This window comes from Bradyrhizobium sp. NC92 (genome assembly GCF_025200865.1).
Classification (GTDB): Bacteria; Pseudomonadota; Alphaproteobacteria; order Rhizobiales; family Xanthobacteraceae; genus Bradyrhizobium.
Window position 1 is genome coordinate 2,545,982 of sequence record NZ_CP104171.1, and the last position, 56,709, is coordinate 2,602,690.

The window sequence follows — 56,709 nt, forward strand, 5'->3', positions numbered from 1 at the left end:
TTGGGGAACGACGAGTTTTGAACGTCATCCTTACTACCTGAGGGCGGTATTTGGATGCTGCCATGAGCTGGAAATTCGGGCGAGACTATCGGCTCGACTGAGGGGTATGGCGTGAGTTCCGTTGCGAGCCGCAAAATGGCTGCGGGATTGCCGGCGCTGTCCGCAATGAATGATCTTGCGCGCAAGTCCATGCTGTCGCCGCTGATGGATCGACACACCGCATCAGGCGTTTGCTCCCAAAGCATTTCGGCGATCGCCGATGGTGCCGCATGGCGATGGCGGCCGGAAATACGGTTCCACAGCAGAAACACACTGAAATCCGGTTCGAAGGCGCAGTCGCCTCGTGCTATCTTTTGTTTTCCATGGGGGGCCGAAGGGGCGTGAGCGATACGTCTCGCAGGCCGAATTAACGGAAAGAACGCCGGTGTCGCATTCAGACGAACAGTTGCAGTCGGTGCTGGAAACGCTCGAGGAGTGCCGCAGGGTTCTCAATGCGTGCAACAGCCGTGAGTCGGCCGAGATGCTGTCCATCGTCATCCTCGATGTCAGGATGAAACTGAAAGGAATTGACAGTGCCGATCTCAAGGCGCTGTGCGACGAAATGCTGCGGAGCGCTGCGAGCGAGCCGCCGCCCCCTTCCAAGCAGACGCAGGACCAGCCCCGGCGTCCGCTGCTCCGCGTGGTGAAGTAGCCGCGCCGCCGAATCCCGCTTTTTGGCGAGGTTTGTGCGCGTCCCGATGCCGCATCTGTGATCACGGAGGGCATCGGGAGGAGCCTTGGTTTTGTGCGCCTCAGTTGCGCATTCTCCGGCATCGGCTACACCAGAGCCGGTTCGGCTCCGGGCCGGGCGCGTTCCCTGCGCGCCGTACCGGGGCCTGAGATGGCTCCGACTGCATCATGCAAAATGTTTCGATCCCGGCGGCGCTGATTGCCGGCCTCGTCAGCTTCCTCTCGCCTTGCGTCCTGCCTCTGGTTCCGCCCTATCTGATCTACCTCACGGGCGCCACGATCGAGCATGTCGAGAGCGACGAGCCGGCCGCGGCCTCCAAGCGCGCGATCATGATGTCGGCGCTCCTGTTCGTGCTCGGCTTCTCCACCATCTTCGTGGCGCTCGGCGCCAGCGCTTCGCTGATCGGCGGGCTGATCCGGGCCTGGTCGGCGGAGCTGTCGATCCTCGCCGGTATCGTCATCATCATCATGGGCCTGCACTTCCTCGGCCTGACGCGCATTGGCCTTCTGATGCGCGAGGGGCGGCTGCCGATCCCCAAACCGGTCGGCCTGTGGGGCGCCTATATCATGGGTCTTGCCTTCGCCTTCGGCTGGACGCCCTGCATCGGCCCGATCCTCGCTGCGATCCTCTCGATCGCCGCGGCGGAAGCCACGGTGACGAGGGGCGCCGGCCTGCTCGCGGTCTATTCCGCAGGGCTCGGCATTCCATTCCTGATCGCCGCGCTGATGATCGAGCAGTTCTCCGCGCTGTTCGCGCGCATGAAGGGCCACCTCGTCAATGTCGAGCGCGCCATGGGCGCCTTGATGGTGATCACCGGCATCGGTTTTCTCACCGGCGCGGTCTCGAACGTGAGCATCTGGCTGCTGGAGACGTTTCCGGCGCTGCAGACGATCGGTTAGGGCGCGAGGGGACCGGGTTTTCACGGACGAAAAAGTAGAGGAACCGTTGGAACCCGTCAGGCATGCTGTCAGGGAACGACGATTCCAAACCTTTCCGGTCCCGAGACGTTTGCATCGGGGACAAACTCGCATGGTGGAGATCACGTGACCAAGACATTGCGCTTAGAACCCTTGTCGGACAACGCGGCTTTGGTTGCTTGGCAATTTTTGGGGCAGCCGTTGCAGGAGTGGCCGAGCTGGGTTCAGTCGAATTGCTCGCTGCAGAAGGATGCCGACGGAAAATTCGAGCTTCGGCACGAGCGGCGCAGCGGCACTCAGATCGTCTATCTCGGCGAATGGCTGGTGAGAGATCTCGATGGCGGCGTCGACTTCTACACCGACGCTGAGATCTGGTCGCGGTTCGCTGCCAAACGCTGAAGCCCGATTGGGCCGGCGGTCGATCGCGGCCTTAGTCTTTCCTGCTCGAGCTGCGGGCGATCAAAAGCCTGTGTCGTCGGTGGGGCAAAAAGCCTCGCGGTAGGACACATCCATAGAATGCAATCTGTGGTAATGTTTCGTCGTACTACACCCTGAGGGGCAATTCTTCTGAACGTATACTGAAACGAGAATTTTAGATCACGACATCTTCGGCGCCCCTCTCCCCTACAGCATTTTGAGCAGGAGCAAGCGATGGGAACCGACGTGAATGTTCATCCCGGTCATGGCAAGGCCGGACGTCAACCGACGCGACAATTTCTGGATACGCTTTCCGGACACGACGATCCGGGCATGTTTGGCCGGATGTTTCCGACCCTGGAGCCGCTGGCTGTCGACGACGGTCCGCTGCATGAGCTCGCCGACGCGATGAAGGATCCCGCCCCCGGCGACGCCGCCGGAAACAATCCCAATGTCCCAGCGGGTTTCACTTATCTCGGGCAATTCGTCGATCATGATATCACGCTCGATCTGACCTCCTTCGGCGAGAAGGAAGCCGATCCGACCGCGGTCACGAATTTTCGCACGCCCGCGCTCGATCTCGACAGCATCTATGGTCTCGGTCCCGACGGAAGCCGTCATCTGTACGCGCGCAATTCGGCGACCGACAACGGCAAGACGCCGGGGCCCAAGCTGCTGATTGGCAAGACCGTCAACGTCGATGCCATCACGGGCGATCATCGCAACGACCTGCCGCGCAATCCCGAGGGGTTTGCCCTGATCGGCGATCACCGCAACGACGAGAACCTGCTCGTCGCGCAAACCCATCTTGCGATGCTGAAGTTTCACAACAAGGTCTGCGATCAGCTCGCAGCGTCCGGCAAGCCGGCGGGCGAGATCTTCGAGGAAGCGCGCCGGATCGTGACCTGGCACTACCAATGGATGGTCCTGCACGATTTCGTGGAGCGGATCACCGAGAAGGGGATCGTCGCGAAGATTCTCGAGCAGGGGCGGCGTTTCTACCGCTTCAAGAAGACACCCTACATGCCCGTCGAATTTTCAGCCGCCGTCTACCGTCTCGGCCACAGCATGGTGCGCCAGGTCTATAGCCACAACCGGATCTTCACGCCCGGCGGCCTCACTCCGGCAACCCTGGATCTGCTGTTCAGGTTCACTGGGCTGTCGGGCGGCATCATCGGCGATCTGGCGCCAAACCCGATTCAGCCGCCGCTCCCGCTTCCGGTGCTTTCGAGCAACTGGATCATCGACTGGCGGCGCTTCTATCAGGTGCTGCCGAACAATCCTGCCGGCGTGACGCTCAATCCGTCGCGCAAGATCGATCCGTTCGTCGTGCCGCAACTCCACACCTTGCCCGGCGACGGCGGCAGCCTGCCGTTCCGCAATCTCAAGCGCGGCGTGCTGTTGGGCCTGCCCTCCGGGCAGGACGTCGCCAAGGCCATGAAGATCAAGAACCCGCTGACGCCGGCCGAAATCTCCAAGGGGACCGACGGCGCGGTGGCGAAGAAGCACGGCCTGCACGAGCACACCCCGCTCTGGTACTACATCCTCAAGGAGGCGGAGCAGCGGGGCGGCGGCGAAAGGCTCGGGCCGGTCGGCGCGACCCTGCTCGCCGAGGTCTTCGTCGGCCTCGTCCATGGCGACCACCAGTCGTATCTCTGGCTCAAGGGCAAGAACTGGAAGCCGACGCTGCCCTCGCAGGTGCCGGGCGAGTTCACGATGGCCGATCTGCTGCGTTTCGTCGGGGACATCAGCCCGATCGACGGCATCTCGACGGTCTAGACCATGATCCGGAAAACCGCGCGACGCGGTTTTCCGGACAGATCGACGTCATGCGATCAACTCGGGGAGGGAGGCGGCCGCCGAGACGGCCGCTCTCCCGTCCTGATCAGTCGATTTCCTGCACGACGGTGCGTGAGCCGGGATCGACCAGCATCACGCGCTCTCCCGAATAGACGTAGCGATACTTCGTCAGCGACGGGCCCCAATCGGACGGAACCGCCTCGAGCTCGACGTCGCTCGGCACCGTCGCGCCGACGATGATCTTCTCCTTCGTCGTGACCGGGCGGATGCGATGTTCGGTGACGTAGGATTTGATCTTGGTCCTGTATTGCGGCTCGATCTGAACCGCGGCCGCGTGGCCGGTTCCCGTCGTGGTCACCACGGTGGATTGCGCAAAAGCGCCGGTCGAGATCAACGCTGCCGCGGCGGACAGCAGGAACAGCTTCTTCATCCTGGTTCTCCTCTGAGGTGAATAGCGCCGCACCAACATCTCATCGCGGGTGGCGTTCCCGGCGATTAGGAACAAATTGCCAGTTTTTCCCGTTGGGATCAGCAGGCAACGAGCCCTGCAATCTGGAGGAGGAGAACATGAAGTTGAGAATAGCGTCCGCAGCGCTGATGGTTGCTGCGTTGTCCCTGCCGGCGTTCGCGGCCGACGAGTTTTACGTCGTCCAGGACGTCAAGACCAAGAAGTGCACCATCGTCGACAAGAAGCCGACGGACACGTCCATGACCGTCGTCAGTCCCTCGGGCACGATCTACAAGACGCGCACTGAGGCTGAGAGCGGCATGAAGACGGTCAAGGTCTGCACGTCCAACTAAGGAGGAGCGTGATGCCAGTGTTGATTCTGTGGGCCGTGCCGGCGATCATCGTGATCGGCGGCGGCATCTATCTGATCGGTCATTTGCATTAGGGCTTCGAGGAGCCGCGCGGTCCTCTTGCGTGCAGCGCACAGGTCCGCACGGCTGCCTCCTGAGCGCGCCGGCCGGAGCGCCCGTTGCAGTGCAGCAGGTCGTGCCGGAGCAGCGCCGCGACGATGAGGGCCGGCAACGCACGCGAAATCACTTCCGTCCCGTCGAGGTTTTTCATACGCTTGCCTCTCACAAGCCGCATAACGGCTGCGCTCACGGCCCGGCGACAGGGCTGGAGCATCAAAGGGAGGGGAGACGATGAAGCGAAGGTCATTTCTCGCTGGGATCGGCGCAACCACTGCGGCAGCTGCCATTGGCATGCCGTCGATCCTGAGGGCGCAAGCTCCGATCACGCTGAACGGTGCCGTGCAGTTCAATGACGATCATGCCTTCAACCGGGCCCTGCTGCGGTTCGAGGAGCTGGTGAAGAAATACTACGGCAAGCCCGTCAACTTCACCTTGCACAGGAACTCCTCGCTCGGCCTCGAGAAGCAGTATTTCGAATACATGTCGCAGGGCAAGGCGGTCGACTACGGCATCGTCTCGCCGGCCCACATGTCGACCTTCGCCAAGGCGGCCCCGTTCATCGATGCGCCCTTCGTGTTCAAGGGCATCGAGCACATGAACAAGGTGGTCGAAGCCAACATCCTGGCGCCGATCGCCGATGAGGTCGCGGCCAAGGCCGAAGTCGTTCTGATCGGCTATGCCGGCGGCGGCATCCGCAACATCTTCGCCAACAAGCCGCTCAAGAACCTCGCCGATCTCAAGGGCCTCAAGGTCCGTGTGCAGGGCGCGCCGATCTGGTCGAAGACCTTCGCGGCCGTCGGCATGAGCCCGACCGTGATCGCCTATAACGAAATCTACAACGCGATCCAGAACGGCGTCATTTCGGCCGGCGAGAACGAGGCGGCCGGCGTCGAGGCGATGAAGTTCTACGAAGTGGCCCCGCATCTCAACCTGACACAGCACGCCGTGTCGATCCGGCCGATCTGCTTCTCAGTGAAGACGCTCAAGACCCTGCCCAAGGATCTGCAGGACGCGATCATGAAGGCGGGCAAGGAGGCCGGCGATTACGGCCGCCAGCTCGAGTCCAGCGAAGAGGTCGTCAAGCTCGACACGCTGGAGAAGGCCGGCAAGCTCAAGCGCGTTCCGTTCGAGGAGCGCGATGCCATGAAGAAGCTCGCCGACCCCGTGATGGCCACCTACGCCAAGGAGATCGGCGCGGAAGGCATTTTCGAGAAGATCAACGTCGTCTGAGGCCGCCCCGTCCGCCGACAGCATTCCGGGCAGGCCCCGCTTCCTGCCCGGACGTGGCGGATGAGCGCCGTACGGAGCTCCAATGTCCGAAATGCACCTCCCGTCCACGCCGTCGCTGTGGCGTCGCGTCACCGCGGCCTATGCGAAATTGCTGGAATTCCTGCTCGCCGCCTGCGTCGGCATCCTGGTCATTCCGGTCACCTTGCAAATCGTCTCGCGCTACACGCCGTTCATTCCCTCCTACATCTGGACGGAGGAGATGGCGCGCTTCCTGTTCGTCTGGACGATCATGATCGGCGCCATGGTGGGCATCCGCGAGGCGCAGCATTTCGAGGTCGACGTATGGCCCGATCTGTCGCGGCGCTCGGAGGCCGCGGTGCGGATCATCGCGCGGCTCGGCGTGCTGGCGCTGGCCCTCGTGTTCGTGTTGGCCGGAATCGAATTCACACGCTTCGCCTGGAACAGAACGTCGGAGCTGGCCGATTTGCCGCTCTGGCTGATCCACGTCGCCTGGCCGGTGGCCGGCGTGACGTGGATCGTGTTTGCGGGCGAACAGATCATTGATGAAATGAGCATTCTGGTCGGGGCACAGAAATGAGCGGCACTGTACTTTCTGCCGGACAGGCCGCGATGGTGCTGTTCGGGGTCTTCATCGGCCTGCTCATCGTGCGCGTGCCGGTCGCCTTCGCGCTCGGCCTGGCCTGCGTGCCGATCCTTCTGATCGAGCCGCGCCTGTCGCTGATGATGCTCGCGCAGGAAACCTTCAACGCCTACAATTCGTTCATCCTGCTCGCGGTGCCGTTCTTCCTCCTGACGGCGAACCTGATGAGCATCGGCGGCATCACCGACCGCCTGGTGGAGCTGTCGCGCTCGATGGTCGGGCATTGGCCGGGATCGCTGGCGCAGATCAACGTCGTGCTGTCGGTGTTCTTTGCGGGCATCTCGGGCTCGTCCACCGCGGATGCGGCGAGCCAGTCCAAGATCTTCATCGATGCGCAGAGCAAGGAGGGCTACGACCTTTCGTTCTCCATCGCCATCACGGCGGTGTCGGCGGTGCTTGCCGTCATCATCCCGCCGTCGATCCTGATGATCGTCTGGGGCGGGCTGATCTCGACCTCGATCGCGGCGATGTATCTGGCCGGCATCGTGCCGGGCCTTTTGATCGCGGGCGCGCAGATGGCAACGGTGCACGTCTATGCGGTGCGCCGCGGCTATCCGACATATCCGAAGTCGACCTGGGTCGAGATGCGATGCGCCATCTGGCGGTCGATACCGGCGCTGATGACGCCGTTCATCATCGTCGGCGGCATTCTGCTCGGCTGGTTCACCGCGACCGAGTCCGCCTGCGTCGCGGTGCTCTATTCCGTAGCGCTCTCCGCATTCTTCTATCGCGAGACAGGCTTGCGCGAATTGTACAAGGCGCTGCTCGATACCGGGCGCCTGGCCGGAGTTGCCTTGTTCTGCGTCGGCACCGCGAGCGCGTTCGGCTGGTTGCTGGCCTATTACAAGATCCCGCAGGAACTGTTGGCCAACGTCTCGACCTGGGGCATGGGCACGGTCACGGCGGGCTTCTTCATCGCCTTCTGCTTTCTGGTGGTGGGCTGCTTCCTCGACGCCATCCCGGCGATCATCATCGTCGGCACCGTGCTGGAGCCGCTCGCCAAGTCCGTCGATCTCCATCCGGTCCAGTTCGCGATCATCTCCATCGTGTCGCTGGCCTTCGGACTGGTGACGCCGCCCTATGGCCTCTGTCTGATGATCGCCTGCTCGATCGCCGGCGTGCGGCTGCGCTATGCCCTGAAGGACACGATGATCATGCTGATCCCGATGCTGCTCGTGCTGGCGGCGCTCATCGTCTGGCCCAGCGTGTCGCTGTTCCTGCCGCGCCTGATCGTGCCGGAGATGCTCAAATGAGCGCTTGATCATGCGATCCCGCGGCCGGCAGCCGCGGGATCGGCCGCGATTGGTTACAGGTTGCTCTCGGTGATTGCGGCGTAGACCATGCTGCGCAGCTCGCGGCGGAGCGGGTAAGCACTCGACGGCAGCACCTGGGTCATGAAGATCGTGATCAGCTCCTCGGCGGGATCGATCCAGAACGAGGTCGTGGCGGCGCCGCCCCAATTGTATTCGCCGGGGCTGCCGGCGATCAGCGTCTCGGCCGGGCGCATGGTGACGGCGAAGCCGAGACCGAAGCCGATGCCGTTATAGGTCGCTTCCGAGAACAGCGAGCGCGAGACCTCCGGCAGCGCACGCCCACCCGGAATGTGGTTGGTCGTCATCAGCGCCAGCGTCTTCGGCCCGATCAGCCTGACGCCGCCGAGCTCGCCGCCATTGAGCAGCGCGCGGCAGAAGGTGAGATAGTCGGCGACCGTCGAGCACAGGCCGCCGCCGCCGGAGATGAACGAGGGCGGCGACAGGAACGAGCTCGTTGTCGGATCGTCCTGAAGTGTCAGCCCCTCGCGGCGCTGGCCGGCATGGAAGGCCGTGCCGCCGCCCGGGTCCGCCGAATAGCAGGCCGCGAAGCGATGCGCCTTCGATGCCGGCACGTGGAAGTCGGTGTCGGTCATGCCGAGCGGATCGAGGATGCGCGATTTGAGGAACTGCTCGAACGGCATGCCCGAGATCTTGCCGATGAGATAGCCGATCACGTCGGTTGCGACGGAATAGTTCCAGGACTCGCCCGGCGAGAACTCCAGCGGGATCTTTGCCAGGCCCTCGATCATGCTCTGCAGCGTGCCGGATTTCTCGACCTCGCCGATCTTCTCGGTGCGATAGGCGGCATCGACGTTGGAGCGCTGCTGGAAGCCGTAGGTCAGTCCAGACGTGTGGCGCAAGAGGTCGACGATCAGCATCGGCCGGGAGGGCGGCCGGGTCAGGAACGCCGGATAGGTGCCGGCGACGAACACGCCGAGATCCTTCCACTCCGGAATGTATTTGGCGACGGGCTCGTCGATCGCGACGAGCCCTTCCTCGACCAGCATCATGAATGCGACGCTGGTGAGCGGCTTGGTCATGGAATAGATGCGGTAGATCGTATCGTCCTTCACCGCCACCTTGCGCTCGACGTCGGCAAAGCCCTGCACCGAGCTGTGCGCGACCTTGCCGCGGCGGTAGACCAGAAGATGCGTGCCCGGGAAGCGTCCGGCATCGATGTACCGGCGCTTGAGATGCGCATCGACGCGGTCGAGCGCAGCCTTGGACATGCCGACGGATTCGGGCGAGGCAGGGGTGGGGGCGAGCATCAGTTCCTCCGGGGCGTTTTGTCGGAAAGTTGATACCGAAATGGCGGCCGCATTCCAAGTCGGTTGCGCTTAACGAGGCCGGGCCGCGTGGTGTAGACTCGGCCTCGGAACGCAAGGAGCCCGCCCGGGCCAACGATAAAAACGCGAGGGCAAACGCACCATGACGCAATTCAATGAGACCGACCTCACCGAAGCCGTCGTCAAAAGCTTCGATCAGACGCCCGATACGCGTGCGAAATTCCTGCTGCAGGAATTGGTGAAGTCGCTGCACGATTACGTGAGCAAGACCGGTCTCACCTTCGAGGAATGGGAATACGCCATCGATTTCCTGACCCGGACCGGGCAGAAATGCACCGACACCCGCCAGGAATTCATCCTCTTGTCCGACGTGCTCGGCGTCTCCATGTTGGTCGACGCCGTCAATCACAGGGATCGCGACGGTGCCACTCAGACTACGGTGCTTGGTCCGTTCTATGTCGGCGAGCACAAGGTGACTGCGCACGGCACCGACATCTCGCCGAACAACCAGACCGGCGAGCGGATGTTCGTGCAGAGCCGCGTCACGGATTTGCAGGGCAAGCCGCTTGCGAACGTTCCCGTCGACGTCTGGCACGCCGATGACGACGGCTTCTACGACTCCCAGAAGCCGAACTATGACGAGGTCGGCGCCTCGGCGCGGGCGCGTTTCATCACCGACAGCGACGGCCGCTTCTTCTTCCGCACCATCCTGCCGTGCAGCTATCCGATTCCGACCGATGGTCCCGTCGGCGAGATGATCGTGCAGACCGGCCGCCACCCGATGCGCCCGGCGCACGTGCACTTCCTGGTCAATGCCAAGGGCTATGAGCCGCTGATCACCCACGTCTTCATGGACGGCGACAAATATCTCGATTCCGACGTGGTGTTCGGCGTGAAGGACGATCTCGTCGCCAAGGTCGAGCCACGCAACGATCCCACAATGCCCGACGGCACCAAGGCGAACGGGCGGTGGCACCTGATGACTTACGAATTCCACCTCAAGCCCGGCGGCGGCGTGGCGCCGAAACCGCTGGGGGTGAAGACGGCGGAGCCGGCGTGAGGATCGCTCGGAGGGGCGTACGTTCAAACCGCGCTGGCCCGGTTTCGTCCCGATACTTACGAAGACACTAGGTGATGATGGGTTTGTTAGTCAACGAACGCCGAATTGGCACTGATCAGACAATGAGTGATCCACTGATTGCCATCGCATTTTGAATCAGCGTGTATGTTTTTGGTTTCGTAGAAGTTCGTTTCTACGCCGTGAAAAGCACATTTGAGGGCGAAGAGCATCGAGAAGTAGCGACCGTCGATCTTCGACTGTTTAGCTGGAGGAGAGATTGGCCCTTCCGGGAGTTTGCCGAAGCGATTGAAGAATTTTTTGTCAAGCAAGTGGGCGCAAATACGGTGCTCGTTGTTCGGTGTGACTGGAGCAAATGTAACTCTCATTTCCTTGCCGGACTCGATGACACTACCTTCATGCGGTACAGCGATAACCAATGTGGACGAACTCGTGTCAGCAATTGAAACCGAGAAGCTTACAAAGCGAATTATTCCGCTGGACCGGCCGTCGTTACGTACCATCATTGAGACGCTTTTGTCCGTCGCACTTTCGAACAGGAATTTCAGATCCGAACCGTGAGCCCGGAAAAGAGGAGCAACAACAGTTATTAGCGAAGTCGATACTGAAATGAGAGCTATGAGCAGAGCTAAATTCGTCTGCCCAAACGAGACAAACCTCCTCCAATCAAGATAAGACTTGCACTTGGGGCAAATGCGGACTCGCTTAGGGACAGGTTCATAGCAATCGGGACATCTGCGCGCATGGTCACTGGGATCGACCATATTGCACCCCATCTTGTATAGAGTCCTCGTGGCCAACTCCTTTCCTTATCACATATATCTCTATGCGTGTACCGTTGACGCTGGGATGCCTGACATTGAAGGCGCGAGAGGCGTGCAGTCGGGCGCTGACAGTGACGACGGCCGGCGATTGGCAGACGACTGCTCGAAGCCCGGCTTTGGCCTCCAGTGGCGATGTCTCCATGGCGATATATGTCTCTAATTGGCGTCTGTGCCTCTACAGACGACGGTCCTAGCGCGCGTGCAGCAGCGCCAGCAGCACGACGACAGCGCAGGCGAGCGCGGCCGAGGTCAGCTTCCAGAACATCAACGGATTGCGCTCGAGGAGGGGCGTGATGCGCGTGTTCAGATAGGCCGGATTGGGATTTCTGAGCTCGAAGACGAACTCGGACATGTCCTCGTGGCGCTTGTAGGGATCGGGATGCAGCGCTTTCCTGAGCGCGCCGTCGATCCAGCCCGGGATGCCCCGCTCGGCGTCGATCGCCGGGCGGTATCGCAATTTCCACGCGTCCGATCGTCCGCGGATTTTGGCAAGCTGGGCGCCGTAGGGCAGATGCCCGGTCAGCATCTGGTAGCAGATGGCTGCCAGCGAGAACATGTCGGACCGGGGCGAGCCGCCTTGCCCAAGGAAATATTCCGGCGCCGTATATTGAACCGTGCCGAGAATTTCTGCGTCGGCCGCTCTCGGCGCGGCTTCGGCGACGCCCGCGACCCTCACTGATCCGAAGTCGATGATCTTGGCGGTACCGGTCTTGTCGATCAGGACGTTGTCGGGCCGGAGGTCCTGGTGCAGCATCTCCATGCGGTGGAAGGCGCGAAGCCCGGTGGCGATCTGCTCGATGATCCTGCGCACCGTCTCCAGATCGGGCCGCGGATTGTCGAGCATCCATTGTCGCAGCGTCTGCCCCTCGACGAACTCGGTCGCGACGTAGAGATAATTGCGCCGCGTCGATCGCGATCGCGGCTTGAGCACGTACGGACTGTCGATCCGCCGCGCGATCCACTCTTCCATCAGGAAACGCTTCAGATAGGCCTGGTTGTCGCGCAGGTCGATCGACGGAATCTTGAGCGCGACCGTTTCCTCGGTTTCCGCATCGACGGCGAGATAGATGTGGCTGCGGCTGCTGCCATGGATCTCCCGGATGATCCGGTAGCCGTCGAACATCGCGCGCGGCTCCAAAAGAGGCGGGAGTGGCAGCGTCGAGGTCCGATCGAAAACGCCGGTTTCTTCCGGCACCGCGTCGATCCGCAGAATCTGGACCGTGATGTTGTCGTCGCTGCCACGCCGATAGGCTTCCTCCACGATCGCCTTCGCCGCGCCGTCGAGCTCGGCTGCGTGCTCGTTGATGGCACTCGTGACGAAACGCGCATCGACGAACTCGTAGGCACCGTCCGTCGTCAGCAGGAAGGTGTCGCCGGCCTGGATCTCGACCGTCTGGTAGTCGATCTCGAGCTGCGGGTTGATACCGAGCGCGCGGCCGAGATAGGTCTGCTCCGACGATACGATGATGCGGTGATCGTCGGTCAGCTGCTCGAGCGCCTTGCCGGCGAGGCGGTAGATGCGGCAGTCGCCGACATGGAAGATGTGCGCGGTCGCCGCCTTGATGACCATGGCGCTGAGCGTGCAGACATAACCCTTGTCGCGGTCATAGGCATATTGGCTCTTGCGCGTCTGCGCATGCAGCCAGGAATTGGTCGCCTCCAGCACGCGGCGGGCGGAGGTCTTCACCGTCCATGATTCCGACGTGCAGTAATAGTCCATCAGGAAGCTCTTGACCGCCGACTCGCTGGCGATCTGGCTCACCGTGCTCGAGGAGATGCCGTCGGCGAGGACGGCCGCGATGCCCTTCAGGCTGAGCAGCGGCTCCTCCGGAATGAGGACCCCGTGAAAGTCCTGGTTGACGGGCTTGCGGCCCTTGTCGGAGTGCTGGCCGACCGAGATCTGGAGTCCGCGGGACATCGTCATCACCGGCAAAGAGGAGCCTCACCCTGATTGGGCGAGGCTCCTCTGTCGAGACGTTTGATCAGGCCGCGACGCGGGGCTTTGCAGCCTTCTCCGCCTGGCGCTTCGGCAGGGTCATGACGTGGGTGGCATAGAGGGTCATGCCGGTGAAGGCGAGGCCGCCGACGAGGTTTCCGAGCACGGTCGGGATCTCGTTCCAGATCAGATAGTCCATGATCGAGAACTTCGCGCCGAGCAGCAGGCCCGACGGGAACAGGAACATGTTCACGACGGAATGCTCGAACACCATGTAGAAGAACACCAGGATCGGCATCCACATCGCGATGACCTTGCCGGGGACAGAGGTCGAGATCATGGCGCCGACGACGCCGGTCGAGACCATCCAGTTGCAGAGCATGCCGCGCAGGAACAGCGTCGCCATGCCGGCCGCGCCGTGCGCGGCATAACCCAGCGTTCGGCCTTCGCCGATATTGCCGATGGCCGCGCCGACCTTGTCGGGGGCTTGCGTGAAGCCGAACGTCGTGACGAAGGCCATCATGAAGGCCACGGTGAAGGCGCCGGCGAAATTGCCGACGAAGACGAGGCCCCAATTGCGTAGCACGCCACTGAGCGTGACGCCCGGGCGTTTGTCGATCAGCGCGAGCGGCGAGAGCACGAATACGCCCGTCAGCAGGTCGAAGCCGAGGAGATAGAGCATGACGAAGCCGACGGGGAACAACAGCGCGCCGACCAGCGGCTGGCCGGTGTTGACGTTGATCGTGACGGCGAACCAAGCCGCGAGGGCCAGGATGGCTCCGGCCATGTAGGCGCGGATGATGGTATCGCGGGTGGACATGAAGATCTTGGACTCGCCCGCATCCACCATCTTGGTGACGAATTCCGAAGGCGCGAGATACGACATCAATGGTTCCTTTTGCTTCGTAAGTGAGATCGACACGCCCCCAGGCGAGCGCGGCTGAACATCATCGGTCGTGCGGGCTGCCTGCCGCGCACGAGGGGCTATGGAAAGTCTGGAAGCCTTGGGAATCGCGTCACGAGGACTCTGAAGCCGGGAGACCGCGAAGCAGGTGAGCTTCCGGGACGCAGCCGCCAGAGGCTGCATCAATGCGGCCAAGCCGCAGTCGTCGTTGACGGCAATTGCAAAGCAAGTTGCGTGCCGCTACAGCGCGCCAGAAATAGAGAGCAATTTCAATGCAATCCCGCTCGGGCTGATCTCGTTCTGCCGCCCTCGCGGCCTCCTGATTGAGCTGATGCACAAGCTTTGTGCGTCGCACAAGGAATGTGCAAATCGCAAATTTCGCATGCGGAACCGGCCTGCGACAGTTTGGCGCGATCGTTATAATGCTTTGAACAATCATCGCTTTTTGCGGTGGCAAGCTTGGCATGAAGCTTGAATACGACCAGCCCGACGCCATTGAAGCCGTCCCGCGAGACATCTCATCCGATTTTGCTGACGCCACCAGACGGGGGTCCCCCCGTCATGCGTTCGCACGCGCCAAGGACGGCGCAACCGGACGGACGGGCAGCTCGCGCGCACAGCCGCAAATCATTCCGCAACGACGCCAAAGGACGACACTGCCTATGACCAAGCGCATCCGCCGGCCCTCGGAAACGACCGGCCTCAGCCGCCGGCAATTGTTGAAGGCCACCGGCTCGACCGCCGCCCTTCTTGCCGCCGCCAAACTGAATTTCCCCGCCGGCGCCTTCGCTCAGGACGCGGGCCCCGAGGTCAAGGGCGCCAAGCTCGGCTTCATTGCGCTCACCGACGCGACCCCTCTTTTCGTCGCTAAGGAGAAGGGGATCTTTGCCAAATACGGCATGCCCGACGTCGAGGTGCAAAAGCAGGCGTCCTGGGGCACCACCCGTGACAATCTCGTGCTCGGCTCCGAGGGCAACGGCATCGATGGTGCACATATCCTCACCCCGATGCCGTATCTGATCTCGGCGGGCAAGGTGACGCAGAACAATCAGCCGACGCCCATGTACATCCTGGCACGGTTGAACCTGAACGGTCAGTGCATCTCTGTCGCCAAGGAATATGCGGATCTCAAGGTCGGGATCGACACCGCGCCCTTCAAGGCGGCGCTGGAGAAGAAGAAGGCCGGCGGCAAGGCTGTTAAGGCCGCGATGACCTTCCCGGGCGGCACGCATGATCTCTGGATCCGCTATTGGCTCGCCGCCGGCGGCATCGATCCGGACAAGGATATCGAAACCATCGTGGTGCCGCCGCCGCAGATGGTCGCCAACATGAAGGTCGGCACCATGGATTGCTTCTGCGTTTGCGAGCCCTGGAATCTGCAGCTGATCCATCAGAACATCGGCTACACCGCGATCACCACAGGCGAGCTCTGGGACAAGCATCCGGAGAAGTCGTTCGGCATGCGCGCGGCATGGGTGGACAAGTACCCGAAGGCAGCGAAGGCGCTGCTGATGGCGGTGATGGAAGCCCAGCAATGGTCCGAGAAGGCCGAGAACCGTGAGGAAGCCGCGGTGATCTGCGCCAAGCGTCAGTGGATCAACTGCCCGGTCGAAGACATCACCGATCGCATGAAGGGCAAGTTCGACTACGGCACCGGCCGAGTGGTCGACAACTCGCCGCAGCAGATGCGCTTCTGGAAGGACCATGCCTCCTATCCGTTCCAGAGTCACGATCTCTGGTTCCTCACCGAGGACATCCGCTGGGGCAAGTACGAGCCGAACTTCGACAGCAAGGCACTGATCGCCAAGGTCAACCGCGAGGATCTCTGGAAGGACGCGGCCAAGACGCTCGGCGTCGCCGCCGCCGATATTCCGGCCTCTACCTCGCGCGGCAAGGAGACCTTCTTCGACGGCAAGGTGTTCGATCCGGAAAATCCGGCCGCCTATCTGAAGTCGCTCGCGATCAAGCGCGTCGAAGTCTGACGGAGCCCTGCGGCCGCCTTTTGAGGCGGCCGCATCGTCCTTGCCACGCCGGAGAGAGATAGCGATGAACATGACTGCCACGAAGATCGAGGTTGAGACCGCGAAGCCTGCCGCAACAATTGCGCCGGTCGTCGCGCTGACGCCGAAGCGTCCGCCGCGCACTGAGGCTTACGCACGGATGGCGCGCGAGACGGCGGTGCGCGTGATCCCGCCGCTGGTCGTGATCGCGCTGTTGACGCTGGTGTGGGAGCTGGTCTGCCGGAGGGCCGGCTCGGCGCTGCCGCCGCCCTCAAAAGTGTTTGCGGACACCAGGGAACTGATCTTCGATCCGTTCTTCGACCATGGCGGCATCGACAAGGGCCTGTTCTGGCATCTGTCCGCCAGTCTCCAGCGCGTCGCCTTCGGCTACTCGCTGTCGGCGATCGCCGGCATTGGGCTCGGCGTGCTGGTTGGGCAGTCGGTGTGGGCGATGCGCGGGCTCGATCCGTTGTTCCAGGTGCTGCGCACCATTCCGCCGCTGGCCTGGCTGCCGCTGTCGCTCGCGGCCTTCCGCGACGGCCAGCCTAGCGCGATCTTCGTCATCTTCATCACCTCGATCTGGCCGATCATCATCAACACCGCGGTCGGCATCCGCAACATCCCGCAGGACTATCGTAACGTCGCCGCGGTGGTGCAGCTCAATCCGCTCGAGTTCTTCTCCAAGATCATGATCCCGGCGGCGGCGCCCTACATCTTCACGGGCCTGCGCATCGGCATCGGCCTGTCGTGGCTGGCGATCGTCGCCGCCGAAATGCTGATCGGCGGCGTCGGCATCGGCTTCTTCATCTGGGACGCCTGGAACTCCTCGCATATCAGCGAGATCATCCTGGCGCTGTTCTATGTCGGCATCATCGGCTTCGTGCTGGACCGCCTGATCGCGGGGCTCGGCAAGTTCGTCACCCACGGTACCGCGCAGAACTGAGGAGAGGGACATGACCGCCTATCTGAAGCTCGACCACATCGACAAGGTCTTCACCCGCGGCGCCGCCACCACCACGGAGGTGCTGAAGGACATCAACCTGACGATCGAGAAGGGCGAATACGTCTCGATCATCGGCCATTCCGGCTGCGGCAAGTCGACCCTGCTCAACATCATCGCGGGGCTGACCGGCGCCACCACTGGTGGCGTGCTGCTGGAGAACCGCGAGGTGAACTCGCCGGGGCCCGATCGCGCCGTGGTGTTCCAGAACCACAGCCTGCTGCCGTGGCTGACCGTTTACGAGAACGTCAGGCTCGGCGTCGACAAGGTCTTCGCCAAGACCAAGTCCCGTGCCGAGCGCGACGCCTGGGTGATGCACAATCTCAACCTCGTGCAGATGGCCCATGCCAGGGACAAGCGTCCTTCGGAAATCTCGGGCGGCATGAAGCAGCGCGTCGGCATCGCGCGGGCGCTGGCCATGGAGCCGAAGGTGCTGCTGCTGGACGAGCCGTTCGGCGCGCTCGACGCGCTGACCCGCGCCCACCTGCAGGACTCGGTGATGGCGCTGCATCAGAAGCTCGGCAACACCATCCTGATGATCACCCACGACGTCGACGAAGCCGTGCTCCTGTCCGACCGCATCGTGATGATGACCAACGGACCGAGCGCGCGCATCGGCGAGGTGCTGGAGGTGCCGCTGGCGCGGCCGCGCAAGCGGCTCGACCTCGCGACCAACGCCACCTATCTGAAGTGCCGCCAGCGCGTGCTCGAATTCCTCTACGAGCGTCATCGCTTCGTCGAGGCCGCGTAAATCACGGGTTCACGCGAGATATGCCCGCGCCTAATTAATCGACATCAAGCTCAATCCCTGTGCGTCGCACAGGGATTGAGCGAATCGCAAATTTAGCGTGCGGAAACGCCCTGCAAACAATTCGGGCAATACGAATAACGTCCTGAAATCCCTGTGTTTCCTGCGTGCGCGCAACTGGCACGGAAATTGAAGCGTCTTTGCGCGACGCCAACGACGACGTCCCTCAACATCATCAATCAGCATCGTGAACTCGCCACCGGGGGTGAAGCCTCGGAGCGCGCCTCCGTGACCGGAGGCAGAGCCTGCAACGACGCAGCGGTGAGCCTGGAAGGGATACTCAATGACGAAGAATCCGACCCTGAACTCCAGCTGGATTTCAGATTGGCGCCCCGAGGACGAGGCGTTCTGGAACGCGACCGGCAAGTCGATCGCGCGGCGAAACCTGATCTGGTCCATCGTGGCCGAACATATCGGCTTCTCGGTCTGGCTGATCTGGAGCATCGTCACCACCAAGCTGCCGCAGGCCGGCTTCCACTACACCACCGACCAGCTGTTCCAGCTCGTCGCCGTGCCGGGCCTGATCGGCGCCTTCATGCGCTTTCCCTACACTTTCGCGGTGACGACGTTCGGCGGCCGCAACTGGACCATCTTCAGCGCGGCGATCCTGTTCATCCCGACCTTGTCGCTTGCCTACTTCGTCAGCCAGCCCGATACGCCGTTCTGGCTCATGCTGCTGGTCGCATCGACCGCGGGTCTCGGCGGCGGCAATTTCGCCTCCAGCATGACCAACATCTCCTTCTTCTTTCCTGACCGGATGAAGGGATGGGCGCTCGGCCTCAACGCGGCCGGCGGCAATATCGGCGTCTCCAGCGTGCAGCTCCTGACCCCGATCCTGATGACGCTCGCCGTCTTCAACCTGTTCCAGGCAACGCCCGTTGACGGCATCTTCCTGCAGAATGCCGGCCTGATGTGGGTGCTGCCGATCGGCATCGCGGTGTTCGGCGCAGTGTTCTTCATGAACAACCTCGCCACGGCGAAATCATCGGTGAAGAACCAGCTCGCGATCGTCAAGCGCAAGCACACCTGGATCATGGCGTATCTCTATATCGGCACGTTCGGGTCCTTCATCGGCTATTCGGCGGCGTTTCCGCTGCTGCTCAAGACGCAATTCCCCACCGTGACGATCTCGATCGCCTTCCTCGGCCCGCTGGTCGGCTCGCTGTCGCGTCCGCTCGGCGGCTGGCTCGCGGACCGGGTCGGCGGCTCCATCATCACGTTCTGGAATTTCATCCTGATGGCGGGTGCCACGGTCGGCGCGCTCTACTTCGTCGGGCACAAGGACTTCGCCGGCTTCCTGTCGATGTTCCTGATCCTGTTCGTGACGACGGGCATCGGCAACGGCTCGACCTACCGCATGATCCCCTCGATCTTCCGCGAGGAGAACCTGTTCAAGGTGCGCGGTAAGGGCGATGCGGCACGCAGCGCTGCCCTGAAGACCGCGAGCATCGAGAGCGGCGCGGCCGTCGGCTTCATCGGTGCGGTCGGCGCCGTCGGCGGCTATCTGATCCCGAGCGGCTTCGGCAAGTCGATCGCCATGACCGGCGGGCCGCAGCTCGCGCTCGCGATCTATCTCGGCTTCTACGGCTCCTGCCTCGCTCTGACCTGGTGGTTCTACCTGCGTCGCAGCCCGCAGGGTGAAGGCGCCCCAAGCCTCGCCGAGGCGCGTGTGTGAGTACACAAATTGGCACGAATGTCGCTTCTCCCCGTACGCGGGGAGAAGTCTCTCTGATGACGTTTGATCCATGAACTTTTTCCGCAATGGCGCGGACGAAGGCAGACCGAAACAGACAGGAGAACATTATGACGCCCGAGCAGATTACCCTCATTCAGCAGAGCTTCGCCAAGGTCGCCCCGATTTCGGAAGCCGCCGCGGTGCTGTTCTACGACCGCCTGTTCGAGGTGGCGCCGTCCGTGCGCGCGATGTTTCCCGAGGACATGACCGAGCAGCGCAAGAAGCTGATGGGCATGCTCGCCGCCGTGGTCGGCGGCCTGTCGAACCTGGAGTCGATTCTTCCCGCAGCTTCCGCGCTCGCCAAGCGTCACGTCGATTATGGCGCCAAGGCCGAGCACTACCCCGTGGTCGGCGCGACCTTGCTGTGGACCCTCGAGAAGGGCCTTGGCGAGGCCTGGACGCCCGAGCTCGCCGCAGCCTGGACCGACGCCTACGGCGTGCTGTCCGGCTACATGATTTCCGAGGCCTACGGCGCGCAGGCGCAGGCCGCCGAATAGGAGATGCGTTGTGAGTGAACCGCTGGTCATCGTCGGTAACGGTATGGCGGCCGCGCGTCTGGTCGACGAGCTCGCCAAGACCGCGCTCGGCCGCTATGCGGTCGCCGTGATCGGCGAAGAGCCGCGGCTCGCTTACAATCGCGTGCTGCTGTCCTCCGTGCTGGCCGGCGAGACCGGCTCGCACGAGATCGAGCTGCGGCCGGCCGATTGGTGGCGAAACCGCGGCGTCACGGTGCGCTACGGCTATCGCGTCACCGAGATCGATGTCGGCCGCCGCGAGCTCAAGATCGCGGGCGAAGAGAGCATGGAATATTCCAAGCTCGTGCTCGCCACGGGATCGACGCCGCTGCGGCTCAATGTGCCGGGCGCCGATCTTGCCGGCGTGCACACGTTTCGCGACACCCGCGACGTCGACCTGCTGCTGACGCTGGCCGCGGCGAAGAAGCGCGTCGTCGTTGTCGGCGGCGGCTTGCTCGGGCTCGAAGCGGCGTACGGTCTTGCCAAGGCCGGCGCGCCCGTGACGCTGCTGCACCTGATGGACCGGCTGATGGAGCGTCAGCTCGACGGGCCCGCGGCCGACCTGCTCAAGACGCTGGTCGAGCGCAAGGGCATCCGCGTCATGCTCAATGCCGCGACGACCTGCATCCACGGCGACGGTCATGTCGAGGCCGTCGAGCTCGCCGACGGCAGCCGCATCGAGGCCGATGCGGTGATCTTCGCCGCCGGCATCAAGCCGAACGTTTCGCTGGCGAAAGAGGCGGGGATTGCGGTCAACCGCGGCGTGGCCGTCAACGACGTGATGCAGACCTCCTCGTCCGACATCTTTGCGCTCGGCGAATGCGCCGAGCATCGCGGCACCTGCTATGGCCTGGTCGAGCCCGCCTACGAGCAGGCGCGCGTGCTGGCGCGGCACCTGGCCGGCCGGCCCGCCGCCTATCAGGGCAGCGTGGTCTCGACCAATCTGAAGGTCTCCGGCGTCAGCGTGTTCTCCGCCGGCGACTTCATGGGCGGGGAGGGCAGCGAGAGCCTCGTTCTGTCGGACCGCAGGCGCGGCACCTACAAGAAGCTCGTCATCGCCGACGGCCGGCTGACCGGGGCGGTGCTGATCGGCGATACAATTGATGCGCTGTGGTACCTCGAGCTGATCCGCAACCGCGACAACGTCGCGGCGATCCGCACCGACATGATGTTCGGCCGCGCACTGGCGCAGCCTTCGAAAGCGGCGTGACATGACGGCGATCGATCCAAATCTCCGCACCACCAAGACGACCTGTCCTTATTGCGGCGTCGGTTGCGGCGTGCTGGCAACGCCCGACGGCAGGGGTGGCGCGGCGATCGCGGGTGACCCCGATCATCCCGCCAATTTCGGCCGGCTGTGCTCGAAGGGCTCCGCGCTCGGCGAGACCGTCGGGCTGGAAGGGCGGCTGCTCTATCCCATGATCCGCTGCAAGGGCGTGCTGGAGCGCGTCGCCTGGAGCGATGCGCTCGATCATGTCGCCCATCGCATGCAGCATATCGTGGCGCGCGACGGCGCGGACGCGGTCGCGTTCTATCTCTCCGGCCAGCTGCTGACCGAGGACTATTACGTCGCCAACAAGCTGATGAAGGGGTTTGTCGGCACCGCCAACGTCGACACCAATTCGCGGCTCTGCATGTCCTCCTCGGTCGCGGGCCATCGCCGCGCCTTCGGCGCCGACACCGTGCCCGGCTGCTACGAGGATCTCGACCAGGCCGATCTGCTCGTCTTCGTCGGCTCGAACGCGGCCTGGTGCCATCCGGTGCTGTTCCAGCGCATGCTGAAGAACAGGCAGGAGCGCGGCGCCCGCATGATCGTGATCGATCCGCGCCGCACCGACACCGCCAGTGACGTCGATCTGTTCCTCGGCCTCAGGCCCGGCACCGACACCGCGCTGTTCTCCGGCCTGTTCGTGCATCTCGCCGACAATGGCGTGCTGGACCAGGATTATATCGCGCAGAACACGTCTGGCTTCGACGATGCGCTGTCGCGCGCGCGCAACATCGCCGGCAGCGTCACCGCGACCGCGCTCGCCACGGGGCTCTCCGAGCCGGACGTCGCCGCCTTCTTCAAGATGTTCCGCGACACCGAGAAGGTCGTCACGCTCTATTCGCAAGGCGTCAACCAGTCGGCGCAGGGCACCGACAAGGTCAACGCCATCCTGAACTGCCATCTCGCCACGGGCCGCATCGGCAAGCCGGGCGCCTCGCCGTTCTCGCTGACCGGCCAGCCCAACGCGATGGGCGGCCGCGAGGTCGGCGGCCTCGCCAACATGCTCGCCGCCCATATGGGCTTCACGCCGCCCGACATCGACCGGGTCAGGCGGTTCTGGAAGGCGCCGCGCATCGCGACCCATGAAGGCCTGAAGGCGGTGCAGCTGTTCGAGGCCATCAACCGCGGCGAGGTCAAGGCGCTCTGGGTGATGGGCACCAACCCCGCGGTATCGTTGCCCGATGCCGACATGGTGCGCGATGCCCTGAAGAAGCTCGAGCTGTTCGTCGTCTCCGAGAACGTGCTCTCCAACGACACGGTCGAGGCCGGCCCGCACGTGCTGCTGCCGGCGCTGGCCTGGGGCGAGAAGTCGGGCACGGTGACCAATTCCGAGCGGCGCATCTCGCGCCAGCGCGCGTTCCTGCCGGCGCCGGGCGAAGCGCGTCCCGATTGGTGGATCCTGAGCGAGACCGCAAAGCGCCTCGGCTTCGGCGACAGCTTCAATTACAAATCGGCCGCCGACATCTTCCGCGAGCACGCCGCGCTCTCGGCCTTCGAGAACAATGGCAGCCGCGATTTCGACATCGGCGCGCTGACCACGCTGTCGGACGAAGCCTTCGATGCCTTGAAGCCGGTGCAGTGGCCGGTGCGCGAAGGCGGGATGCCCGGCGAGCGCTTCTTCGCGCAAGGCGGCTTCTTCACCAATGACGGCAAGGGCCGCTTCATTGCGCCGGAGGTGCCGGTGCTGCGCGGCGAGACCGGCCCGTCGCGTCCCTTAAGGCTCAACACCGGACGCATCCGCGACCAGTGGCACACCATGACGCGCACCGGCCTGAGCCAGCGGCTGGGCGCGCATCTGCCCGAGCCGTTCGTCGAGATCCATCCCGACGACGCCGGCAAATATGGCCTCGCCCATGACGGCTATGCCCGCATCACCACCGATTACGGCCAGTGCATCCTGAAGGTCGTCGTCAGTGAGCGGCAGCAGCGCGGCACCCTGTTCGTGCCGATCCACTGGAGCGCGATGAACGCCTCGCACGGCCGCGTCGGGGCGATGGTAGCACCGTTCACCGATCCGTTCTCGGGACAGCCGGAAGCCAAGGCGACGCCGGCCGCGATCGCGCCTTACGAATTCGTCTTCCGCGGTTTCGCATTGTCGCGCAAGCCGCTCGATCTGCCGCAAAACCTGTTGTGGACGCGCGTCACCGTCAGCGGCGGCTTCGGCTATCTTTTCGCCGACAATGCGGATCTTGCTCGCTGGCCGGCCTGGCTCGAGAGCGTCGCCGGCGAGGACGTTGCCGAATATCGCGATTTCGGCGGCGGGGTTTTTCGCGCGGCTTCGTTCGCAGGCGATCGCATCGAGACCTGCCTGTTCGTCGGCCCGGCGCACGATGCCGGCGACTGGGAGGTGGTGAAGAGCCTGTTCGTGGCCGATCAGGTCACCGACGAGCAGCGCCGCATGCTGCTGTCGGGCAAGTCCGGCGAAGGCGCGGCCTCGACCGGTCCGATCGTCTGCGCCTGCTTCGGCGTCGGCCGCGGCACCATCTGCGACAGCATCGCGAGCGGCGCGCGCACCGCCGCCGAAATCGGTGCCAAGCTCAAGGCCGGCACCAATTGCGGCTCCTGCATCCCCGAGCTGAAACGATTGATCGCGACGACGGAGGTGCCTGCACAGCAGGCGAAGGTCGCAAGCGCGGCGGGATAGGGCTGGCTCTCTCCGTCGTCATTGCGAGCGTAGCGAAGCAATCCAGAATCCCTCCGCGGTGACACTCTGGATTGCTTCGCTGCGCTCGCAATGACGGCTTGGACACAGGTGTGTGCTAACGCTGCGATCTCGTGCCCCGGACGCAGCGCAGCGTCTCCCCAGCGATGCGAAGCATCGTCCGGTGCGACGGAGCGCTGCAGAGCCGGGGTCCATCCAACAGCGGAGTGTTTGGCTTTTCTGGGTCCCGGCTCTGCGCAGCAGCGTTTCACGCTGCAGCGCGTCCGGGACACGAGAGCGACGTGGACGCAGCCATGCCGCCCGCGCCAATCGACGCGCCCTCGATTGTGCCCTATGCTGCCGCGGCTTCTTCCCCAGCACCCATAACAACAATGATGTACTTGGAAACGCCGCCGCGCCTGATCGAGACCAGGCTGTTCTCGGCAATGCCCGACAAATTTCGCCGCAAGGGCGTGCGAACCGATTGGGCCGATGCCAACCGGCCGAATATCCCGACCGACAGTTTCATCGAGGGGCCATCCTTCGACAAGGACGGCCATCTCTACATCGTCGACATTCCGTTCGGCCGCATCTTCCGGATTGCGCCCGACGGTGACTGGTCGCTCGTGATTGAATATGAGGGCTGGCCGAACGGGCTGAAGATTGCATCCGACGGACGCATCCTGATCGCCGACTATAGGCATGGCATCATGGAGCTCGATGCAACGGCCGGGCGCATCAAGCCCATCCTGACCGGGCGCAATTCGGAATCGTTTCGCGGCTGCAACGATCTGCATCTCGCCGCCAACGGCGACATCTATTTCACCGACCAGGGCCAGACCGGCCTGCACGATCCAAGCGGGCGGGTTTATCGGCTGGCATCGAACGGCCGCCTCGATTGCCTGCTCGACACCGGCATCAGTCCGAACGGGCTGGTGCTCGACCCGACCGAAACCGTGCTGTTCGTCGCGATGACGCGCGACAACGCGGTGTGGCGGCTGCCGTTCATGAAGAACGGCAGCGTGTCCAAGGTCGGGCGCTTCTGCTCGCTGTTCGGCACCAGCGGCCCTGATGGGATGACCATGGATGCGAAGGGCCGCCTGTTCGTCGGCCACGCCTCGCTCGGGCACGTGTTCGTGTTCGCGCCGAACGGCGAGTTGATCGCGCGGATCAAGTCGTGTGCGGGACCGAACTGTACCAATGTCGCGATCGGTGGCGCCAACAAGGACCGTCTCTATATCACGGAGTCCTCGACCGGCAGCGTGCTGGTGGCCGATATCGGCGGGCTCGAAAGCATCTGAAGGAATAGACATGAACACGAAGCCCTTCGGCAAGACCGGCGCCAACGTCTCCGTGATCGGACAGGGCACCTGGTATCTGGACCACGGCGACCGCAAGCGCGCGATCGCGGCGCTTCAGCGCGGGCTCGATCTCGGCATGACCCACATCGACACCGCCGAGATGTATGGCGATGCCGAGCTCGTCATTGCGGATGCGATCGCAGGCCGGCGCGATGAGGTGTTCCTCGTCTCGAAAGTGCTGCCGAGCAATGCCTCGCGCCGCGGCACCATCACCGCCTGCGAGCGCTCGCTGAAGCGGCTGAAGACCGATCGGCTCGACTGTTATCTCTTGCACTGGCGCGGCTCCTATCCTTTGGAGGACACCGTCGCTGCGTTCGAAGAGCTGGTGCAATCAGGCAAGATCAAATCCTGGGGCGTCTCCAATTTCGATGCCGACGATCTCGACGAGATTCTAGACGTCTCAGGCGAGGGCCGGATCGCCTGTAACCAGGTGCTCTATCATCTGAAAGAACGTGCGATCGAGCATGCGGTGATCCCGTGGTGCGAACGGCACAATATCGCCGTCGTCGCCTACTCGCCGTTCGGCCACGACGATTTCCCGTTGAGCAGCAGCAAGGGCGGCGCCGTGCTGGCGCGCATCGCGGAGGCGCATCGTGCGACGCCGCGTCAGGTCGCGCTGAGCTTCCTGACCCGTGCGACTACGGTGTTCGCGATTCCGAAGGCCTCGTCCGCGGAACATGCCGGCGAAAATGCGGCGGCAGGCGATCTCGTGCTGACGAAAGACGAGGTTGCCGCGCTCGATGCAGCGTTTCCGCGCGGACCGAAGCCGCGCGGCTTGCCCATGCTGTAGTGCACAACGGGCAATATTAACGGAGCATTGACGCGCGCGGCGGCCCGCGCATATCGGCATCCTGTTTTCGGAAGTTGTGAACGCGGGGCATTTGTCGTTTTTTACGGCTGTTCTCGATTCGCATTTTGCCCGGGTTCCAGCCGTGACACCGCCGCCCGCCGCAGCCGCAAGGCTCGACGTTATTCCCATGCCTGTGCCGGAGAAGAAGCAGCAGGCTCGCCGCGCGCCTGCGCGCGTCGATCATCCCTTCAAGGGCATCGCGCTGATCCTGCTCTCGACGGTGTTTCTCGGCTGCTCCGACGTCACTGCGAAATATCTCTCGACCAGCCTGCCCTCGATCGAGATCACCTGGATCCGGTTCCTCACCTTCACGCTGCTGTTCACGCCGGTAATGCTGCCCGCCTCGCCGTTCTATGCGATGCGCACCAAGCGTCCCGGCCTGCACGTGATGCGCGGGGCGGCACTGCTTGGCTCCTCGCTGTTCTTCATCACGGGCCTCGGCTTCCTGCCGATCGCGGAGGCCTCCGCCACCGGCTTCGTCGCGCCGCTGTTCGTCACGGCGCTCTCGATCGTGTTCCTCGGCGAGAAGGTCGGCATGCGCCGCTGGCTCGCCACCGCGCTCGGCCTGATCGGCGTGCTGATCATCCTGCGCCCGGGCACCAGCGCGTTTCACCCCGCCGCTGTCTTTCCGTTGGTCTCGGCGGCGTGCTGGGCCGGCACGCTGATCTTGACGCGCATGATGAGCGGACGGGAAGCCGTCGTCACCACCATGGCGTATTCTTCGCTCACCGGCCTTGCCATCCTCACCGCAATCGTGCCGTTCGTCTGGGTGACGCCGTCCTGGACCGCGATCGCGCTCGGCATCTTCATCGGCGTCGCTTCGACCGCGGGCCAGTGGATCGTCGTGCTGGCCTATCGCTACGGCGATGCCTCCGTGCTGGCGCCGTTCTCCTACTCGCAATTGCTGTGGGTCAGCATTCTCGGCTTCTTCATCTTTGGCGAGGTCCCGAGCATCTGGACCATCGTCGGTGCGGCCTTCATCGTCGCCAGCGGCCTCTACATCGCCCATCGCGAGCGCGTCCGCCGCGCTCAGCTCTTGGTGCTGGAAGAGCGCTCTCCGAACGCCTGACGCAAGTTCGCGGGTTCCGCGTCGTGCTATCAATGGCTCCAACGATTAGGGAGGAGCCGGATGCGCGCCGCGATTTTCAGGAACGGTGAGATTGTCGTTGGCCGGATGGCCGAGCCGACGCCGGGCCCCGGCCAGGTTCTGGTCAAGACGCTCGCCTGCGGCATCTGCGGCTCCGACCTGCATGCGCGCCAGCACGCCCACCGCATGGTGGAGATGGCGACGAAGACCGGGCGAAAGTCCATGGACCTCGGCCGCGACGTCGTGTTCGGCCACGAGTTCTGCTGCGAGGTCGTCGATTATGGCCCGGGCACATCGCGCAAGCTGAAGCCGGGCACGCACGTTTGTTCGCTGCCCGCGCTGGTGACGCCACAGGGCATCGAAGGGATCGGCTATTCCAACGACAATGTCGGCGGCTATGCCGAGGCGATGCTGCTGAGCGAAGCGCTGCTGCTCGAAGTCCCCAATGGTCTCGCGCCGGAGCATGCCGCGCTCACCGAGCCGCTGGCGGTCGGCGTTCATGCCGTCGCCAAAGCCAATATCCGTGGCGGCGAGGTGCCGCTGGTGATCGGCTGCGGTCCCGTCGGGCTCGCGGTGATCGCCGCGCTGAAGCTCAAGCGGCTGCATCCGATTGTCGCGGCCGACTATTCGCCGGCGCGGCGCGCGCTCGCCGCCAAGCTCGGTGCCGACATCGTCGTCGACCCCCGGGTGTCGCAGCCTTACGCGACCTGGGCCGAGCACGCGCAGATGTCGGAGGCCGAGAAGGCGGCGCGGCCGCCGTTCCAGGCCATGCTGCCGGCGTTGAAGCCCGCGGTCATCTTCGAATGCGTCGGCGTGCCCGGCCTGTTGCAGCAGGTGTTCGAGGGTGCTCCGCGCGATGCGCGCATCGTCGTGGTCGGTGTCTGCATGGAGAGCGACAGAAGCGAGCCCATGCTCGGCATCATGAAGGAGCTCAACGTCCAATACGTGCTCGGCTACACGCCGGAGGAGTTTGCAGGCTCGCTGCGCCTGATCGCGGAAGGGCAGGTGGATGCGGCTGCGATGGTCACCGCCGAAGTCGGCCTCGACGGCGTCGCAAAGGCCTTCGCCGATCTCGCCAATCCCGAAGCCCACACCAAGATCATCGTGCAGCCGTGGCGGTGGCGCTTTTGTAGGGTGGGCAAAGGCGCGGAGCGCCGTGCCCACCATGCATCCGCGTGCGTGGTGATGGTGGGCACGCTACGCTTTGCCCACCCTACCAGGCCGGAGCTTGCGGCTACACCGGCAGCGCGATCGAGTACTTCACCTGGCTGAGCGCGAAGCTCGACTCGATCGAGGCGATGCCGTCGAGGCGGGTCAGCTTGGTCTTCAGGAACGTCTCGTAGGAGGCGAGGTCGGCGGCGACGACGCGGAGCAGATAATCGCGGTTGCCGGTCATCAGATAGCATTCCAGCACCTCGTCCCATTTCGAGATCGCGCGCGCGAAGCGGTTGAGGTCCTCCTCCTTCTGCCGCGCCAGCTTGATCGAGATGAACACGCTGACATGCAGTCCCAACGCCTTCTGGTCGACGGTTGCGACATAGCGCGAGATGACGCCGCGCTCCTCCAGGAGCTTGACCCGGCGGTGGCAGGGCGACACCGAGAGTCCGACCTTGTCGGCGAGCTCCTGCATGGTCAGGCGGCTGTCGTTCTGAAGGTGGCTGAGGATCTTGCGGTCGATGGCGTCGAGCTCGGGCATTGGGATGGAACCTGCTTCTGGTCGGCTATGTTGGTAAAATATCCCAATATCGGCGGGTATGGCGCGAAAAATTGAGAAGTTTGACGCGGCCCGCAGGCGTATGATCGGTGCATATTTCCCGGAGCATCGCCATGCCCGTTGACCCCGCCCGTCTCGACACCCTGACTGCTCTCAGCCGCAAGGCGCTGTGGCTGTCGTCCTGGACCATCCACCACGCCAACCACATCCGCCCCAACGCGGACGGCCTCAAGGTCGGCGGCCACCAGGCCTCGTCCGCCTCGCTCGCCACCATCATGTCGGCGCTGTACTTCCACGTGCTGCGTCCCGAGGACCGCGTCGCGGTGAAGCCGCATGCGAGCCCGGTGTTCCACGCCATCCAGTACCTGTTCGGCCGGCAGAGCCGCGAGAAGCTGGAGAACTTTCGCGGCTTCAAGGGCGCGCAGTCCTATCCCTCGCGCACCAAGGATGTCGACGACGTCGATTTCTCCACCGGCTCGGTCGGCCTCGGCGTCGCACAGACGCTGTTCTCTTCGCTGGTGCAGGATTACGTCAAGGCGCATGGCTGGATGAAGGATCGCCGCGAGGGACGGATGATCGCGCTCGTCGGCGATGCCGAGATGGACGAGGGCAACATCTTCGAGGCGCTCGCGGAGGGCTGGAAGCACGGCCTGCGCAACACCTGGTGGGTGGTCGACTACAACAGGCAGTCGCTCGATGCCGTCGTGCGCGAAGGTCTCTGGGAAAAGTTCGAGACCATGTTCCGCAATTTCGGCTGGGACGTCGTCATCGTGAAATACGGCCGGCTGATGCGCGAGGCGTTCGCGGAGCCCGGCGGCGAGGCCTTGAAGCGTTGGATCGACAATTGCCCGAACGCGCTCTATGCGGCGCTCTGCTTCCAGGGCGGCGCGGCCTTCCGCAAACATCTGCATGACGAGATCGGCGACCAGGGCCCGATCACGAAACTGATCGACAAGCGCAGTGACGAGGAGCTTCTGGCGCTGATGTCGAACCTCGGCGGCCACGACATGGCGAGCATGCTGGAGGCGTTCGATTCCATCGATCACGACCGCCCCGTCTGCTTCATCGCCTACACCATCAAGGGCGTCGGCCTGCCCTTCCAGGGTCACAAGGACAACCACGCCGGCCTGATGACGGTCGCGCAGATGGAGAAATACCGCGACAGCCAGAACATCCGTCCCGGCCATGAATGGGACAAGTTCGAAGGCCTGTCGCAGGATGCCGCCGAGCTCGAGGCCTTCCTCGCGCGGGTGCCGTTCAACCAGGATGGTCGCCGGCTCACGGCGCCCGTCGTCGAGGTGCCGCAACAGCTCGCGTTCAAGCCGTCGCCGCAGATGTCGACCCAGCAGGGCTTTGGCCTCGTGCTGAACGAGATCGCGCGCAGCGACAGCGAACTCGCAAAACGCATCGTCACGACCTCGCCCGACGTCACCGTCTCGACCAATCTCGGCCCCTGGGTCAACCGCCGCGGCCTGTTCGCGCGAGCCGAGAAGGCGGACTTATTCCGCAGCGAGAAAATTCCCTCGACCTACAATTGGGATGCTTCGCCGAAGGGTCAGCACCTCGAGCTCGGCATTGCCGAGATGAACCTGTTCATCATGCTCTCGGCGCTCGGCCTGTCGCACCAGATCAACGGCGAGCGGCTCTTGCCGGTCGGCACGCTCTACGATCCCTTCATCGAGCGCGGGCTCGATGCGCTGAACTATGCCTGCTACCAGGACGCGCGCTTCATGGTGGCGGCGACGCCGTCCGGCCTCACGCTCGCGCCCGAGGGCGGGGCGCATCAGTCGATCGCAACGCCCTTGATCGGCATGGCGCAGGATGGGCTCGCCTCGTTCGAGCCGGCCTTCGTCGACGAGCTCGCCGTGATCATGGCTTACGGTTTCGAGCACATGCAGCGCGATCCGGGCGAGGGCGGCTCGGTCTATTTGCGGCTCTCGACGCGCGCCATCGAGCAGGCGCAGCGGATCATGACGGGCGAGCTGCGACAGGGCATCACCGATGGCGCCTATTGGCTGCGCAAGCCGGGGCCGAACGCCGAGGTCGTGATCGCCTATACCGGCGCGGTCGCGCCCGAAGCGATCGAGGCGACCGGCTTCATCGGCGAGAGCCGCCGCGACGTCGGCCTGCTCGCGATTACCTCGGCCGACCGCCTCCATGCGGGGTGGACCGCGGCGCGAAAATTGCGGCGCGACCGCCGCGGCGTGCAGCATCTCAGCCACATCGAAAAGCTGCTGGCGCCGCTGCCGCGCGACTGCGGCATCGTGACCGTGATCGACGGCCATCCCGCCGCGCTCGGCTGGCTCGGCAGCGTTCGCGGCCACCGTGTCGAGGCGCTCGGTGTCGAGCAGTTCGGCCAGACCGGCAGCATCGCGGACCTTTATCGGCACTACGGCATCGACGCCAACGCCATCATCGATGCGGCCGAAAGCCTCACCACCGGCGCGCCGGTGCTGCATCGGAAGATGGCGGTGTAGCGGAGGTAACTGCCTCGTCATTCCGGGGCGACGCGCAGCGTCGAGCCCGGAATCCATAACCACGATCGGGAGTATGGATTCTCAGGTGCGCAATTGCGCACCGTAGCCTGCGCCAAAAGGCGCGTCCCGGAATGACATCCGAGGGAGCCTTGCCACGTTCCCGCCATCGGCTCATATAACCTCCATCCGCCGCAACGCTGGTCCCGCATATGGCGGGTTCAATTGCCGGCGCTTTCGTGCAAGGATGCCTGCCGAAACGCCCCCTCCAAGCCCCCAAGAAGAGGTTAACGATGGTCAATCGCATGCAATTCTACATCGACGGCGCCTGGGTCGATCCCGCCGTCAAGAAGTCCACCGCCGTGATCAATCCGGCGACGGAAGAGGCGATGTACGAGGTTGCGCTGGGCTCCAAGGCCGACGTGGACAAGGCGGTTGCCGCCGCCAAGCGCGCCTTCGCGACGTTCTCCCAGACCAGCCGCGAGGAGCGCGTCGCGCTGCTCAGCAAAGTGATCGAGGTCTATAAGGGCCGCCTCAAGGAGATCGGCGCTGCCGTCTCCGACGAGATGGGCGCGCCGCTGCCGATGGCGGAGAAGCTGCAGGCCGGCGCCGGCCTCGGCCATCTCATGACCACGCTCGACGTGCTCAAGAACTATCATTTCGAGGAGCCGGTCGGCACCGCCATGGTGCTGCGCGAGCCGATCGGCGTGGTCGGCATGATCACGCCCTGGAACTGGCCACTGAACCAGATCGCGTGCAAGGTCGCGCCCGCGCTCGCCGCCGGCTGCACCATGATCCTGAAGCCCAGCGAGTTCACGCCGACCTCGGCGCTGATCTTCGCGGAGATCCTCCATGACGCCGGCGTGCCCAAGGGCGTGTTCAACCTCGTCAACGGCCTCGGCCCCGAGGTCGGCGCCGCCATGAGCGAGCACCCTGATATCGACATGATCTCCTTCACCGGCTCGACCCGTGCCGGCATCGACGTTGCGAAGCGCGCAGCGCCCACCGTGAAGCGCGTCAGCCAGGAACTCGGCGGCAAGTCGCCGAACGTCATCCTCGAAGGCGCCGACCTCACCAAGGCGGTGACCGGCGGCGTGATGCACATGTTCAACAATTCCGGCCAGTCCTGCAACGCGCCCTCGCGCATGATCGTGCCGCTGTCCAAGATGAAGGAAGTCGCCGCGATCGCGAAGGCCGTGGCCGACAAGACCAAGGCGGGCGATCCGCGCGGCGAAGGCACCACCATCGGCCCGGTGGTCAATCGTGGCCAGTGGGACAAGATCCAGGGCCTGATCAAGAAGGGCATCGACGAGGGCGCAACGCTGGTCGCTGGCGGCCCGGGCCTGCCCGAAGGCGTCAACAAGGGCTTCTATGTTCGTCCGACTATCTTCGCCGACGTCACCCCTGACATGACGATCGCGCGCGAGGAGATCTTCGGGCCGGTGCTGACCATCATCGGCGCCAAGGACGAAGCCGACGCGGTCAAGATCGCCAACGATACGCCGTATGGCCTCGCCGGCTACGTTACGGGCCCGACGGTCGAGGACGCCAAGCGCGTCGGCCGCCAGATCCGCGCCGGCAACGTCAACCTGCAGGGCGTGCCCAACGACCGCACCGCGCCGTTCGGCGGCTACAAGCAGTCCGGCAACGGCCGCGAATGGGGCAAGTTCGGCCTCGAGGACTTCCTCGAAGTGAAGGCGGTTGCGGGCTTCAACGCGGCGTAAGCTTTAGAGCGATCAAGCCAAACGCCGGAGCGGGAAACCGCCCCGGCGTTTTTTCGTTTGGTCATTGCGAGCGAAGCGAAGCAATCCAGAATCCTTCCGCGGAGACAGTCTGGATTGCTTCGCTTCGCTCGCAATGACGCAGGAGAGATCTCGTAGGGTGGGCAAAGGAGCGTAAGCGACATGCCCACGATCGCGCGACGAGCAAGAAATGGTGGGCACGCTTTCGCTTTGCCCACCCTACTACGAGGCCATTCCTTGCGGCGACATTATCCCCCGACCGCCCCCTGCGTGTTCACATACAGCGCATAGATCGACTGGCTCGCGGCCATGAACAGGCGGTTGCGCTTGACGCCGCCGAAGCAGACGTTGGCGCAGCGCTCGGGCAGGGCGATGCGGCCGATCATGACGCCGTCGGGGGCGAACACCACGACGCCGTCGAGCTCGGGATCGCCCATGCCCCAGCCGCACCAGAGATTGCCGTCGATGTCGCAGCGCATGCCGTCGGGCGTGCCCGGCCCGGCATCGATATGGACACGCTTGTTCGAGATCGTGGTGCCCTCGGGCGAGACGTCATAGGCGAGGATCTTGCGGTTCGGCACACCGCGCGATTCCACGACATAGAGGATCTTCTCGTCCGGGGAGAAGCACAGCCCGTTCGGCCCGAGCACGCCCTCGGCAACGATCGTCGCCTTGCCGGTCTCGGGATCGAGCCTGTAGACGTTGGGCTCGATCTCGGGCTCGGCCTTGTAGCCCTCGTAATTGCCGAGCAGGCCGAAGGTCGGATCGGTGAACCAGATCGAGCCGTCCGATTTAACAACGACATCGTTCGGCGAGTTCAACCGCTTGCCGTTGAATTGATCCATCAGCACGGTGATGCTGCCGTCATATTCGGTGCGCACCACGCGCCGGCCGCCATGCTCGCAGGTGACGAGCCGGCCCTGCCGGTCGCGCGTGTTGCCGTTGGCAAAATTCGAGGGCTTGCGGAACACGCTGACCGCGCCGGTCTCTTCCTCCCATTTGAGGATGCGCTGGTTCGGGATGTCGCTGCACAGCAGATAGCGCCCGTCACCGAACCACACCGGCCCCTCGGCCCAACGCAGGCCGGTCGCCAGCCGCTCCACCGCCGACAGCTTCAGCCAGTATTTTTCGAAGCGGGGATCGAGTGCACGGATCGCCGGATCGGGATAATAGCTCGCCGGCCGCCAACCTGGCCGCTCCTCGGTCTGGGACGATGCCTCATTCATGCCGGTTCTCTCGTTTCGTTCCCTCTGGACAATCCTGCTATCATTAGAGACACGTGACCGCAAATTCGGTCACTAACGGTGAGGGACAACATGCCGCGTATTTTGATGACGGGAGCTTCGGGCGGAATCGGCACGAGCCTGCGGAAACTGCTGCCGCCGATTTATCCGGATCTCCTGCTCTCCGACATCAAGCCACCGGCCGATCTCGGCGCGAACGAGCAGTTCAAGGCCGCGGACCTCGCCGACCTCGCGCAATGCGAGGCGATCTGCGAGGGCGTCGACGGCATCCTGCATTTCGGCGGCTATTCGGTCGAAGGCACCTGGGATCAGATCCTCCAGGCCAACATCATCGGCGGCTACAATCTGTTCGAGGCGGCGTACCGCAAGGGCGTCAAGCGCGTGGTGTTCGCCTCGTCGAACCACGCCGTCGGCTTCTATCCGCGCCACCACAAGATCGGCACCGACGTCACCCCGCGTCCCGACGGCCGCTACGGCGTCAGCAAGGTGTTCGGCGAGGCCGTCGGTGCGCTCTATGCCGACAAGCACGGATTGAAGGTCACGTGCCTGCGCATCGGCAATTTCGGCGACATGCCGCTCGACCAGCGCCGGCTCTCGATCTGGCTCAAGCCCGACGACCTCGTGCAGCTCTGCCGCATCGGGCTCGAGCATCCCGACATCCATTTCGAGATCTTCTACGGCGCCTCCTTCAACGAGCGCGCCTGGTGGGACAACCACCGCGCCTACGAATTCGGCTATCGCCCCACGGGCCGCGCGGAAGATTTCCGCGAGCACGCCATGGCCGAGCAGGCCAAGCTGAAGCCGGATCCGGTCGGCGATTATTTCCAGGGCGGCACGTTCTGCAGCATGGAGTTCGACGCCGATCCGAGCCGGGTCATCGATTGGAATAAGCGCTAGGGAGCGTGCGACATGGCGAGAGCGGCCGAAGCTCTGCTTGGCCGCTCAAACCGTACGTTCGCGCCGGATCAGAACAGGCCTGGGATCAACATCGCCACCTTCTCCCTGTAGTGCCGGTACTGATCTCCGAACAGAGTGACCAGGTCGCGCTCCTCCAACCAGATGCCGACGAAGATGTAGGCCGTCGTCACCATCGCGAACAGCAGGTGCCCGAGCGTCATGGTGGGCGTCGACCAGAACGCGATGATGAAGCCGAGATAGATCGGATGCCGGATCAGGCGGTAGAGTCCCGGCGTCCTGAACTTCATCGGCTCGGCGAGCCTACCTGCAAAGTGGCTGACGACTTGCGTCAGTCCGAACAATTCGAAATGGCTGATCAGGAACGTGCTGTACAGCACGATGAGCCAGCCGGCGAAGCTGCCGGCGACCGCGGCGTAGGCTGCCATAGGTGTCTCCATCTCCCAAACGATGGCGGTGATGGGACGCCATTGCCAGAACAGCAGGATCAGGCTCAGGCTTGCCAGCAGCACATAGGTGCTGCGCTCGAGCGCGGGCGAGGCGAAGGCGGCGAACAGCTTCTTGAAGCCCTGGCGAGCCATGCCGCTGTGCTGGACGGCAAAAAGTGACATCAGCGCGAGGTCGATCATCAGCGCCTGTCCGATCGAGCCCGCCGCGCCGCCGTCGATCGTCTTGGGCACAACGGACTGCGTCATGAAGCCGACGGCGTAGAGAAAGGTCCCGAAGAAGATCAGATACGCGAGCACGCCATAGCCGAGCACGAAGCTTCGTGCCGCGAACGAGCTTGCCGTCTGAGTAGGTCCGTTTTGCATGGTGATGGACATGATAGATCTTCCAGTTCAGGGGTGAGGGATTGAAGCGGCTGTTTCAACGGGCGGTGGTCACCGCCGCCTTCGTCACGTTGCAAAGGCTGTTGGAACCGTTGCGGCCTTGCATTTGCCTGGGCTTTTCTGGACCGTTGCGCCGCCGCTCACGCCATCGGCGCGATGGTCGCCGAGCGTCGTTGCAGCCGAAGCCAGAACGAGCGACATCATGACGGCACCGACCGTCCCGATCGCCAGCGCGGCGGTTCTGGACTTGAAATTTCCGAGCCTGAAAGTCTTGGAATCGGAGGTCTTGGCTTCGGAAGCGTCGGATGGGAAGAAGAAGTTCATGACTATTTCCTCGAGTTGAAATTATCGCGGGGAATGCAAATCTTCCGACGGTGACCCGGGTCTCGAGCCGTGTCGTCACCGTTGGTCATGGTCGCCGCAACCCTTCGCGAACTGCATTGCGGCCTTCTCGCGGTTCGCCAGCATGCTGGCGACAGACCGATTGATGAGCCGGCGAAGCCGCAGCAGGATGCCGGCGAGATATCGCCGCGAGGGGCTCAGTGCGGGCGGCGCCTGAGACTGAATGGACATTTCTCATCCTTTCAGGGAAGCACGAGTTGACGACGCCGCCCGCGCTGATCTGCTATTCGGCGGCGGCCGTCTGCGGGGTGGGATCGCCGCGAACGACGACGGTCGTGGCGACCTTGTAGAATTCCTCGCCCGGCATGCCGACGCGCCGTGCATGCTCGCGGATCGACTCCCCGTCGCGGGCTTCATAGATGCAGAAGGTGCCGATGCGGCCGTCGGCCTCATGGACCACATAGCTGCGGATCCAGCGAACGCGATCGGACATCTGCTCGTTGCCGATCCGCGCGGACTTCGCGCCTGCGGCTTCCAGTTCGCTCAGGTTTGCCCAGGCGCTTGGACGGCGAATGACATAGAGTTCCATAAGGTATCTCCTCGGGGTTGATGCTGCTGCCAGTCGGTCGTGACCGAAGGCCGTGAGGAGCTATAGGCGTCGCCGGCGCTGATCGTCCTGACCAGGGCCTGATCATTGCCTGATCCTTGCCTGAACCTTTTCCGTCTCTCCCGGACATAACGATATGACCCTCAGGTTTGGACCCTTCGAACTCGACGAAGCGGGCCGCGCGCTTATTCATGCGCAGCGGGAAGTCGCGTTGCAGCCGCGCGTGTTCGATCTGCTGGTCTACCTGACGCGTAACCGGGACCGGGTCGTCACCAAGGAAGAGCTGCTCGATACCCTCTGGCCTGACGTAACCGTCACCGACAACTCCTTGCAGCGGGCGGTGAGCATGCTGCGTAGCGTGCTGCGCACGGGTGGCATGGATGGCGCCATCCGGAACATGCCGGGCAGGGGATATCGTTTCTGCATCGACGGCGGATCGGAGCCACGGGTTGCCGCTCCCGAGACGACGGACGGGCAAGCCCCGGACGTGGGGGTGCAAGCGCAGCGCGCCGCTGCCGTGCAAGCCTGGGACGAAGCCGCAGCGCTGTTCGAGGCGGCCGATACGATCCAACCGCTCGATGGCGCCGACTTGCACCAATGGGCGCTGGCCTTGCAGTGCACCGGCAAGGCCGATGCGGCGCTGCCTCTCCTGGCTCGCGCGGTCGCCGCCCATACCAAGGCCGGCAACGTGTCGCTGGCCGTCATCGATGCAGTCACACTCTCCTGCTTGCACTTCGAGCGCGGCCAGGCGGCGATTGCCAAGGGGTGGCTGGCGCGGGCGGAGGATTGGGCCTCCGAGATCGAGGATCCCGCCACGACTGCGCTGACTCTCTGGATGAAGTCGAAGGTCGCCGCGTTCGACGGCGAGCCTGAGCAGGCGCTTTCGCTTGCCGATGCCGCGTACAGCACGGTCCGGCACAGGGACGCTGTTGGCATCGAGGCGCTGAGTCTGGCTTATCGCGGGTTCTACCGGCTGTGTCTCGGCGATACGCGCGCAGGACTGGCGGATCAGGACCTCGCCGCTACGATGGCGCTCTCCAGCGGCGATATCGACCCGATCGTCGGAGGCATCCTCTACTGCAACATCCTGTGGGCGGCGCGGATGTTCGGAGATTGGGCGAGGGCCGACCAGTGGACGCTCGGCTATCAGAAATATTGCACCGAGAGCGGGATGGAATTGACCGGCTCCTGTCAGCTTCATCGGTCAGAAGTCCTTGGCGTCAGGGGCTCGCTTGGCGAGGCCTTGTCGCGCATTCAGGATTCGTTGGCACGGCTGACCAGCGACGCGCCATGGGCGATCGGCGATGCGAATCGCGTGCTGGCGGACGTCCAGGCTGCGATCGGCAATGACGACGCCGCGCTCGAAGCCTACGAAAAGGCCTATGCTCTCGGCTGGTGCCCGGAGCCCGGCCACGCCATGCTTTTGCTGGAACGTGGCGAGGCTGAAGCCGCCTACACCAGTCTCGAACGCAGCTTGATCGGAAAGACCTGGTGGACCCTGCAGCGCCGAGGAATCCTGTTCGCGCATCTGGCGCTCGCCGCCGCGCATACAGGCCGCCATGAGCAGGCGCTGGAGCTGATCGAAGAGCTTTCCGGAAGCCCGGACCGATGGCCGATGCCGTCGATCCGGGCATTGACGAACGAAGCGCAGTCGGTTCTCGCCGATGCGCGTGACGAGTACGAGTCTGCGCTGCGGCATCTGCACCTGGCCCGGCAGCTGTGGTCGAGCATCGACGGGCGAGTGCAGGCGGTCAGGCTGAGACTCCGGATCGCCAAGCTGCAATTGGCGCATGATGACGTTCGAGGCGCTTCAGCGGAAATTCACGCAGCCCAGCTGGCGGCCGGCGAACTGGGCTCGCGGAAGTTCGAGGCTGCATGTGCCGCTTTGCGACGCGAGGTCGATACGCGAACGCCGGGACGTGCTGCCTAAGGACGGTCCGTGCTCCGTACCTCGCCTGTCATCGAGAGGTGTTGCACGTCATTTTGCAACGCGCGCTTCCTGTTTCCTGGTCACATGCCAGAGCACCACGTGGTAATGCGGCACGTCCACGCCGGGGTGACCCGTGTTGAAGTAGAGACTGACGTGGTCAACTGGTGCTGCGGATCCCGCTCCCTCCCATGATTTGTGATCGTCGATGTCCTTGTTCGGGACCATGTACACGGTCGCCACCAGACGATCCCTGCGATCGAAGCACAGGAACGGCCCCAGCGGCAACGTGTCGGGCTTCACGAAAATGATGCCGAGGCCCGGAAAGAACTTTGGGAAATTCACGAGATCGCTGACCCGCTTGTATCCGTTTTTCTCGGCGACTTTCCGCTGATTGGGCGGCGAACGAACGATGTCGCGCTTCCTGTGCGCCTTGGCGCTTCGGCGAGGGGCTGTCTTGATGCGCTCGGTCGTCTCGGCCGGCGGCGCGAGTGTCTGCGGTGTTGATGGAAAGAAGGGAGCAAATTGGGCTGCAGGCTGCCGCACGTCGGCGATCAAGGCGAGCAACGCAGCCAAGGCTGCGCTCACAAGCGCGTTGCGCATCGACACCTCCCGACATTTGACTGCCAAATCTTGCTCACTTATCCGGATTGCGTTCTCGCCAGCGCAGGAACTCCCGGAATAAATCTTCCCGGTCGGGCGGATTGGCGGTCGGCTTTCCTTCGAGGAATCTGCCGAACGCCTTGCGAAGAGCGGCCTCGCCGCCGGATTGCTGCTGGAGCCAGCGCTCTGCCGGCCGAAATCGTCGCCATCCGGGGAGCTGCGCGGCCAGGTTCACCTCGCGCCATTTGGGGTGATGTGCGCCAGCTAGGAATTCAGGAAAGCGCGTGAACAATGTCTGGACGAAGAATTCCAGCAACCGAAACCGCTCGCTGCCACTCGGCCAGTTGTAGGCGAAGAGAGCGGATTTGATCGCGATCGTGTCGACGCTTGCTTCGGCGGCGATCACATTTGGGTAGTCCTTATGGCGGAGCGTCGATGGCAGATAATCTTGTTGCAGCAGCTCCTTGAGGTAGGGGATTGGCAGGAGGTGAATATTGTCGAGTTGCGACACCTGCGCCAGGAAGCTGACCGGTTTTCCTGAGACCAGCAGAGCGGCGGAGAGATCTCCCTTCCTCAGACCATCCAGCGCGGCCTCCGGTCCCAAGTTCGACTCGCTGATCTTGATGCCCAGACGGTTCAACACTTCGCGGCCGAGGATGGCGCCGGCACTGCCGTCCTCTCCGAGATTGACCCTCTTTCCCGAAAGTTCCGCCAGGCTTCCGATCTCCGGCCGCGCAAGGAGGTGGAACTCTTCGATATGGAGCGGTGCAATGTAGGTCAGTCTGTCTGAAATGTCCCCGAAGGTCCTTGTCTCCCGGAGGCGGTCGACCAGAACGACGGGCGCGATCGCCACGTCGGCACCTGCGAGGGTGAGCACATCGAGAACGTTACGGATACCGCCGTTTCCCACTATCGGCAGGACCCGTAATGCGACTTGGCCCCGAGGGCCGGTCTCTTGGCCGCCGGCGAGCGTGGTCGCAATGTCCTGAGCGAGCGCGAATTCAGTGCATTGCGGCGTACCGGTCACGAAGCCCAGCGTATAGGGGTCCGCAGATCGCCCGGTCTCCTTCCTGGGGGTGCCTTCCTTTCTTGGAGACACTTTCGTGGCTTTGCTCGGAGAAGCCGACAGTCGCTCTTGCGCGAAACAAACCTGGACCTGCCCGCCAACGTAGGCCGCTGCAATCAATGCGATGAACAAACCGGCCCGCATCGCTCCGCAGACCCTCATTGTTCAACTTGCTCGGTCAGCTCTCGCTGGGACGTGACATGCCCCCGAGAGACTGCATCTGCCGCGTCCGAAGCAAGAAAGAAATACTTGGCCTTCCAACGCGGCCGGGGCGGTGGCGTTCCGTGATGCCTGCAGCTGATGTTTGACGAGGCGCCCGGCTTCGCCTGCAATCCATTCGTGTGCCAAGCGGTGGTCTAAGCCGGAAAGTGCGACGCTATCGCCCGGGCTTATTGACAATCGAGGAACGCGCTGTACCACGATGGTAAGCGAGAAGGAGTGGCAGGATGACGAGTGGCTTGCGCAAGGGTCTGACGAGCTATGGCGATGCCGGCTTCTCGCTGTTCCTGCGCAAGGCGTTCATCAAGGCCATGGGCTATTCCGACGACGCGCTGGAGCGCCCGATCGTCGGCATCACCAACACCTATAGCGACTACAATCCCTGTCACGGCAACGTCCCGCAGATCATCGAAGCCGCCAAGCGCGGCGTGATGCTGTCGGGCGCGATGCCGTTCGTGTTCCCGACCATCTCGATCGCCGAGAGCTTTGCGCATCCGACCTCGATGTATCTGCGCAATCTGATGGCGATGGACACCGAGGAGATGATCCGTGCCCAGCCGATGGATGCGGTGATCGTGATCGGTGGCTGCGACAAGACGCTGCCGGCGCAGGTGATGGCGGCGATCAGCGCCGACCTGCCCACCGTGGTCATCCCCGTCGGCCCGATGGTGGTCGGCCATCACAAGGGCGAGGTGCTGGGCGCCTGCACCGACTGCCGCCGGCTCTGGGCGAAATATCGCGCCGGCGACATGGACGATGCCGAGATCGAGGCGGTGAATGGCCGCCTGGCGCCGTCGGTCGGCACCTGCATGGTGATGGGAACGGCCTCGACCATGGCCTGCATGATCGAAGCGATGGGCCTGTCGCTGCCGATGAGCGCGACGATTCCCGCGCCGCATGCCGAGCGTTTCCGCCTCGCCGAGGCCAGCGGCAAGGTCGCCGCCGAGATGGCCAAGGCCAAGGGACCGAAGCCGAGCGAGGTGTTGACGCCGGCCTCGTTCAACAATGCGCAGGTCGTGCTGCAGGCGATCGGCGGCTCGACCAACGGCCTGATCCATCTGACCGCGATGGCGCATCGCTCGCCGCACCGGCTCGATCTCGCAGCGTTCGACCAGATCGGCCGCGAGGTTCCGGTGCTGGTCGACCTCAAGCCGTCCGGCGAGCATTACATGGAGCACTTCCACCATGCCGGCGGCGTGCCGAAGCTGTTGGCGCAGCTCGGCGATCTCATCGACCTCGATGCCAGGACGATCAGCGGCCAGAGGTTGCGCGAGATCGCGGCGAATGCGGAGGACGTGCCGGGTCAGGACGCCATCCGACCGCGCGACAATCCGATCAAGAAGGAGGGCGGTCTCGCCATCCTGCACGGCAATCTCGCCCCGCGCGGCTCGGTCATCAAGCAATCGGCCGCGAGCCCGAAATTGCTGCAGCACACCGGGCGCGCCGTCGTGTTCGAATCCGTCGAGGACATGACCTTGCGGGTCGACGATCCCGATCTCGACGTTACCGCAGACGACGTGCTGGTGCTGCGCAATGCCGGCCCGAAGGGCGCGCCGGGCATGCCTGAAGCCGGCTATCTGCCGATCCCCAAGAAGCTCGCGCGTGGCGGCACCAAGGACATGGTGCGCATCTCGGATGCGCGCATGAGCGGCACCGCGTTCGGCACCATCGTGCTGCACATCACGCCAGAAGCCGCCGTCGGCGGGCCGCTGGCGCTGGTTGAGAACGGCGACATGATCCGCCTCGACGTGGCCAAGCGCAGCATCGAGCTCTTGGTCGACGCCGCCGAGCTGGAGCGGCGCCGTGCCGCGTTGAAGCCGGCCGCAGCGCCGGAGGAAGCTCGGCGCGGCTACGCCTGGCTGTTCAACGAGACCATCCTGCAGGCCGACGAGGGCTGCGATTTCGATTTCATGCAGAGGACGGGTCCCGCGAAGGTCTGAGCCGCCGCGCTACTTGCCCTTGCTCGTGAACTTCTTCACGGCGGCGCGGAAGTCTTCCGTGTTCATCGCCATGATGATCTTGTGCTCCTCGGCATCGAGCTGCTGTTTTACGGGCGTGGTGGCGGCCTGGTAGACTAGCTGCTTGGTGCCGGCGATTGCCGCCGGCGGGTTCTGCGCCAGACGCTCGGCGAGCTGTCGCGTCGCCGCCTTCAATTCGGCGGCGGGAACGGTCTTGGCGACGAGACCCCATTCGTAGGCCTGCTGCGCGGTAAAATTGTCTTCGGCGAGAAAGATCTGCAGCGTGCGGCGCGAGCCCACCGTGCCGACGATGCCGACCGTCGAGCCGCCATCCGGCGACACCCCGATCTTGGCATAGGCCGGCGTGAACTTGGCATCGTCAGCGGCGATGCAGAGATCGGTGACGAAGGCGAGGCCCATGCCGGCGCCGGCGGCCGAGCCGTGCACGCTCGACAGCGAGATCTTCGGCATGCGCCTGACGATCTCGATGAAGGCGTGATAGTGCTTCAGGAGCTCGCCGACGACGGGCGTCACCGTGCCGGCTTCGGCGGCGGCCCCGATCGTCTGCAGATCGCCGCCGGCGCAGAACGCGCGGCCTTCGCCTTCGAGCACGACGACGCGGATGTCGTCGGCGCCCTCGAGATAGGCCGCGAGCTGCTCGAGCTTCTGCGCTATCGCAAGGTTGATCGCGTTGAATGCGGCAGGGCGGTTCAGCGTGATGGTCGCGATCGGGCCGTCGATCCGCAGCAGAGCGGGATCGTCGGGCTTTGAGACGGGAGCGGTCATCTGGAATTCTCCGGCAGGAGGTCGAGGCTCGAACTAAATCGCAGAAGGGCAGGGGTGACAATCCCCGGCTGCCGCTCTTGCGCCGGGCGGAACGATAGGCTCAAATGGGGCTGCTTTCGCCAAGGGACGGACACGAGCGCCGGCTCCTCGCAAGGCCAGCAACCAAAATCAGCGAGAGAGGAGGCGGCATGGGTCACGCTCGTGTCTTCCGGAAATGGGCTGTCCGATGACTGGCCCGGTGATCATCGTCGGTGCCGGCCATGGCGGCTACCAGGTCGCGGCATCGCTGCGCCAGGCCGGCTTTTCCGAGCGCATCTGCCTGATCAACGACGAGGCGCATCTGCCCTATCAGCGGCCGCCGCTGTCCAAGGCCTACATCAAGGGCTCCGCGGGTCCGGAGAGCCTGATGTTCCGGCCTGAGAAGTTTTACCAGGACCAGACCATCGAGCTGATCGCCGGCCGCGCCACCTCGATCGACCGTGCCGCGCGCAAGGTGCATCTTGCCTCGGGCGGGATGCTGGATTACGGCCACCTCGTGCTGGCGACCGGCGCGCGCAATCGGCTGCTCGATCTGCCCAACGCCAACCTGCCCGACGTGAAATACTTACGCATCCTCGACGACAGCGAGGCGCTGCGCGCGATCATGCCGTCGAAGACGCGCGCCGTGATCATCGGCGCCGGCTTCATCGGCCTTGAGTTTGCCGCGACCGCCCGCATCAAGGGCCTCGAGGTCGACGTGCTCGAGCTCGCCCCGCGCGTGATGGCGCGGGCGGTGACGGCGGAGGTCTCGGAATATTTTCAGGACCGCCACCGCGAGGCCGGCATCCGCATCCATCTCGGCGTGCAGGCGACCTCCATCGAAGCGGAGGGCGGCAAGGTCACCGGCGTCTCCTTGAGCGACGGGCGGCATCTGCCGGCCGACCTCATCGTGGTCGGCGTCGGCGTGCTGCCGAACATCGAGCTCGCGGCCGAGGCGGGGCTGCCGGTCGCGGCCGGCATCGTCGTCGACGAATATCTCTCGACGGCTGATCCCAACATCTCCGCGATCGGCGATTGCGCGCTGTTCGCAAGCCCGCGCTTCGGCGGCTCGCTGCGGCTGGAATCGGTGCAGAACGCCACCGATCACGCCCGCTGCCTCGCAGCAAAGCTGACCGGCGACAAGAAACCGTACGACAGCCATCCCTGGTTCTGGAGCGACCAGGGCGATGACAAGCTCCAGATCGCGGGGCTGACCACCGGCTACGACCGCGTCGTGCTGCGTGGCGATCCTGCCAAGAAGGCCTTTTCGGCCTTCTGCTATCATGGCGACGAGCTGCTCGGCATCGAATCGATCAACCGCGCCGGCGATCACATGTTTGGCCGGAGATTGCAGGCCATGAACCGCTCGATCACGCCGGAGCAGGCCGCCGACGAAAGCTTCGACCTCAAGAGCGCGCTGGCGTGATCTTTCTTCTCCCTCTCCCCGTTCTTACGGGGAGAGGGTCGGGGTGAGGGGCTCTATCCGCAGATGAGATGATCGCGAGACCTGTACCCCCTCACCCGGATTGCATCTGCGATGCAATCCGACCTCTCCCCGCAAGCGGGGCGAGGTGAAGAAAGCGCAGCGCCTATAAAACCGCCGCCACTTCCCCGGCCGTCGGCATCGACGGCCCGGCGCCCATCCGCTGCACGCTGATCGAGGCGGCGGCGTTGGCGAACGTCAGCGCCTCGCGCAAGGGCGCACCCTCAGCCAGCTGCGCGGCCAGCGCGCCGACAAAGCAGTCGCCGGCGCCTGTGGTGTCGACCGCCTTCACCACACGGCCGGCCACCGCAATCTCGTCGCGCCCGGCGAGCGCCAGCACGCCGCGCTTGCCGAGCGTGACGCAGATGGTCTGGTCCTCGCGCGCCTGAAGCTGTCGCGCGACTTCGGTGATGCGGGCGGCCGCGTCGCTCTCGGAGAGCTCGCTGCCGGCGAGGAAGCCGAGCTCGGTCTCGTTCAGTACGAGGATGTCGACCAGCGCCAGCAGCTCGCCCGGCATCTTCTGCGCCGGCGCCGGGTTCAGCACGGTGACTGCCCCCGCCGCGCGGGCGCGGTGGAAGAATGCGGCGATGGTCGGCAGCGGGATCTCGAACTGGCTGACCGCGACGTCGCCCTTCAGCAGCGGCACGACGCTGACGTCATCAGCGCCGACCAGCCCGTTGGCTCCGGGAACGACGACGATGGTGTTGTCGGCCTCGGCCACCGTGATGATGGCCGTCCCGGTGTGCGTCTCGGCCGTCTCCACGACGTAACCGAGATCGATGCCCTGCTCGCCGAGAAAGGCCTTGAGCTCGGCGCCGAACGAATCCCTGCCCCACCGGCCGATTAGCGTGGTCCGCGCGCCGAGCCGTGATGCCGCCACCGCCTGGTTCGCGCCCTTGCCGCCCGGAAAATACAGCACCTGGCGGCCGGCGACGGTCTCACCGATTCGTGGATGGCGATCGGCGGTCGCCACCACATCCATGTTGATGCTGCCGGCGACGAAGACGCGCCCCATCTTGTTCTAGACCCTGACCTCGAACTCGTGCCGAACCTTCGCGATGTCCACCAGAGTCGGCAAGCCGGCCTCGTTGCCGAGGCGCTGGATCTTGAAGGTCGAGGCGGCGCGGGCAAAATCGAAATGCTCGCGCCAGCTTTTGCCGGGATGGGCGAGGTAGGAATAGACATAGGCGCCGTGGAAGACGTCGCCGGCGCCGTTGGTGTCGATCACGCGCTCGCGCGGGATCGGCATCGCCGGCATTATCTGCACCGTCCCGGTTTCGTCGTACCAGAACAGGCCCTTCTCGCCCATGGTGACGCCGCCGATCTTGCAGCCGCGGCTCTTGAGATAGTCGAGCATCTTCTCCGGCGTCAGGTCCATCTGCTCGCACAGGCGCTCGGCGACGATGGCGACGTCGATGAATTCCAGCAGCTCATGGGTGTTGGTGCGCAGGCCGCCGCCGTCGAGCGAGGTCAGGATGCCGGCCTCGCGGCACACCTTGGCGTAGTGGATCGCCGCGTCCGGCTGGTGGCCGTCGACATGCAGCGCGCGACAGCCGCCGAGATTGAGCATCGGAAAGGGATGGATGTGCTCGTCATCACGGCAGCGGACGATGGCGCGCTTGCCGTCCTTGGGCATGATGAAGGAGAGCGAGGACTGGTTGACCTTGCGCCCATGCAGCGAGATGCCGTACTTCGCGCACATGTCCTGGAACATGCGCCCGAGCCAGTCATTGGCTGCGGTCGCGATCAGGTCCGGCACGATGCCGAGCTTGGCACAGCAGAACGCCGCGGTCACCGCGTTGCCGCCGAAGGAGACCGCGTAGTCACGCGCCACGTGCTTCTCGTCGCCGGTCGGCATGTGGTCGGTGATGAAGACGACGTCGATATAGGTCTGTCCGATGAAGAGAGCCTGCATTGCTTGTCCGTGATGCGCTTGTGGTCCCGGCGGGCGGGATGACTGTAGCACCGGTTCCGCTCCGGAGGGACGCTGAAATTATTCGCAAAACTGCCGCCCGAAGCGCTTGAGGTCAGCATGGTCCGGGAATACGACCATCACTGGCCAATGCCAAGCCCGGACAAACGCCGTCTTTCGCTGCCGGGGTTCCAGGTCCATCAAAAGGGTGCAGAATGATCACCGGCCTCGATCACATCGTCGTTCTGGCGGCCGATATCGGTGCGGCCAGGGCGGCCTATCAGACGCTGCTCGCCCGCGCGCCGGCCTGGCAGAACTCGGGCGAGGGCGCCGACCGGGTGCTGTTCACCCTGGACAACATGACCATCGAGCTGATGGCCCCTCACGGCTTCAGCGTCACCGCCGACCGCATGCGCGCACTGCTCGGCGACCAGGAGGGCGTGCTCGCCAGCCTGTGCTTTCGTGTCGCAGACATCGGCAAGATGCACCGCCGGCTGGAGCGGGTGGCCCTGAGGCCGGACCCGGTCGCCGAGGTCGAAAGCAGCGACGCCGTTACGGACGCCGTGCTGCACTGGAAGCGCACGCGGGCCGCGACGGAGCTGACGCGCGGCGTCCGAATGTTCTTCCTGGAGCTGGCCGACGAGCGGCCGAAGTCGGTCGCGACCGACATCGCGCCGATCGAGGGGCTCGACCACGTCGTCGTCACCACGGAGGATTCCGAGCGCGCCGCCGCGCTCTACGGCGCCCGGCTTGGCCTTGATCTCGCGCTCGACCGCTCGCACCAGGATTGGGGCCAGCTGATGTTCTTCCGCTGCGGCGACCTCATCGTCGAGGTGGTACGCCGCCCGGTCGCGGGTGGCGATGCCACGCATGACCGGCTCTGGGGCCTGAGCTGGCGCGTCGCCGACATCGACGCCACCCGCGCCCGCCTGATCGCTGCCGGCCTCGACGTCTCCGAGGTGCGCACCGGCCGCAAGCCGGGCACGCGCATCATGACCGTGCGCAATGGCACCTGCGGAATTCAGACCGTGCTTCTGGAGCGCTCGCCGAAGCCGGTGGAGTGAGGAGCTCCCGTAGGGTGGGCAAAGCGAAGCGTGCCCACGTCTTGGCTGCTCGATGAGAAGACGTGGGCACGGCGCAAGTGCGCCTTTGCCCACCCTACGAAACTGGTTTTCTTGGCTTCCGCGTCGCTCTTCACTCGCAATGACGAAACTATGCGGCTGCCCACCCGCATGGTACATCGCATACCGAGAGCACCCAGCGAGCACCGGTTTGGCGAAGGCAAAGCGACCTCTGAAATGGCAGCGCGACCCCGAGGGGATGCGGCTGCGCATTCTCGAAGCCGCAAAGCAGGAGTTTTCCGCCCATGGCCTTGCCGGCGCGCGCGTCGACCGCATCGCGGCCAAGGCCGGCGCCAACAAGCGCATGCTCTACTACCACGTCGGCAACAAGGACGAGCTCTATCTCGCCGTGCTCGAAGGCGCCTATGACAAGATCCGCAGCGAGGAGCGGGGGCTCGACCTCGAACATCTCGATCCGCCCGAGGCCATCCGCCGCCTGATCGAGTTCACCTGGAACTACTTCCTGCGCAACCCCGAATTCCTGTCGCTGCTGCAGACCGAGAATCTGGCGCGCGCCAAGCACCTGAAGAAATCGACCAAGGTCAAGTCGATGCACTCGCCCTTCGTCGAGATGATCCGCACCGTGGTGCGCCGCGGCGTCGAGAGCGGGGATTTCCAGGTCGCGGTTGACCCGGTGCAGCTCTACATCTCCATTGCGGCGCTCAGTTTCTTCTATCTCTCGAACTCGGCGACGCTCGGCGTGATCTTCGGCCGTGATCTCCTGGACAAGAAGGCCAAGGACGAGCGACTGGCGCACATGTCCGGCCTCGTGCTGGCGGCATTGACGGGCAAGTCCGCCGAGCTGTTCGAGATCGCGAAGGCCCCGAAGTCGCGGACTGCGGTGGTGCAGGCGGTGTAGCCTGTAGCCCAGATGAGCGACTTGCTCCGTCATTGCGAGCTCAGCGAAGCAATCCAGAATCTTTCCGCGGAGACAGTCTGGATTGCTTCGCTGCGCTCGCAATGACGACGTGGAGGCGGGCGCACCTCGCTCCGCTCTCGTGCCCCGGACGCAGCGCAGCACGTGCCGCTTCCCGGGTCCCGGCTCAGCGCAGCAACGCTTCGCGTTGCAGCGCGTCCGGGACACGAGAGGAGGCCGGAACCCCGGCGCAAAACGTCACAGGGAAAGCTCTGGACAGTATTTATCCAACGGGTTAATTTCTCGCCATAACGAAGAAGACTGCCGGGAGTGAAAATTGGCCGAGCCGAAGCCGCAAAACGCTGTTTCCAAGCTGCTGAATGCGGCCTGGGTTCGGCCGTTCTTGTTTCTGGTCTTCATCGTCGTCGCCTGGGATCTTGCGATCCGGATCTTCAAGATTCCCGCCTACCAGATCCCGTCGCCGCTCGACGTCGTCGCCGTGCTGCGCACCGAATGGCCGGAGTTGCTGCGCCAGTCCTGGCCGACCACCTATGCAACCGTCTGCGGCTTCCTGCTGTCGGCGCTGTTCGGCATTCCCGTCGCGATGCTGATCGCGGGGTCGAAGACGGTGGAGAGCTACGTCTATCCGCTGCTGGTGTTCTCGCAATCCGTGCCGAAGATCGCGATTGCGCCGCTGTTCGTGGTCTGGTTCGGCTTCGGCATCATTCCCAAGGTCATTTCCGCCTTCCTGCTCGGCTTCTTTCCAGTGGTGGTCTCCGCGGTGCAGGGCTTCAAGTCGGTCGACCCCGACATGGTCGATCTCGCCCGTGCCATGCAGGGTAGCCGCCTGCAGGTGTTCCGCGCGGTCAACCTGCCGCATGCGCTGCCCGCGATCTTCTCCGGTCTCAAAGTCTCGGTGACGCTCGCCGTCGTCGGCGCGGTCGTCGGCGAATTCGTCGGCTCCAATTCCGGCATCGGCTATGTGATGCAGCGCTCGATCGGCACGTTCGACCTGCCGACGATGTTTGCGGCGCTGGTGATCCTCGCGCTGCTCGGCGTGGTCCTGTTCTGGATCGTCGACCGGATCGAGAAGCTGGTCATTCCCTGGCATGTCAGCCAGCGCGAAGACGTGATCTTTGCATCCTGACTAAAGCAACGAGCGGCCACCAACGGCCGACGCAACAAACGGCAAGGGAGAGAAACGATGAGGAAGTGGTTTGGGGCTGCATCCGTGGCACTGCTGGCGTTCGCAGCCATGCCGGCGCAGGCAGCCGACAAGGTCGTGCTGATGCTGAACTGGTACGTCTATGGCGAGCACGCGCCGTTCTATTACGGCAAGGCCAAGGGCGTCTACGCGGCCGAAGGCATCGAGCTCGAGATCCAGGAAGGCCGCGGCTCGGCTGCGACCACGCAGGCCGTTGCCGCCAAGACCGCCGATTTCGGCTATGTCGACGTCCCCACCATGATGCGCGCCGCGATCAAGGGCGCGCCGGTGGTCGCGACCGGCGTGCTGCTGCAGACCTCGCCGATGTCCGCCATGGGCTTCGCCGACAAGAACATCAGGAAGCCCGAAGACATCAAGGGGAAGACGGTGGCGATCACGCCAGCGGATTCCATGACGCAGATCTGGCCGTTGTTCCTGAAGAAGACGGGCCTGAAGGAGAGCGACTTCCAGACGGTGGCCGGCGACGGCCAGACCAAGCTCAACGCCGTTATCAACGGCCAGGCTGATCTTCTGCTCGGCTACGTCATGGACCAGTCGATGAAGATCAAGGACGCGACGGGCAAGGACGTCTACCCGATCAAGTTCGCCGACTACGGCATCAACATGGTCTCCTCGGGCATCATCGCCAACGCCGACTATGTGAAGGCCAATGCCGATCTCGTCCGCCGCTTCATGTCGGCAACGACGAAAGCGGTCGAGGCCGCCGAGAAGGAGCCGAAGGCCGCGGCGCAGTCGATCCTCGATGCCAACCCGAAGGGCGGCAAGATCGACACGCTGACGCAGGGTTTTGAGCTGACCATTCCGCTGTACCGGACCGCGGAGACCAAGGGCAAGCGGCCGTTCCAGGTCACCGACCAGAACATGGCCGAGACCGTCAATCTGCTGGTCGAATATGGCGGGCTCGATGCCAAGGCCAAGGAGAACCCGAAGGCCTTCTATACCAACGACTACCTGCCGAAGAGCGGCTCGTGACTGCCTTCGTCATTGCGAGCGAAGCGAAGCAATCCAGACTGTCTCTGCGGAAAGACTCTGGATTGCTTCGTCGCTTCGCTCCTCGCAATGACGAGGCTGATCAGCGGCGTTCGATGGGATATGATTGAATGATACCGAAAAAGGCCGATCAAGCGGACCAGCCAGCCGCTCACCTCCGATTGGTGTCAGACCGGGCCGGGGACGGGTCGGGCATCAAGCTGTCGGGCGTGTCGAAGACCTATCGGACGCGCGACGGCGACGTGCCGTCGCTGCGGCCGCTCGACTTCCACATCAATGACGGCGAGTTCTTCGTCGTGGTCGGCCCATCCGGCTGCGGCAAGTCCACGCTGCTCAAGCTGATCTCGGGTCTGCTGGCGCCGACCACGGGCGAGATCCTGGTCGAGGGCGAGAAGGTGACGACGCCGCACGGCAATGTCGGCATCGTGTTCCAGAACGCGCTGCTTTTGCCCTGGCGCAACATCCTGGGCAACGTGATGCTGCCGATCGACATGAAGCGCCTGCCGCGGCAGGAATATCTCGATCGTGCCAAGCAGCTGTTGAAGCTGGTCGGCCTCGAAGGCTTCGAGAAGAAGCTGCCCTGGCAGCTTTCCGGCGGCATGCAGCAGCGCGCCTCGATCTGCCGCGCGCTGGTGCATGATCCCAGGATCATGCTGATGGACGAGCCGTTCGGCGCGCTCGATGCGCTGACGCGCGAGCGCATGAATGTCGAATTGATGCGGATCCAGCGCGAGACGAAGAAGACGGTGCTCTTGATCACGCATTCGATCCCGGAAGCCGTGTTCCTCGCCGACCGCGTGCTGGTCATGACCGAGCGCCCCGGTGCGATCGCGGCAATCTACGACGTGCCGCTGCCGCGCCCGCGCTCGCTCGACGTGATGGCCGATCCGGTGTTTACGGAGCTCGTGCAGCGCATCCGCAAGCACTTCTTCTCGCAGGGTGCATTGGATTAGGTTATGGGATCCGCCGTTAGCCACCACGACGCCGGTGCGCTCCCTCCCCCGCCTGCGGGGGAGGGCTGGGGAGAGGGTGTCTCCGCTGGCAAGACTCCCCAAGAGGATAGAACCCTCACCTGGCACTTCGTGCCGACCTCTCCCGCAAGCGGGAGAGGTGCACCGCGCCAGTGGCCAGACCTCGCTCACCAACTTCGTCAAGCTGCAACACCATGTCCCCGCGCCTGAAGCTACGAGATATCGCCTTCTTCGAACGTCCCGTGCAATTCGCGCGACCGTTCCGCTTCGGCGCGATCACGATCAACGCGACGCCGCAGCTGTTCGTGCGGGCCGAGATCGAGGTCGAGGGCAGGGGAAGCGCGGTCGGCGCCAGTGCGGAGTTGCTGGTGCCGAAATGGTTCGACAAGCGTCCGGAGTTGTCGCCGGCGCAGACGGTGGACGGTCTGCGACGCTCGCTTCAGATCGCACGTGGGCTCTATCTGGCGCAGACCGGATTCCAGACGGCATTTCATCTGCATGCATCTTGTATCGGCGACCAAGTCGCTGCTTGTGCAAAAGAGAACATTCCACCGCTCGCCGCCGCTTATGGTCCGGCGGAAATCGACAAGGCGATCCTCGATGCGCTGCTCCGCGCGGTCGGCGCCAGCTTTTTCGTTGGAATGACCGACAACATCGCGGGCATCGATGGGCGGATGTCGCTCGATCTGACCGGTGCCGAGATCACAGGGTTTCTGAAGACGCGAACGCCCCTGCCACGGGTTGCCATCCGGCATACGGTCGGCCTTGACGACAAGATCGAGGGCGAGGGCGGTGTCGCGGATGCACGCGAGAACGGCGGCGCTCACTATTTCAAGCTCAAGCTGTCGGGCGATCCCGAGGCAGACGCGGCCCGGCTGGCGCGCATCGGCAAGGAACTCGGCAAGCTGGATCGCGACTACAAGGTCTCGCTCGACGCCAACGAGCAATACGCCGACCTGGTCGCGCTGCGCGCATTGGTAGGTCGCCTCGATCGCGATCAAGCGCTGCAGCCGATCGCCGGCAGGCTGCTCTACATCGAGCAGCCGATGCCGCGCGACGTGACCCGGGAGACCGCTCTCGGCCCGCTCGCCGCGCGTGACTTCATCATTGACGAGGCTGATGACGCCTATGATGCGTTCCTGGCGATGAGGCCGCTCGGCTATCGTGGCATCTCCTCGAAATCCTGCAAGGGTCTCTACAAGTCGATCCTCAACGCGACCCGCGCAGCACAATGGACGTCCGGCGCCGAAACGTTCTTCATCACGGGCGAGGACCTGACCTGCCAAGCCGGTCTTGCCGTGCAGCAGGACCTCGCGCTCGGCGCCTTCATCGGCGTCACCCATGCCGAGCGCAACGGCCACCACTACGTCGACGGCTTCGGCGAGACGCCCGCCGCCGAGGCACGCGCCTTCGCGGCCGCGCATCCCGATCTCTATGCCGATGCCGGGCAGGGCATCCGCCTCAAGATTCACAGCGGCGATCTCCTGACGGGATCGCTTCACACAGCAGGCTTTGCGACGTCGGTCCATCCGGACTGGTCGGCGCTCCGCCCGCTCGCACAGCCAGAATCATTTCAGGAGCAATTAGCATGACCACCCAACGCCTCGGCCTCATCATGAACGGCGTCACCGGCCGCATGGGGCTCAATCAGCATCTGATCCGCTCGATCGTCGCGATCCGCGACCAGGGCGGCGTCCGCCTGAAGAACGGCGACCGCGTCATGCCGGATCCGGTCCTGGTCGGCCGCAGCGCCGAGAAAGTCGAGGCGCTGGCCAAGCGCTACAACATCACGCGCTGGACCACCGATCTCGACGCCGCGCTCGCCGACAAGAACGACACCATGTTCTTCGATGCCGCGACCACGCAAGCGCGCCCCGGCCTGCTGACCCAGGCCATCAACGCCGGCAAGCATGTCTATTGCGAGAAGCCGATCGCGACCAATTTCGAGGAAGCGGTCGAGGTCGTGAAGCTCGCGAATGCCAAGGGCGTCAAGCACGGCACCGTGCAGGACAAGCTGTTCTTGCCGGGGTTGAAGAAGATCGCCTTCCTGCGCGATTCCGGGTTCTTCGGCCGCATCCTTTCCGTGCGCGGCGAGTTCGGCTATTGGGTGTTCGAGGGCGGCTGGCAGGAGGCGCAGCGGCCGTCCTGGAACTATCGCGACGAGGACGGCGGCGGCATCATCCTCGACATGGTCTGCCACTGGCGCTACGTGCTCGACAACCTGTTCGGCAACGTCCAGAGCGTGAGCTGCATCGGCAACACCGATATCCCCGAGCGCTTTGACGAGCAGGGCAAGAAGTACAAGGCGACGGCCGATGATTCCGCCTACGCCACGTTCCAGCTCGACGGCGGCATCATCGCCCATATCAACATGTCCTGGGTGACGCGCGTTTATCGCGACGATCTCGTCACCTTCCAGGTCGACGGCACGCTCGGCTCGGCGGTCGCGGGCCTCACCGACTGCATGATCCAGGCGCGGCAGGCAACGCCACGGCCGGTATGGAATCCCGACGAGAAGCGGCTGCACGACTTCTACGGCGACTGGCAGAAGCTGCCGGATAATGTCACCTACGACAACGGCTTCAAGGAGCAGTGGGAAATGTTCATCCGCCACGTCTACGAGGACGCGCCCTACAAGTTCACGCTGCTCGAAGGTGCCAAGGGCGTGCAGCTCGCCGAATGCGCGCTGAAGAGCTGGAAGGAGCGGCGCTGGATCGACGTCGCCGCGATCAAGGTCTGAGGTTGATTGGATAAGCCGCGATGTCTACCAAGCCGTCATGGCGAGGAGCGAAACGACGAAGCAATCCAGGCTGCCGCCGCGGAGGCATTCTGGATTGCTTCGCTTCGGTCGCAATGACGGGGAGAGGTTCGAAATCATGAACAAGCCAGTCCAACCAATGTCGTCATTGTCGCTCAAGCTGCCGAAGACCGATCGCTCGATCGAGACCTACCGGCTCGCGGCTTCGCGCACGTTTCCCGCAAAGCTCGAAGGGCCGCTGAACCGCATCGCCTTCTCGGCCGTGCACACCGTGGCCGATCCCTTCGCGGACAACGATCCCTGGCTGTCGGTTGCCGTCGACTGGGACAAGACCATCGCCTTTCGCGAGCACGTCTGGGACCTCGGTCTCGGCGTTGCCGAAGCCATGGACACCGCGCAGCGCGGCATGGGGCTGGACTGGCCGACCTCGCTGGAGCTGATCACGCGCTCGGTCGCCGCCGCCAAGCGCCGCAACGCGCTGGTGTTCTCCGGTGCAGGCACGGACCATCTCGCAGTGGAGGACGCCAGGAGCCTCGACGACGTCATCCGTGCCTATGAGGAACAGATCTCGGCGGTCGAGAAGGTCGGCGGCCGCATCATCCTGATGGCCTCGCGCGCGCTGGCCAAGCTGGGCCGCAACGCCGACGATTACGCTAAAGTCTACGATCGGGTGCTCTCGCAGGTCCGTGAGCCCGTCATCATCCACTGGCTCGGCAACATGTTCGATCCGGCCCTGACCGGATATTGGGGCACCGGGGAGCTCGACAAGGCGATGGACATTGCCGTCGCCATCACCAACGGCAACGCCGCCAAGGTCGACGGCGTGAAAGTCTCGCTGCTCGACAAGCAGCGCGAGATCGACATGCGCCGGCGTCTCGACAAGCGCATCAAGATGTACACCGGCGACGATTTCAACTACGCGGAGCTGATCGCCGGCGACAGCCAAGGCTTTTCCCACGCGCTGCTCGGCATCTTCGATGCCATTGCGCCGGCGGCGTCCTATGCGCTGTCGCGGCTGGCGGCAGGAGACGAGGCCGGCTTCCACGACGTGCTGGGGCCGACGGTGCCGCTGTCGCGTCACATCTTCAAGGCCCCGACGCGGTTCTACAAGACCGGCGTCGTGTTCATGGCCTATCTCAACGGCCACCAGGATCATTTCACCATGGTCGGAGGACAGGAGAGCACCCGCTCCACGCTGCATCTCGCCGAGCTGTTCCGTCTCGCCGACAAGGCCGGCCTGCTCGCCAACCCCGAACTCGCGACGCTTCGGATGAAGACCGTGCTCGCCACCCACGGTATCGAACCCTGATGCGCGATTTTTCGTCCGACCACCGCTGGCTGTCGCTGAACACGGCGACCGTCCGCAAGCAGGGTGACCTCATCGAAATCATCGATGCCTGTGCAAGACAAGGTATCCGTGCCATCGATCCCTGGCGCGACCAGGTCGCCGCCGTCGGTCTCGACCGCGCCGCACGCGCGGTGCGCGAGGCCGGCCTCGATCTCTCGGGCTATTGCCGCGGCGGCATGTTCACCTCGGATGCCTCGCGCCGGGGCGAGGTGCGCGACGACAACCGCCGCTGTGTCGACGAGGCCAAGGCGCTGGGCGCGCCCTGCATCGTCCTCGTCGTCGGCGGCCTGCCGCAATATTCGCGGCCGGGCAGCGAGGC

54 protein-coding genes (1 of these 54 running past the window's edge) are annotated in these 56,709 nt (G+C 64.1%); 37 read left to right on the top strand and 17 right to left on the bottom strand.

All coding sequences use genetic code 11. From position 1 onward, the window contains the following. The first annotated feature begins 135 nt into the window (after positions 1-135). From N2602_RS11930 to N2602_RS11950, 5 genes are all read left to right on the top strand, one after another. Positions 136-384, top strand: a complete 249-nt coding sequence (locus N2602_RS11930; protein WP_212254773.1) for a hypothetical protein — start codon at positions 136-138, stop codon at positions 382-384. A gap of 40 nt (positions 385-424) precedes the next feature. Beyond that, a complete protein-coding gene (locus N2602_RS11935) occupies positions 425-691 on the top strand; it encodes a hypothetical protein (protein ID WP_025034806.1) in 267 nt (88 codons plus the stop codon). Between the two features lie 206 nt (positions 692-897). Then, positions 898-1,629 (top strand): cytochrome c biogenesis CcdA family protein, encoded by a 732-nt coding sequence (locus tag N2602_RS11940; RefSeq protein ID WP_212254774.1) that lies wholly within the window; start codon positions 898-900, stop codon positions 1,627-1,629. 144 nt (positions 1,630-1,773) lie between these two features. Then, a complete protein-coding gene (locus N2602_RS11945) occupies positions 1,774-2,046 on the top strand; it encodes a hypothetical protein (protein WP_036025895.1) in 273 nt (90 codons plus the stop codon). A gap of 252 nt (positions 2,047-2,298) precedes the next feature. Continuing rightward, positions 2,299-3,843 carry a heme peroxidase family protein gene (locus tag N2602_RS11950; RefSeq protein WP_212254775.1) on the top strand — a complete coding sequence of 515 codons (1,545 nt, stop codon included), beginning with the start codon at positions 2,299-2,301 and terminating at the stop codon, positions 3,841-3,843. 106 nt (positions 3,844-3,949) lie between these two features. Here the strand turns inward: N2602_RS11950 and N2602_RS11955 are convergent, their stop codons facing one another. Next, the gene (locus N2602_RS11955; RefSeq protein ID WP_212254776.1) at positions 3,950-4,294 is read right to left on the bottom strand and encodes a DUF1236 domain-containing protein; all 345 of its coding nucleotides are present in this window, start codon (positions 4,292-4,294) and stop codon (positions 3,950-3,952) included. A gap of 137 nt (positions 4,295-4,431) precedes the next feature. Between N2602_RS11955 and N2602_RS11960 the strand changes: the two genes are divergently transcribed. Further along, complete coding sequence (locus N2602_RS11960) at positions 4,432-4,665, top strand: hypothetical protein (RefSeq protein ID WP_172783947.1); 234 nt, start codon at positions 4,432-4,434, stop codon at positions 4,663-4,665. Positions 4,666-4,753: 88 nt separating this feature from the next. Here the strand turns inward: N2602_RS11960 and N2602_RS11965 are convergent, their stop codons facing one another. Beyond that, positions 4,754-4,933, bottom strand: coding sequence for a hypothetical protein (locus N2602_RS11965; protein ID WP_172783948.1), 180 nt, complete (start codon positions 4,931-4,933; stop codon positions 4,754-4,756). Positions 4,934-5,013: 80 nt separating this feature from the next. Between N2602_RS11965 and N2602_RS11970 the strand changes: the two genes are divergently transcribed. From N2602_RS11970 to N2602_RS11980, 3 genes are all read left to right on the top strand, one after another. Next, complete coding sequence (locus tag N2602_RS11970) at positions 5,014-6,012, top strand: TRAP transporter substrate-binding protein (RefSeq protein WP_212254777.1); 999 nt, start codon at positions 5,014-5,016, stop codon at positions 6,010-6,012. Positions 6,013-6,094: 82 nt separating this feature from the next. After that, on the top strand, positions 6,095-6,610 hold the full coding sequence (locus tag N2602_RS11975) for a TRAP transporter small permease (RefSeq protein ID WP_260382742.1): 516 nt from the start codon (positions 6,095-6,097) through the stop codon (positions 6,608-6,610). After that, on the top strand, positions 6,607-7,926 hold the full coding sequence (locus N2602_RS11980; protein ID WP_212254779.1) for a TRAP transporter large permease: 1,320 nt from the start codon (positions 6,607-6,609) through the stop codon (positions 7,924-7,926). Before N2602_RS11975 ends, N2602_RS11980 begins: the two co-directional genes overlap by 4 nt. A gap of 53 nt (positions 7,927-7,979) precedes the next feature. Here N2602_RS11980 and N2602_RS11985 read toward each other — a convergent pair whose 3' ends face one another. Beyond that, a complete protein-coding gene (locus N2602_RS11985; protein ID WP_260382743.1) occupies positions 7,980-9,254 on the bottom strand; it encodes a serine hydrolase in 1,275 nt (424 codons plus the stop codon). A 160-nt stretch (positions 9,255-9,414) separates the two neighbouring features. Here N2602_RS11985 and N2602_RS11990 point away from each other — a divergent pair, with 160 nt between their 5' ends. Continuing rightward, the gene (locus N2602_RS11990; protein WP_260382744.1) at positions 9,415-10,332 is read left to right on the top strand and encodes an intradiol ring-cleavage dioxygenase; all 918 of its coding nucleotides are present in this window, start codon (positions 9,415-9,417) and stop codon (positions 10,330-10,332) included. Between the two features lie 86 nt (positions 10,333-10,418). On the opposite strand, the gene N2602_RS11995 is transcribed toward N2602_RS11990, so the two are convergent. The 3 genes from N2602_RS11995 to N2602_RS12005 form a co-directional block, all read right to left on the bottom strand. Then, positions 10,419-10,856: a hypothetical protein gene (locus N2602_RS11995; RefSeq protein WP_260382745.1), complete on the bottom strand. Its 438-nt coding sequence runs from the start codon at positions 10,854-10,856 to the stop codon at positions 10,419-10,421. Between the two features lie 508 nt (positions 10,857-11,364). Further along, positions 11,365-13,098, bottom strand: a complete 1,734-nt coding sequence (locus N2602_RS12000; protein ID WP_260383642.1) for a bifunctional protein-serine/threonine kinase/phosphatase — start codon at positions 13,096-13,098, stop codon at positions 11,365-11,367. 58 nt (positions 13,099-13,156) lie between these two features. After that, positions 13,157-13,996, bottom strand: a complete 840-nt coding sequence (locus N2602_RS12005) for a formate/nitrite transporter family protein (protein WP_172783957.1) — start codon at positions 13,994-13,996, stop codon at positions 13,157-13,159. Positions 13,997-14,162: 166 nt separating this feature from the next. Here N2602_RS12005 and N2602_RS12010 point away from each other — a divergent pair, with 166 nt between their 5' ends. The 12 genes from N2602_RS12010 to N2602_RS12065 all read left to right on the top strand — a co-directional run bounded on the left by N2602_RS12010 (position 14,163) and on the right by N2602_RS12065 (position 28,553). Continuing rightward, positions 14,163-14,489: a hypothetical protein gene (locus N2602_RS12010; RefSeq protein WP_172783958.1), complete on the top strand. Its 327-nt coding sequence runs from the start codon at positions 14,163-14,165 to the stop codon at positions 14,487-14,489. A 187-nt stretch (positions 14,490-14,676) separates the two neighbouring features. Beyond that, positions 14,677-15,996 (top strand): CmpA/NrtA family ABC transporter substrate-binding protein, encoded by a 1,320-nt coding sequence (locus tag N2602_RS12015; protein ID WP_260382746.1) that lies wholly within the window; start codon positions 14,677-14,679, stop codon positions 15,994-15,996. A 64-nt stretch (positions 15,997-16,060) separates the two neighbouring features. Beyond that, positions 16,061-16,957 carry a nitrate ABC transporter permease gene (gene ntrB, locus N2602_RS12020; protein WP_172783960.1) on the top strand — a complete coding sequence of 299 codons (897 nt, stop codon included), beginning with the start codon at positions 16,061-16,063 and terminating at the stop codon, positions 16,955-16,957. A gap of 10 nt (positions 16,958-16,967) precedes the next feature. After that, positions 16,968-17,765, top strand: a complete 798-nt coding sequence (locus tag N2602_RS12025; RefSeq protein ID WP_260382747.1) for an ABC transporter ATP-binding protein — start codon at positions 16,968-16,970, stop codon at positions 17,763-17,765. Positions 17,766-18,105: 340 nt separating this feature from the next. Then, entirely contained in the window at positions 18,106-19,497 is a 1,392-nt protein-coding gene (locus tag N2602_RS12030) for an MFS transporter (protein ID WP_212254787.1), read from the top strand. Between the two features lie 128 nt (positions 19,498-19,625). Beyond that, positions 19,626-20,054 carry a globin family protein gene (locus N2602_RS12035; protein ID WP_172783963.1) on the top strand — a complete coding sequence of 143 codons (429 nt, stop codon included), beginning with the start codon at positions 19,626-19,628 and terminating at the stop codon, positions 20,052-20,054. A 10-nt stretch (positions 20,055-20,064) separates the two neighbouring features. After that, positions 20,065-21,282 (top strand): NAD(P)/FAD-dependent oxidoreductase, encoded by a 1,218-nt coding sequence (locus tag N2602_RS12040; protein ID WP_260382748.1) that lies wholly within the window; start codon positions 20,065-20,067, stop codon positions 21,280-21,282. 1 nt (position 21,283) lies between these two features. Next, the gene (locus N2602_RS12045; RefSeq protein ID WP_260382749.1) at positions 21,284-23,986 is read left to right on the top strand and encodes a nitrate reductase; all 2,703 of its coding nucleotides are present in this window, start codon (positions 21,284-21,286) and stop codon (positions 23,984-23,986) included. Between the two features lie 392 nt (positions 23,987-24,378). Next, entirely contained in the window at positions 24,379-25,284 is a 906-nt protein-coding gene (locus tag N2602_RS12050) for an SMP-30/gluconolactonase/LRE family protein (RefSeq protein ID WP_260383643.1), read from the top strand. A gap of 10 nt (positions 25,285-25,294) precedes the next feature. Continuing rightward, on the top strand, positions 25,295-26,134 hold the full coding sequence (locus N2602_RS12055) for an aldo/keto reductase (protein ID WP_260382750.1): 840 nt from the start codon (positions 25,295-25,297) through the stop codon (positions 26,132-26,134). A gap of 187 nt (positions 26,135-26,321) precedes the next feature. After that, positions 26,322-27,263, top strand: coding sequence for a DMT family transporter (locus N2602_RS12060; RefSeq protein WP_172784617.1), 942 nt, complete (start codon positions 26,322-26,324; stop codon positions 27,261-27,263). A 60-nt stretch (positions 27,264-27,323) separates the two neighbouring features. Next, positions 27,324-28,553: a zinc-binding dehydrogenase gene (locus N2602_RS12065; RefSeq protein ID WP_260382751.1), complete on the top strand. Its 1,230-nt coding sequence runs from the start codon at positions 27,324-27,326 to the stop codon at positions 28,551-28,553. Here N2602_RS12065 and N2602_RS12070 read toward each other — a convergent pair. Beyond that, entirely contained in the window at positions 28,516-28,977 is a 462-nt protein-coding gene (locus tag N2602_RS12070; RefSeq protein ID WP_027571162.1) for an Lrp/AsnC family transcriptional regulator, read from the bottom strand. The genes N2602_RS12065 and N2602_RS12070 overlap by 38 nt on opposite strands. Positions 28,978-29,108: 131 nt before the next feature. Between N2602_RS12070 and N2602_RS12075 the strand changes: the two genes are divergently transcribed. Beyond that, positions 29,109-31,472 carry a transketolase gene (locus N2602_RS12075; protein ID WP_172783968.1) on the top strand — a complete coding sequence of 788 codons (2,364 nt, stop codon included), beginning with the start codon at positions 29,109-29,111 and terminating at the stop codon, positions 31,470-31,472. Positions 31,473-31,762: 290 nt separating this feature from the next. After that, positions 31,763-33,193, top strand: coding sequence for an aldehyde dehydrogenase family protein (locus N2602_RS12080; protein ID WP_172783969.1), 1,431 nt, complete (start codon positions 31,763-31,765; stop codon positions 33,191-33,193). A gap of 266 nt (positions 33,194-33,459) precedes the next feature. Here N2602_RS12080 and N2602_RS12085 read toward each other — a convergent pair whose 3' ends face one another. Next, positions 33,460-34,437 (bottom strand): SMP-30/gluconolactonase/LRE family protein, encoded by a 978-nt coding sequence (locus N2602_RS12085; protein WP_260382752.1) that lies wholly within the window; start codon positions 34,435-34,437, stop codon positions 33,460-33,462. 90 nt (positions 34,438-34,527) lie between these two features. Between N2602_RS12085 and N2602_RS12090 the strand changes: the two genes are divergently transcribed. Then, on the top strand, positions 34,528-35,352 hold the full coding sequence (locus N2602_RS12090; RefSeq protein WP_260382753.1) for an NAD(P)-dependent oxidoreductase: 825 nt from the start codon (positions 34,528-34,530) through the stop codon (positions 35,350-35,352). Between the two features lie 68 nt (positions 35,353-35,420). Here the strand turns inward: N2602_RS12090 and mddA are convergent, their stop codons facing one another. The 4 genes from mddA to N2602_RS12110 all read right to left on the bottom strand — a co-directional run bounded on the left by mddA (position 35,421) and on the right by N2602_RS12110 (position 37,131). Then, positions 35,421-36,194 (bottom strand): methanethiol S-methyltransferase, encoded by a 774-nt coding sequence (mddA, locus tag N2602_RS12095; protein WP_409241903.1) that lies wholly within the window; start codon positions 36,192-36,194, stop codon positions 35,421-35,423. Between the two features lie 72 nt (positions 36,195-36,266). Further along, complete coding sequence (locus N2602_RS12100) at positions 36,267-36,524, bottom strand: hypothetical protein (protein ID WP_260382754.1); 258 nt, start codon at positions 36,522-36,524, stop codon at positions 36,267-36,269. 75 nt (positions 36,525-36,599) lie between these two features. Beyond that, positions 36,600-36,773, bottom strand: coding sequence for a hypothetical protein (locus tag N2602_RS12105; protein ID WP_172783974.1), 174 nt, complete (start codon positions 36,771-36,773; stop codon positions 36,600-36,602). Between the two features lie 52 nt (positions 36,774-36,825). Beyond that, a complete protein-coding gene (locus N2602_RS12110) occupies positions 36,826-37,131 on the bottom strand; it encodes a nickel-binding protein (RefSeq protein ID WP_172783975.1) in 306 nt (101 codons plus the stop codon). 154 nt (positions 37,132-37,285) lie between these two features. Here N2602_RS12110 and N2602_RS12115 point away from each other — a divergent pair, with 154 nt between their 5' ends. Beyond that, positions 37,286-39,079 (top strand): winged helix-turn-helix domain-containing protein, encoded by a 1,794-nt coding sequence (locus N2602_RS12115; protein ID WP_260382755.1) that lies wholly within the window; start codon positions 37,286-37,288, stop codon positions 39,077-39,079. 48 nt (positions 39,080-39,127) lie between these two features. Here N2602_RS12115 and N2602_RS12120 read toward each other — a convergent pair whose 3' ends face one another. Then, positions 39,128-39,679 carry a hypothetical protein gene (locus N2602_RS12120; RefSeq protein WP_260382756.1) on the bottom strand — a complete coding sequence of 184 codons (552 nt, stop codon included), beginning with the start codon at positions 39,677-39,679 and terminating at the stop codon, positions 39,128-39,130. Between the two features lie 34 nt (positions 39,680-39,713). Continuing rightward, positions 39,714-40,889 carry a TAXI family TRAP transporter solute-binding subunit gene (locus N2602_RS12125; RefSeq protein WP_260382757.1) on the bottom strand — a complete coding sequence of 392 codons (1,176 nt, stop codon included), beginning with the start codon at positions 40,887-40,889 and terminating at the stop codon, positions 39,714-39,716. A 302-nt stretch (positions 40,890-41,191) separates the two neighbouring features. Between N2602_RS12125 and N2602_RS12130 the strand changes: the two genes are divergently transcribed. After that, positions 41,192-42,904 carry an IlvD/Edd family dehydratase gene (locus N2602_RS12130; RefSeq protein ID WP_260382758.1) on the top strand — a complete coding sequence of 571 codons (1,713 nt, stop codon included), beginning with the start codon at positions 41,192-41,194 and terminating at the stop codon, positions 42,902-42,904. 9 nt (positions 42,905-42,913) lie between these two features. On the opposite strand, the gene N2602_RS12135 is transcribed toward N2602_RS12130, so the two are convergent. After that, a complete protein-coding gene (locus N2602_RS12135) occupies positions 42,914-43,708 on the bottom strand; it encodes an enoyl-CoA hydratase/isomerase family protein (RefSeq protein ID WP_260382759.1) in 795 nt (264 codons plus the stop codon). 226 nt (positions 43,709-43,934) lie between these two features. Here N2602_RS12135 and N2602_RS12140 point away from each other — a divergent pair, with 226 nt between their 5' ends. Further along, entirely contained in the window at positions 43,935-45,152 is a 1,218-nt protein-coding gene (locus N2602_RS12140; RefSeq protein ID WP_260382760.1) for an NAD(P)/FAD-dependent oxidoreductase, read from the top strand. 163 nt (positions 45,153-45,315) lie between these two features. Here N2602_RS12140 and N2602_RS12145 read toward each other — a convergent pair whose 3' ends face one another. After that, on the bottom strand, positions 45,316-46,224 hold the full coding sequence (locus N2602_RS12145; RefSeq protein ID WP_260382761.1) for a ribokinase: 909 nt from the start codon (positions 46,222-46,224) through the stop codon (positions 45,316-45,318). 6 nt (positions 46,225-46,230) lie between these two features. After that, complete coding sequence (locus N2602_RS12150) at positions 46,231-47,124, bottom strand: sugar kinase (RefSeq protein ID WP_260382762.1); 894 nt, start codon at positions 47,122-47,124, stop codon at positions 46,231-46,233. 212 nt (positions 47,125-47,336) lie between these two features. Between N2602_RS12150 and N2602_RS12155 the strand changes: the two genes are divergently transcribed. From N2602_RS12155 to N2602_RS12195, 9 genes are all read left to right on the top strand, one after another. Further along, positions 47,337-48,185 carry a VOC family protein gene (locus N2602_RS12155; RefSeq protein WP_260382763.1) on the top strand — a complete coding sequence of 283 codons (849 nt, stop codon included), beginning with the start codon at positions 47,337-47,339 and terminating at the stop codon, positions 48,183-48,185. A gap of 208 nt (positions 48,186-48,393) precedes the next feature. Next, on the top strand, positions 48,394-49,101 hold the full coding sequence (locus N2602_RS12160) for a TetR/AcrR family transcriptional regulator (protein WP_260382764.1): 708 nt from the start codon (positions 48,394-48,396) through the stop codon (positions 49,099-49,101). A gap of 334 nt (positions 49,102-49,435) precedes the next feature. Continuing rightward, a complete protein-coding gene (locus N2602_RS12165) occupies positions 49,436-50,245 on the top strand; it encodes an ABC transporter permease (RefSeq protein WP_172783985.1) in 810 nt (269 codons plus the stop codon). Between the two features lie 57 nt (positions 50,246-50,302). Continuing rightward, on the top strand, positions 50,303-51,295 hold the full coding sequence (locus N2602_RS12170; protein WP_260382765.1) for an ABC transporter substrate-binding protein: 993 nt from the start codon (positions 50,303-50,305) through the stop codon (positions 51,293-51,295). Positions 51,296-51,423: 128 nt separating this feature from the next. Then, positions 51,424-52,266, top strand: a complete 843-nt coding sequence (locus tag N2602_RS12175; protein ID WP_260382766.1) for an ABC transporter ATP-binding protein — start codon at positions 51,424-51,426, stop codon at positions 52,264-52,266. A gap of 212 nt (positions 52,267-52,478) precedes the next feature. Next, positions 52,479-53,876: a hypothetical protein gene (locus N2602_RS12180; RefSeq protein WP_260382767.1), complete on the top strand. Its 1,398-nt coding sequence runs from the start codon at positions 52,479-52,481 to the stop codon at positions 53,874-53,876. Next, positions 53,873-55,024, top strand: a complete 1,152-nt coding sequence (locus N2602_RS12185; RefSeq protein WP_260382768.1) for a Gfo/Idh/MocA family protein — start codon at positions 53,873-53,875, stop codon at positions 55,022-55,024. Before N2602_RS12180 ends, N2602_RS12185 begins: the two co-directional genes overlap by 4 nt. A gap of 136 nt (positions 55,025-55,160) precedes the next feature. Then, positions 55,161-56,351: a dihydrodipicolinate synthase family protein gene (locus tag N2602_RS12190; RefSeq protein WP_260382769.1), complete on the top strand. Its 1,191-nt coding sequence runs from the start codon at positions 55,161-55,163 to the stop codon at positions 56,349-56,351. Beyond that, on the top strand, positions 56,351-56,709 hold the 5' portion of the coding sequence (locus tag N2602_RS12195; RefSeq protein WP_260382770.1) for a sugar phosphate isomerase/epimerase. Its footprint extends 505 nt past the window's final position; only the first 359 of its 864 coding nucleotides appear in the window; it begins with the start codon at positions 56,351-56,353; its stop codon lies off the right edge, out of view. The genes N2602_RS12190 and N2602_RS12195 overlap by 1 nt, the downstream gene beginning before the upstream one ends.

What these genes read in the sequence shown, in the direction of transcription:
- N2602_RS11930 (WP_212254773.1), top strand. Translation starts at nt 136, where the DNA reads ATGGCTGCGGGATTGCCGGCGCTGTCCGCAATGAATGATCTTGCGCGC.
- N2602_RS11940 (WP_212254774.1), top strand. Translation starts at nt 898, where the DNA reads ATGCAAAATGTTTCGATCCCGGCGGCGCTGATTGCCGGCCTCGTCAGC.
- N2602_RS11950 (WP_212254775.1), top strand. Translation starts at nt 2,299, where the DNA reads ATGGGAACCGACGTGAATGTTCATCCCGGTCATGGCAAGGCCGGACGT.
- N2602_RS11955 (WP_212254776.1), bottom strand. Translation starts at nt 4,294, where the DNA reads ATGAAGAAGCTGTTCCTGCTGTCCGCCGCGGCAGCGTTGATCTCGACC.
- N2602_RS11960 (WP_172783947.1), top strand. Translation starts at nt 4,432, where the DNA reads ATGAAGTTGAGAATAGCGTCCGCAGCGCTGATGGTTGCTGCGTTGTCC.
- N2602_RS11965 (WP_172783948.1), bottom strand. Translation starts at nt 4,933, where the DNA reads ATGAAAAACCTCGACGGGACGGAAGTGATTTCGCGTGCGTTGCCGGCC.
- N2602_RS11970 (WP_212254777.1), top strand. Translation starts at nt 5,014, where the DNA reads ATGAAGCGAAGGTCATTTCTCGCTGGGATCGGCGCAACCACTGCGGCA.
- N2602_RS11975 (WP_260382742.1), top strand. Translation starts at nt 6,095, where the DNA reads ATGTCCGAAATGCACCTCCCGTCCACGCCGTCGCTGTGGCGTCGCGTC.
- N2602_RS11980 (WP_212254779.1), top strand. Translation starts at nt 6,607, where the DNA reads ATGAGCGGCACTGTACTTTCTGCCGGACAGGCCGCGATGGTGCTGTTC.
- N2602_RS11985 (WP_260382743.1), bottom strand. Translation starts at nt 9,254, where the DNA reads ATGCTCGCCCCCACCCCTGCCTCGCCCGAATCCGTCGGCATGTCCAAG.
- N2602_RS11990 (WP_260382744.1), top strand. Translation starts at nt 9,415, where the DNA reads ATGACGCAATTCAATGAGACCGACCTCACCGAAGCCGTCGTCAAAAGC.
- N2602_RS11995 (WP_260382745.1), bottom strand. Translation starts at nt 10,856, where the DNA reads ATGATGGTACGTAACGACGGCCGGTCCAGCGGAATAATTCGCTTTGTA.
- N2602_RS12000 (WP_260383642.1), bottom strand. Translation starts at nt 13,098, where the DNA reads ATGACGATGTCCCGCGGACTCCAGATCTCGGTCGGCCAGCACTCCGAC.
- N2602_RS12005 (WP_172783957.1), bottom strand. Translation starts at nt 13,996, where the DNA reads ATGTCGTATCTCGCGCCTTCGGAATTCGTCACCAAGATGGTGGATGCG.
- N2602_RS12015 (WP_260382746.1), top strand. Translation starts at nt 14,677, where the DNA reads ATGACCAAGCGCATCCGCCGGCCCTCGGAAACGACCGGCCTCAGCCGC.
- ntrB (WP_172783960.1), top strand. Translation starts at nt 16,061, where the DNA reads ATGAACATGACTGCCACGAAGATCGAGGTTGAGACCGCGAAGCCTGCC.
- N2602_RS12025 (WP_260382747.1), top strand. Translation starts at nt 16,968, where the DNA reads ATGACCGCCTATCTGAAGCTCGACCACATCGACAAGGTCTTCACCCGC.
- N2602_RS12030 (WP_212254787.1), top strand. Translation starts at nt 18,106, where the DNA reads ATGACGAAGAATCCGACCCTGAACTCCAGCTGGATTTCAGATTGGCGC.
- N2602_RS12035 (WP_172783963.1), top strand. Translation starts at nt 19,626, where the DNA reads ATGACGCCCGAGCAGATTACCCTCATTCAGCAGAGCTTCGCCAAGGTC.
- N2602_RS12045 (WP_260382749.1), top strand. Translation starts at nt 21,284, where the DNA reads ATGACGGCGATCGATCCAAATCTCCGCACCACCAAGACGACCTGTCCT.
- N2602_RS12050 (WP_260383643.1), top strand. Translation starts at nt 24,379, where the DNA reads ATGTACTTGGAAACGCCGCCGCGCCTGATCGAGACCAGGCTGTTCTCG.
- N2602_RS12055 (WP_260382750.1), top strand. Translation starts at nt 25,295, where the DNA reads ATGAACACGAAGCCCTTCGGCAAGACCGGCGCCAACGTCTCCGTGATC.
- N2602_RS12060 (WP_172784617.1), top strand. Translation starts at nt 26,322, where the DNA reads ATGCCTGTGCCGGAGAAGAAGCAGCAGGCTCGCCGCGCGCCTGCGCGC.
- N2602_RS12065 (WP_260382751.1), top strand. Translation starts at nt 27,324, where the DNA reads ATGCGCGCCGCGATTTTCAGGAACGGTGAGATTGTCGTTGGCCGGATG.
- N2602_RS12070 (WP_027571162.1), bottom strand. Translation starts at nt 28,977, where the DNA reads ATGCCCGAGCTCGACGCCATCGACCGCAAGATCCTCAGCCACCTTCAG.
- N2602_RS12075 (WP_172783968.1), top strand. Translation starts at nt 29,109, where the DNA reads ATGCCCGTTGACCCCGCCCGTCTCGACACCCTGACTGCTCTCAGCCGC.
- N2602_RS12080 (WP_172783969.1), top strand. Translation starts at nt 31,763, where the DNA reads ATGGTCAATCGCATGCAATTCTACATCGACGGCGCCTGGGTCGATCCC.
- N2602_RS12085 (WP_260382752.1), bottom strand. Translation starts at nt 34,437, where the DNA reads ATGAATGAGGCATCGTCCCAGACCGAGGAGCGGCCAGGTTGGCGGCCG.
- N2602_RS12090 (WP_260382753.1), top strand. Translation starts at nt 34,528, where the DNA reads ATGCCGCGTATTTTGATGACGGGAGCTTCGGGCGGAATCGGCACGAGC.
- mddA (WP_409241903.1), bottom strand. Translation starts at nt 36,194, where the DNA reads ATGTCCATCACCATGCAAAACGGACCTACTCAGACGGCAAGCTCGTTC.
- N2602_RS12100 (WP_260382754.1), bottom strand. Translation starts at nt 36,524, where the DNA reads ATGAACTTCTTCTTCCCATCCGACGCTTCCGAAGCCAAGACCTCCGAT.
- N2602_RS12105 (WP_172783974.1), bottom strand. Translation starts at nt 36,773, where the DNA reads ATGTCCATTCAGTCTCAGGCGCCGCCCGCACTGAGCCCCTCGCGGCGA.
- N2602_RS12110 (WP_172783975.1), bottom strand. Translation starts at nt 37,131, where the DNA reads ATGGAACTCTATGTCATTCGCCGTCCAAGCGCCTGGGCAAACCTGAGC.
- N2602_RS12115 (WP_260382755.1), top strand. Translation starts at nt 37,286, where the DNA reads ATGACCCTCAGGTTTGGACCCTTCGAACTCGACGAAGCGGGCCGCGCG.
- N2602_RS12120 (WP_260382756.1), bottom strand. Translation starts at nt 39,679, where the DNA reads ATGCGCAACGCGCTTGTGAGCGCAGCCTTGGCTGCGTTGCTCGCCTTG.
- N2602_RS12125 (WP_260382757.1), bottom strand. Translation starts at nt 40,889, where the DNA reads ATGCGGGCCGGTTTGTTCATCGCATTGATTGCAGCGGCCTACGTTGGC.
- N2602_RS12130 (WP_260382758.1), top strand. Translation starts at nt 41,192, where the DNA reads ATGACGAGTGGCTTGCGCAAGGGTCTGACGAGCTATGGCGATGCCGGC.
- N2602_RS12135 (WP_260382759.1), bottom strand. Translation starts at nt 43,708, where the DNA reads ATGACCGCTCCCGTCTCAAAGCCCGACGATCCCGCTCTGCTGCGGATC.
- N2602_RS12140 (WP_260382760.1), top strand. Translation starts at nt 43,935, where the DNA reads ATGACTGGCCCGGTGATCATCGTCGGTGCCGGCCATGGCGGCTACCAG.
- N2602_RS12145 (WP_260382761.1), bottom strand. Translation starts at nt 46,224, where the DNA reads ATGGGGCGCGTCTTCGTCGCCGGCAGCATCAACATGGATGTGGTGGCG.
- N2602_RS12150 (WP_260382762.1), bottom strand. Translation starts at nt 47,124, where the DNA reads ATGCAGGCTCTCTTCATCGGACAGACCTATATCGACGTCGTCTTCATC.
- N2602_RS12155 (WP_260382763.1), top strand. Translation starts at nt 47,337, where the DNA reads ATGATCACCGGCCTCGATCACATCGTCGTTCTGGCGGCCGATATCGGT.
- N2602_RS12170 (WP_260382765.1), top strand. Translation starts at nt 50,303, where the DNA reads ATGAGGAAGTGGTTTGGGGCTGCATCCGTGGCACTGCTGGCGTTCGCA.
- N2602_RS12175 (WP_260382766.1), top strand. Translation starts at nt 51,424, where the DNA reads ATGATACCGAAAAAGGCCGATCAAGCGGACCAGCCAGCCGCTCACCTC.
- N2602_RS12180 (WP_260382767.1), top strand. Translation starts at nt 52,479, where the DNA reads ATGTCCCCGCGCCTGAAGCTACGAGATATCGCCTTCTTCGAACGTCCC.
- N2602_RS12185 (WP_260382768.1), top strand. Translation starts at nt 53,873, where the DNA reads ATGACCACCCAACGCCTCGGCCTCATCATGAACGGCGTCACCGGCCGC.
- N2602_RS12190 (WP_260382769.1), top strand. Translation starts at nt 55,161, where the DNA reads ATGAACAAGCCAGTCCAACCAATGTCGTCATTGTCGCTCAAGCTGCCG.